This window comes from Gordonia araii NBRC 100433 (assembly GCF_000241265.1).
Classification (GTDB): Bacteria; Actinomycetota; Actinomycetes; order Mycobacteriales; family Mycobacteriaceae; genus Gordonia; species Gordonia araii.
Window position 1 is genome coordinate 1 of sequence record NZ_BAEE01000076.1, and the last position, 57671, is coordinate 57671.

52 protein-coding genes, 1 tRNA gene and 1 pseudogene (1 of these 54 running past the window's edge) are annotated in these 57671 nt (G+C 68.6%); 38 read left to right on the top strand and 16 right to left on the bottom strand.

Annotated features, from left to right (window positions below; genetic code table 11):
• Positions 1–29: 29 nt before the first annotated feature.
• On the top strand, positions 30–626 hold the full coding sequence (locus GOARA_RS16525) for a suppressor of fused domain protein (RefSeq protein ID WP_040523835.1): 597 nt from the start codon (positions 30–32) through the stop codon (positions 624–626).
• Between the two features lie 13 nt (positions 627–639).
• Here the strand turns inward: GOARA_RS16525 and GOARA_RS16530 are convergent, their stop codons facing one another.
• A complete protein-coding gene (locus GOARA_RS16530) occupies positions 640–900 on the bottom strand; it encodes a metal-sensitive transcriptional regulator (RefSeq protein ID WP_007323568.1) in 261 nt (86 codons plus the stop codon).
• Positions 897–1298 (bottom strand): DUF302 domain-containing protein, encoded by a 402-nt coding sequence (locus tag GOARA_RS16535; protein ID WP_007323569.1) that lies wholly within the window; start codon positions 1296–1298, stop codon positions 897–899. The genes GOARA_RS16530 and GOARA_RS16535 overlap by 4 nt, the downstream gene beginning before the upstream one ends.
• A 131-nt stretch (positions 1299–1429) precedes the next feature.
• Here GOARA_RS16535 and GOARA_RS16540 point away from each other — a divergent pair, with 131 nt between their 5' ends.
• Positions 1430–1798 (top strand): carboxymuconolactone decarboxylase family protein, encoded by a 369-nt coding sequence (locus tag GOARA_RS16540; RefSeq protein ID WP_007323570.1) that lies wholly within the window; start codon positions 1430–1432, stop codon positions 1796–1798.
• Positions 1799–1819: 21 nt separating this feature from the next.
• Entirely contained in the window at positions 1820–1978 is a 159-nt protein-coding gene (locus GOARA_RS20315; RefSeq protein ID WP_007323571.1) for a DUF8730 family Cys-rich protein, read from the top strand.
• Between the two features lies 1 nt (position 1979).
• On the opposite strand, the gene GOARA_RS16545 is transcribed toward GOARA_RS20315, so the two are convergent.
• Together GOARA_RS16545 and GOARA_RS16550 are read right to left on the bottom strand one after the other, a co-directional pair.
• Positions 1980–2342, bottom strand: coding sequence for a gamma-glutamylcyclotransferase family protein (locus GOARA_RS16545; protein ID WP_007323572.1), 363 nt, complete (start codon positions 2340–2342; stop codon positions 1980–1982).
• Positions 2342–3469 carry a magnesium and cobalt transport protein CorA gene (locus tag GOARA_RS16550; RefSeq protein WP_007323573.1) on the bottom strand — a complete coding sequence of 376 codons (1128 nt, stop codon included), beginning with the start codon at positions 3467–3469 and terminating at the stop codon, positions 2342–2344. Before GOARA_RS16550 ends, GOARA_RS16545 begins: the two co-directional genes overlap by 1 nt.
• Here GOARA_RS16550 and GOARA_RS16555 point away from each other — a divergent pair.
• Positions 3376–3951: a type 2 periplasmic-binding domain-containing protein gene (locus GOARA_RS16555; RefSeq protein WP_040523837.1), complete on the top strand. Its 576-nt coding sequence runs from the start codon at positions 3376–3378 to the stop codon at positions 3949–3951. The two genes, GOARA_RS16550 and GOARA_RS16555, sit on opposite strands and share 94 nt — an antisense overlap.
• 43 nt (positions 3952–3994) lie before the next feature.
• Here the strand turns inward: GOARA_RS16555 and GOARA_RS16560 are convergent, their stop codons facing one another.
• Both GOARA_RS16560 and GOARA_RS16565 read right to left on the bottom strand, forming a co-directional pair.
• Complete coding sequence (locus GOARA_RS16560; RefSeq protein WP_007323575.1) at positions 3995–4831, bottom strand: SDR family NAD(P)-dependent oxidoreductase; 837 nt, start codon at positions 4829–4831, stop codon at positions 3995–3997.
• 64 nt (positions 4832–4895) lie between these two features.
• Positions 4896–6443 carry a flavin-containing monooxygenase gene (locus GOARA_RS16565; RefSeq protein ID WP_007323576.1) on the bottom strand — a complete coding sequence of 516 codons (1548 nt, stop codon included), beginning with the start codon at positions 6441–6443 and terminating at the stop codon, positions 4896–4898.
• A 73-nt stretch (positions 6444–6516) separates the two neighbouring features.
• On the opposite strand from GOARA_RS16565, the gene GOARA_RS16570 reads away from it, so the two are divergent.
• Complete coding sequence (locus GOARA_RS16570) at positions 6517–7149, top strand: TetR/AcrR family transcriptional regulator (RefSeq protein ID WP_373277761.1); 633 nt, start codon at positions 6517–6519, stop codon at positions 7147–7149.
• Between the two features lie 301 nt (positions 7150–7450).
• On the opposite strand, the gene GOARA_RS16575 is transcribed toward GOARA_RS16570, so the two are convergent.
• The 4 genes from GOARA_RS16575 to GOARA_RS16590 form a co-directional block, all read right to left on the bottom strand.
• Positions 7451–11302, bottom strand: coding sequence for a multifunctional oxoglutarate decarboxylase/oxoglutarate dehydrogenase thiamine pyrophosphate-binding subunit/dihydrolipoyllysine-residue succinyltransferase subunit (locus tag GOARA_RS16575; RefSeq protein ID WP_007323578.1), 3852 nt, complete (start codon positions 11300–11302; stop codon positions 7451–7453).
• A gap of 99 nt (positions 11303–11401) precedes the next feature.
• Positions 11402–15196, bottom strand: a complete 3795-nt coding sequence (locus GOARA_RS16580) for an ABC transporter ATP-binding protein (protein WP_007323579.1) — start codon at positions 15194–15196, stop codon at positions 11402–11404.
• Positions 15193–16008, bottom strand: coding sequence for a hypothetical protein (locus GOARA_RS16585; protein ID WP_007323580.1), 816 nt, complete (start codon positions 16006–16008; stop codon positions 15193–15195). Before GOARA_RS16585 ends, GOARA_RS16580 begins: the two co-directional genes overlap by 4 nt.
• Positions 16001–17038 carry a glutathione S-transferase family protein gene (locus GOARA_RS16590; protein ID WP_007323581.1) on the bottom strand — a complete coding sequence of 346 codons (1038 nt, stop codon included), beginning with the start codon at positions 17036–17038 and terminating at the stop codon, positions 16001–16003. The genes GOARA_RS16585 and GOARA_RS16590 overlap by 8 nt, the downstream gene beginning before the upstream one ends.
• Positions 17039–17451: 413 nt before the next feature.
• On the opposite strand from GOARA_RS16590, the gene GOARA_RS16595 reads away from it, so the two are divergent.
• The 4 genes from GOARA_RS16595 to GOARA_RS16610 all read left to right on the top strand — a co-directional run bounded on the left by GOARA_RS16595 (position 17452) and on the right by GOARA_RS16610 (position 23618).
• A complete protein-coding gene (locus tag GOARA_RS16595) occupies positions 17452–18963 on the top strand; it encodes an MFS transporter (RefSeq protein WP_007323582.1) in 1512 nt (503 codons plus the stop codon).
• Positions 18964–19107: 144 nt separating this feature from the next.
• A complete protein-coding gene (locus GOARA_RS16600; RefSeq protein WP_007323583.1) occupies positions 19108–20319 on the top strand; it encodes a metallophosphoesterase family protein in 1212 nt (403 codons plus the stop codon).
• A gap of 11 nt (positions 20320–20330) precedes the next feature.
• Positions 20331–22907: an AAA family ATPase gene (locus GOARA_RS16605; RefSeq protein WP_007323584.1), complete on the top strand. Its 2577-nt coding sequence runs from the start codon at positions 20331–20333 to the stop codon at positions 22905–22907.
• 60 nt (positions 22908–22967) lie between these two features.
• Positions 22968–23618, top strand: coding sequence for a DUF3885 domain-containing protein (locus GOARA_RS16610; protein ID WP_007323585.1), 651 nt, complete (start codon positions 22968–22970; stop codon positions 23616–23618).
• Between the two features lie 51 nt (positions 23619–23669).
• On the opposite strand, the pseudogene GOARA_RS19535 reads toward GOARA_RS16610, so the two are convergent.
• Positions 23670–23795: pseudogene (locus GOARA_RS19535) on the bottom strand (DivIVA domain-containing protein); the annotation flags it as partial.
• A 139-nt stretch (positions 23796–23934) separates the two neighbouring features.
• On the opposite strand from GOARA_RS19535, the gene GOARA_RS16615 reads away from it, so the two are divergent.
• Positions 23935–24007, top strand: a tRNA-Arg gene (locus GOARA_RS16615).
• A 4-nt stretch (positions 24008–24011) separates the two neighbouring features.
• On the opposite strand, the gene GOARA_RS16620 is transcribed toward GOARA_RS16615, so the two are convergent.
• On the bottom strand, positions 24012–24491 hold the full coding sequence (locus tag GOARA_RS16620) for a TspO/MBR family protein (protein WP_040523839.1): 480 nt from the start codon (positions 24489–24491) through the stop codon (positions 24012–24014).
• Between the two features lie 113 nt (positions 24492–24604).
• On the opposite strand from GOARA_RS16620, the gene GOARA_RS16625 reads away from it, so the two are divergent.
• Positions 24605–25819, top strand: coding sequence for an MFS transporter (locus GOARA_RS16625; RefSeq protein ID WP_007323588.1), 1215 nt, complete (start codon positions 24605–24607; stop codon positions 25817–25819).
• Between the two features lie 9 nt (positions 25820–25828).
• Here the strand turns inward: GOARA_RS16625 and GOARA_RS16630 are convergent, their stop codons facing one another.
• Both GOARA_RS16630 and GOARA_RS16635 read right to left on the bottom strand, forming a co-directional pair.
• On the bottom strand, positions 25829–26530 hold the full coding sequence (locus tag GOARA_RS16630) for an SRPBCC domain-containing protein (protein ID WP_007323589.1): 702 nt from the start codon (positions 26528–26530) through the stop codon (positions 25829–25831).
• A gap of 112 nt (positions 26531–26642) precedes the next feature.
• Positions 26643–27470 (bottom strand): DUF305 domain-containing protein, encoded by an 828-nt coding sequence (locus GOARA_RS16635; protein WP_040523847.1) that lies wholly within the window; start codon positions 27468–27470, stop codon positions 26643–26645.
• 97 nt (positions 27471–27567) lie between these two features.
• On the opposite strand from GOARA_RS16635, the gene argS reads away from it, so the two are divergent.
• The 6 genes from argS to rho all read left to right on the top strand — a co-directional run bounded on the left by argS (position 27568) and on the right by rho (position 36057).
• Positions 27568–29220 (top strand): arginine--tRNA ligase, encoded by a 1653-nt coding sequence (argS, locus tag GOARA_RS16640; RefSeq protein WP_007323591.1) that lies wholly within the window; start codon positions 27568–27570, stop codon positions 29218–29220.
• A gap of 4 nt (positions 29221–29224) precedes the next feature.
• The gene (lysA, locus tag GOARA_RS16645) at positions 29225–30589 is read left to right on the top strand and encodes a diaminopimelate decarboxylase (RefSeq protein WP_007323592.1); all 1365 of its coding nucleotides are present in this window, start codon (positions 29225–29227) and stop codon (positions 30587–30589) included.
• Positions 30586–31914, top strand: coding sequence for a homoserine dehydrogenase (locus tag GOARA_RS16650; RefSeq protein ID WP_007323593.1), 1329 nt, complete (start codon positions 30586–30588; stop codon positions 31912–31914). Before lysA ends, GOARA_RS16650 begins: the two co-directional genes overlap by 4 nt.
• Positions 31907–33010, top strand: a complete 1104-nt coding sequence (gene thrC, locus GOARA_RS16655; protein WP_007323594.1) for a threonine synthase — start codon at positions 31907–31909, stop codon at positions 33008–33010. The genes GOARA_RS16650 and thrC overlap by 8 nt, the downstream gene beginning before the upstream one ends.
• Before the next feature lie 16 nt (positions 33011–33026).
• Complete coding sequence (gene thrB, locus GOARA_RS16660; protein ID WP_007323595.1) at positions 33027–33962, top strand: homoserine kinase; 936 nt, start codon at positions 33027–33029, stop codon at positions 33960–33962.
• A gap of 223 nt (positions 33963–34185) precedes the next feature.
• Entirely contained in the window at positions 34186–36057 is a 1872-nt protein-coding gene (gene rho, locus GOARA_RS16665) for a transcription termination factor Rho (RefSeq protein WP_007323596.1), read from the top strand.
• Between the two features lie 238 nt (positions 36058–36295).
• Here rho and GOARA_RS16670 read toward each other — a convergent pair whose 3' ends face one another.
• Positions 36296–38053 carry a diflavin oxidoreductase gene (locus GOARA_RS16670; protein ID WP_245548448.1) on the bottom strand — a complete coding sequence of 586 codons (1758 nt, stop codon included), beginning with the start codon at positions 38051–38053 and terminating at the stop codon, positions 36296–36298.
• A gap of 210 nt (positions 38054–38263) precedes the next feature.
• On the opposite strand from GOARA_RS16670, the gene rpmE reads away from it, so the two are divergent.
• From rpmE to GOARA_RS16750, 16 genes are all read left to right on the top strand, one after another.
• A complete protein-coding gene (gene rpmE, locus GOARA_RS16675; RefSeq protein ID WP_007323598.1) occupies positions 38264–38494 on the top strand; it encodes a 50S ribosomal protein L31 in 231 nt (76 codons plus the stop codon).
• Between the two features lie 91 nt (positions 38495–38585).
• Entirely contained in the window at positions 38586–39662 is a 1077-nt protein-coding gene (gene prfA, locus GOARA_RS16680) for a peptide chain release factor 1 (protein WP_007323599.1), read from the top strand.
• Positions 39662–40591, top strand: a complete 930-nt coding sequence (locus GOARA_RS16685) for a N5-glutamine methyltransferase family protein (RefSeq protein WP_007323600.1) — start codon at positions 39662–39664, stop codon at positions 40589–40591. Before prfA ends, GOARA_RS16685 begins: the two co-directional genes overlap by 1 nt.
• Positions 40592–40595: 4 nt before the next feature.
• Complete coding sequence (locus tag GOARA_RS16690; protein WP_007323601.1) at positions 40596–41255, top strand: L-threonylcarbamoyladenylate synthase; 660 nt, start codon at positions 40596–40598, stop codon at positions 41253–41255.
• Positions 41252–42427, top strand: a complete 1176-nt coding sequence (gene glyA / locus GOARA_RS16695; protein ID WP_007323602.1) for a serine hydroxymethyltransferase — start codon at positions 41252–41254, stop codon at positions 42425–42427. Before GOARA_RS16690 ends, glyA begins: the two co-directional genes overlap by 4 nt.
• A complete protein-coding gene (locus GOARA_RS16700) occupies positions 42424–43599 on the top strand; it encodes a glycosyltransferase family 4 protein (RefSeq protein WP_007323603.1) in 1176 nt (391 codons plus the stop codon). Before glyA ends, GOARA_RS16700 begins: the two co-directional genes overlap by 4 nt.
• Before the next feature lie 54 nt (positions 43600–43653).
• Positions 43654–44100, top strand: a complete 447-nt coding sequence (locus GOARA_RS16705; RefSeq protein WP_007323604.1) for a Cg1360 family ATP-synthase-associated protein — start codon at positions 43654–43656, stop codon at positions 44098–44100.
• Between the two features lie 298 nt (positions 44101–44398).
• Positions 44399–45184, top strand: coding sequence for a F0F1 ATP synthase subunit A (gene atpB / locus GOARA_RS16710; protein ID WP_040523851.1), 786 nt, complete (start codon positions 44399–44401; stop codon positions 45182–45184).
• Positions 45185–45263: 79 nt separating this feature from the next.
• Complete coding sequence (locus tag GOARA_RS16715; RefSeq protein WP_007323606.1) at positions 45264–45509, top strand: ATP synthase F0 subunit C; 246 nt, start codon at positions 45264–45266, stop codon at positions 45507–45509.
• Between the two features lie 13 nt (positions 45510–45522).
• Positions 45523–46077 (top strand): F0F1 ATP synthase subunit B, encoded by a 555-nt coding sequence (locus GOARA_RS16720; RefSeq protein WP_007323607.1) that lies wholly within the window; start codon positions 45523–45525, stop codon positions 46075–46077.
• 40 nt (positions 46078–46117) lie between these two features.
• Positions 46118–46927, top strand: coding sequence for a F0F1 ATP synthase subunit delta (locus tag GOARA_RS16725; protein WP_007323608.1), 810 nt, complete (start codon positions 46118–46120; stop codon positions 46925–46927).
• Between the two features lie 76 nt (positions 46928–47003).
• Positions 47004–48641 (top strand): F0F1 ATP synthase subunit alpha, encoded by a 1638-nt coding sequence (gene atpA / locus GOARA_RS16730; protein ID WP_007323609.1) that lies wholly within the window; start codon positions 47004–47006, stop codon positions 48639–48641.
• Between the two features lie 4 nt (positions 48642–48645).
• Positions 48646–49617 carry a F0F1 ATP synthase subunit gamma gene (locus GOARA_RS16735; RefSeq protein WP_007323610.1) on the top strand — a complete coding sequence of 324 codons (972 nt, stop codon included), beginning with the start codon at positions 48646–48648 and terminating at the stop codon, positions 49615–49617.
• 32 nt (positions 49618–49649) lie between these two features.
• Positions 49650–51098, top strand: a complete 1449-nt coding sequence (atpD, locus tag GOARA_RS16740) for a F0F1 ATP synthase subunit beta (RefSeq protein WP_007323611.1) — start codon at positions 49650–49652, stop codon at positions 51096–51098.
• A gap of 9 nt (positions 51099–51107) precedes the next feature.
• Entirely contained in the window at positions 51108–51488 is a 381-nt protein-coding gene (locus GOARA_RS16745) for a F0F1 ATP synthase subunit epsilon (RefSeq protein ID WP_007323612.1), read from the top strand.
• Positions 51489–51516: 28 nt separating this feature from the next.
• Positions 51517–52020, top strand: a complete 504-nt coding sequence (locus tag GOARA_RS16750; RefSeq protein WP_306302184.1) for a DUF2550 domain-containing protein — start codon at positions 51517–51519, stop codon at positions 52018–52020.
• 7 nt (positions 52021–52027) lie between these two features.
• Here GOARA_RS16750 and GOARA_RS16755 read toward each other — a convergent pair whose 3' ends face one another.
• A complete protein-coding gene (locus GOARA_RS16755; RefSeq protein ID WP_007323614.1) occupies positions 52028–52621 on the bottom strand; it encodes a cob(I)yrinic acid a,c-diamide adenosyltransferase in 594 nt (197 codons plus the stop codon).
• Between the two features lie 30 nt (positions 52622–52651).
• Between GOARA_RS16755 and murA the strand changes: the two genes are divergently transcribed.
• From murA to urtD, 5 genes are all read left to right on the top strand, one after another.
• Complete coding sequence (murA, locus tag GOARA_RS16760) at positions 52652–53908, top strand: UDP-N-acetylglucosamine 1-carboxyvinyltransferase (protein ID WP_040523840.1); 1257 nt, start codon at positions 52652–52654, stop codon at positions 53906–53908.
• A 255-nt stretch (positions 53909–54163) separates the two neighbouring features.
• Complete coding sequence (gene urtA, locus GOARA_RS16765) at positions 54164–55453, top strand: urea ABC transporter substrate-binding protein (RefSeq protein WP_040523841.1); 1290 nt, start codon at positions 54164–54166, stop codon at positions 55451–55453.
• Between the two features lie 31 nt (positions 55454–55484).
• Positions 55485–56372 carry an urea ABC transporter permease subunit UrtB gene (gene urtB / locus GOARA_RS16770; RefSeq protein ID WP_007323618.1) on the top strand — a complete coding sequence of 296 codons (888 nt, stop codon included), beginning with the start codon at positions 55485–55487 and terminating at the stop codon, positions 56370–56372.
• Complete coding sequence (gene urtC / locus GOARA_RS16775; RefSeq protein ID WP_007323619.1) at positions 56372–57484, top strand: urea ABC transporter permease subunit UrtC; 1113 nt, start codon at positions 56372–56374, stop codon at positions 57482–57484. The genes urtB and urtC overlap by 1 nt, the downstream gene beginning before the upstream one ends.
• Before the next feature lie 59 nt (positions 57485–57543).
• Positions 57544–57671 carry the 5' portion of an urea ABC transporter ATP-binding protein UrtD gene (gene urtD / locus GOARA_RS16780; RefSeq protein WP_050947336.1) on the top strand. The gene runs 637 nt beyond the window's last position, so only the first 128 of its 765 coding nucleotides appear in the window; the start codon lies at positions 57544–57546; its stop codon lies off the right edge, out of view.

Below are 57671 nucleotides of genomic sequence, written 5' to 3' on the forward strand. Positions count from 1 at the left end.
GACGCTGCGACCGGCGTCAACCTGTCCCGGTGAGCGCCGCGTGGTCGAGCGACCTCGTTGCCGGGCACGCCGCGAAGGTGCTCGGTGGCGATCCGCAGCGCGCGTCGGTCACGTTCCTCGGCGCCGAGCCGATCGACGTGCTGAGGTTCGCCGGCGCAGACGGCCTGGTCTACGTCACCGCCGGCGCGTCGCGCCATCCGATGTCGGATCCGGCCGATCTGAACCCCGATCCGATTCGCGGCCCGCGCGCGGAACTCGTCGTGCGCATCGCGGTGTCGCCGGGAGCCGGATTGCAGTTGCGCAACCTGCACCGCTCGATGGCCACGCTGGCCGCGGCTCCGATGGTCGAGGGCCTCGTCTTCGCCACGGATGCGCTGGTCGACCTGGGCGCCCCGCTGTGGGACGGCGCGCCGTTCACCGCCGTGCTGCTCGACGACGACGAGTTGAGCCCGCTGGCCTTGCCGGAGCCGGCCGACCCGGTCCGTTTTCTGCGCGCGGTGCCGGTCACCGCCAACGAGGCGGCATGGGTGCGGCTCAGGGGTGCGACGGCGTTGCGCGACGCCTGGACCGAGGCTGAGATCGATCCGGCCGACCCCTCCCGGGTGGCCGCGACGCTCGGCGGCTGACGGTCGCGCCCGCTCAGGCCATGGCCAGGAATAGCCGTTCCAGCTTCTGCTGATCGACGTTGTCGGGGCCCTCGGTCGCGATGCAATGCCGAAGTCCGGTGGCCACGAGCGTGTACCCGCTGCGTCCGAGGGCTTTGTGCACCGCGGCCAGCTGGGTGAGCACCTCCTCGCATTCCTGTCCTTCTTCGAGCATGCGGATCACTGTGGCGAGGTGACCGTGCGCGCGCTTGAGCCGCGTGACGATCGGCTTCGCGGCAGCTTCCGGGATTCTCATGCCTGCTCGCCCGTCAGGCGGTCCAGCATGGCTGCCAACAGTTCGCGGGCCTGTCCGGCGACGTCGGCGAGGGCTTCGGTTCCGGTGAACTCGGGCATGACGCCGGGGTCGAGGATGTCGATCTGGGAACCGTCGCCAGCCGCGCTGACGACCACGTTGCACGGCAGGAGGACCGCGACGCGGGGATCGACCCGCAGGGCCTCGTGGGCGAGTTGCGGCCGGCAAGCACCCAGGATCAGCTTCGGCGGCACGTCGACGTCGAGCTTCGTCTTCAGCGTGGCCGCGACGTCGATTTCGGTGAGTACGCCGAATCCGACGTCGGCCAGCGCTTCGCGCACGCGCGGGACGGCCTCGGCATACGGGACGTCGATCGTGGCGCTCATGGTCAGTTGAGTCATTTTGGCGGTCCTCTCTCCGTTGACCACTCCATATTTGCATATCCCCCCGGGGGGATGCTAGGTTCTCAATATCCCCCTAGGGGGTTCGGGTGGATCGACGATCTCCCCGGAGCCACAGTGAAGGAGACGACATGACCGACAGCTCCCAGCACGACGCGGGCGCGGCAGTTCTTCGGCGGCTGCAGCCGCAGCACCGCGACCTGCGCAAGGCGATCCCGGACGTCTATGCCGGCTTCGGTGCGCTCAGCTCGGCGGCATTCGCCGACGGCGCCCTCGACCGCAAGACCAAGGAGCTGATCGCCTTCGCGATCGGGGTGGTCGAGGGGTGCGACGGCTGCATCGCCTCGCACGGGCAGGCCGCGGCGCGCGCCGGCGCCACGGTCCAGGAGGCGGCCGAGGCGATCGGTGTCACCTTCCTGATGCACGGCGGACCGGCGACCATTCACGGAGCACGGGCGTACGAGGTGTTCCGCGGATTCGTCGACGCCACCGGCGACTAGCCGGGCGGGACGAGACAGATCATGTGCTATCCGATTCGGTGCAAGACCTGCGGAAAGACGACGTGGGGCGGCTGCGGCAGCCACGTCGAGGCGGTTCGCCGCGGCGTCCCCGCGTCCGACTGGTGTGCCGGGCACCACGAGGACGCCGTCGGGACGGTCCGCAAGCGGTGGTGGCGCTAGTTCAGCCGACGGCTTCGGTGTCGTCGGAGGCGAGCACGTACACCCACCCCTGCCCGCCGGAGCGCAGGGGAACCTGAACGCGCCGGTAGTCGTCGACCTCGTACTCGTCGGCCGCCGCGAGTTCGTCGTCGTCGACCAGGAAGGTCGTGCCCTCGACCGTGTCCTGCGCGGACCCGGGAATCAGGATGGGGTGGCGGTCGGTGCCCGAGCGCTCGATCACCACGGGGTCGGTGATCGTCAAGACCTCGCTGCGGTATCCGACGATGGCGTCGGCCTCGCCCGGAAGCAGCCGGCCGAAAGTGGCCCGCTGGACCTCGGGGAACTGGAGTGTTCCGTAGGAGAACAGCTTGTGCGTCGCGGCCATCACAACCACCCGTGTTTGCGGAAAGAACGCCAGAGCAGGAAACAGATGGTCGCCATGAAGGCGATGACGAGGAAGTAGCCGTAGCGCCAGTGCAGCTCGGGCATGTGGTCGAAGTTCATGCCGTAGATTCCCGCGATCATCGTCGGCGCGGCGGCCATCGCCGCCCACGCGGTGATCTTGCGCATGTCGGTGTTCTGCTGGATGCCGACCTTGGCGGCGGCCGCGTCGAGCATCGACGAGAGCAGGTTGTCGTAGTCGATGACGCGCTCGTTCACGGTCGTCAGGTGGTCGGCGACGTCGCGCAGGTAGGTGCGGACCTCGTCGGACAGCCACGGATTGGGCGCGGTGAGGCGCTGCAGGGGAGTGGCGAGCGGCGTCGTCGCCCGGCGGAATTCGATGACCTCGCGTTTGAGCAGATAGACCGGATCGATGTCGACGGTCGACGTGGCGAACACGCTTTCCTCGATCTCGGCGATGTCGGAGTCCAGTTCGTCGACGACCACCAGGTAGGAGTCGACGACCCGGTCGGCGACGGCGTGCAACACGACGGTCGGACCGAGCGCCAACAGTTCGGGATTCTCCTCCAGCCGATGGCGCAGCGAGGCGAGTTCGGTCTGGTCGCCGTGGCGGACCGTGATCACATAGTCGGCCCCGACGAAAATCATGATCTCTCCGGTGGAGACGACCTCGGCGGTCTCGGCGATCGAATCGTGGTCGACGTAGGCCACGGTCCGCAGCACCATGAACAGCATGTCGCCGTAAATCTCGACCTTCGGCCGTTGATGGGCGACGACGGCATCCTCGACGGCGAGTTCGTGCAGGTCGAAAACCGAAGCGACAGAGGCCATCTGCGCGTCGTCGGGAGCGTGGAGCCCGAGCCACACGAACCCGCGGCCCCGCGCGCGGACATGCGCCAGCGCATCGGCATAGGGGAGGTGTTGAGGGTCGCGCACACCGTCGACGTAGATCGCGCAGTCAACAACGGGGTCAGCGGCCACGACTGACGATCCTAAGTCATTGCTACGGTGTGGGCATGGTTCGGTGGGTATTGCTGGTCGCGGTGATCTGTGCGGCGTTGAGCGGCTGCGCGACACAGCCGGAGTCCGGAGCGATTCGCCTCGGCGCATCCGCCGACCCGCAGATGCAGATGACCGCGTTCCTCTACCGCGGGGCGCTGCGCGCCCAGGGCATCGAGGTCGACGAGCCGGTGCGAGTCGCCGGTGAGCGTGCTCAGCTCGACGCGATGAGCGCCGACGAGGTCGATCTGTTCCCGTCGACCGTCCCGAAGCTGCTCGCCGTCGTGCTGCCCGCCGACCAGGCCGCGTCCGCGGCGTCGACGGGCGAGCCCACCGAGTTCGGCGACGCCGCCTACACGCAGCTGAATCGGGCGTTGCCCGCCGGCGCGTCGATCGGCGATCCGGTGTCCGGCGAGCAGCTGGTGCCGGTGTACCGCACGGTTCGGTTCGGCCGGTCCGACATCAAGGCGCTCAACAAGGTGGCCGGCGAGCTGACCATGGCCGACCTCGCCGAGTTGACCGGGAAATGGCGGGCCGGCGCCGACGCGACCGAGTTGGTGCGCGACTGGCTCAGCCAGCACGACCTGGCCTAGTGTCGCGTGTCGGAACTAGTGGCCGAGCACGGCCTGCCGAACGCTACTTGGCCGAGAACCGCTTGATGGCGGCGCCGGTGAGCCGGGCGGCGACACCCTGGTAGCCGGAGGCGACCAGGCGGACCCACAGGTCGAGCAGCTTGGCGTCGTTGCCGACCAGCACGCGCGCGCGGCCCTTCTCGACGCCCCGCAGAATGATGTCGGCGGCCTTGGCGGCATCCATCCGCAGCAGGTACTTCTCGAAGGCCTCGGTGAGGCTGCGGTCGTCGGTGTCCCCGCTCATCGTCGCGTTGCGCGCGATCGCCGTCTTGACCCCGCCGGGGTGCACACAGGTGACCTTGACCGGATGCTTGGCCACGATCATCTCCTGGTTGAGCGACTCGGTGAAGCCGCGAACGGCGAACTTGGCCGAGTTGTACGCCGATTGCCCGGGCTCGGACAGCAGTCCGAACAGCGACGACGTGTTGACGATGTGACCGTCGCCGGAGGCGATGATGTGCGGCAGGAAGGCCTTCGTGCCGTTGACGACGCCCCAGAAGTCGACGTCCATCACCCGGTCGATGTCCTTGAACTCCATGTGCTCGACCTCGCCGTGGTGGGCGATGCCAGCGTTGTTGAAGATGGCGTTGACCTTGCCGAAGTGCTTGGCGACCGTCTCGGCGTACTCGAGCACCGCCTCACGCTCGGCGACGTTGAGCAACTGGGAATGCACCTCGGCGCCGGTGGCCTTGACCAGGCGCTCGGTCTCCGCGAGACCGTTGGGGTCGACGTCGCTGATGGCCACCTTGGCGCCGCGCTGGCCGAGCTTGACCGCGAGCTCGCGGCCCATGCCCGACGATGCACCGGTGACGACGACGACCTTGTTGCGGAAATCCTTCATGGTTTCTTTGTCCTTCTCGAGGCTGTGAGTGGTTTCGGCCAATGTGGCCGGGGTGGATCGGGCGTCAGACCGTCGCAGGTTCGGCGACGGGGGCGTCGTCGGTGTGCTTCGTGCCGGGCAGGGCGCGGCTGATGTCGTAAGCGGCGACATCGAAATTACGCGTGATACGGCGGAAAGCGAAGGTGAATCCCGGCCACAGCGTGGTGATGTTCCCGTTGGCGTCCTTGTACCAGGAAGCGCAGCCGCCGGTGGCCCAGACGGAGCGGGCGAGTGTGCGCTGCAGGGACTCGTTGAACTCGGCTTGGGCTTCGGCCTTCACGTCGATGCGCGTAATGGATTGGGCGCGCACCGTCTTGGCGAAGCCGACCAGGTAGTTGAGCTGGGATTCGATCATGTAGACCATCGAGGTGTGGCCCAGGCCGGTCGACGGACCGACCATCAGCATCATGTTCGGGAAGCCGTGCACGGTCGAACCCTTGTAGCCCTGCATTCCGGCGGATTCCCACACCTGCGCGAGCGATCGTCCGTCGGCGCCGACGATGTGCGAGAAGACCGGCGAGTCGGTGACGTGGAAGCCGGTGGCGACGACGATGACGTCGACATCGCGCTCGATCCCGTCGGCGGTGACGATGCCGCGCGGCGAGATCGACGCGATCGGATCGGTGACCAGGTCGACGTTGTCGCGGTCGAGCGCCGGGTACCAGTCGTTGGACTTGAGGATCCGCTTGCATCCGACCCGGTAGTCGGGCGTCACCGCGCGGCGCAGTGCGCGGTCGGCGGTGCCACGCGCGATGTTCGCCTTGCACAGCGCCTCGACCGGCTTCAGCGCGGCCGGGGCGTAGGTCATCCCGAAGGCGACGGCTTCCGCACCGGTGTAGATCGCACCGCGCGAGAGCTTCTGGAAACCGGGGAGGAATCGGAACGCGGCGTGCTCGACGGCGGTGTAGGGGCGCTCGGTGCGCGGGACGATCCAGGGGGCGGTGCGCTGGTAGACGTCCAGATGCCCGGCGATCTTGGCGACCTGCGGCACGATCTGGATGGCGGATGCGCCCGTCCCGATCACGGCGATGCGCTTGCCCGCGTAGTCGTAGTCGTGGTCCCACCGGGCGGAGTGGACGATCTTGCCTTCGAATCCGTCGATCCCGTCGATGTCGGGCAGGTTGGGTTCGCACAACGGGCCGACGGCGCCGACGAGGAGTCGGGCGCGGACCTGCGAGGCGACACCGTCGGTCTCGACATCGATCAGCCAGGACTTCCGCTCCTCATCCCACCGCGCGTCGAGGACCTCGGTGCGGAACCGGGTGTGCGAGGCGATGTCGTGGCGGGTCGCCACGTCGTTGATGTACCGGTGGATCTCGGCCTGGTGGGAGTAGGTGCGCGACCATTTCGGATTCAGTGCGAACGAGTACGAGTACAGGTTCGACGGGACGTCGCAGGCGGCACCGGGGTAGGTGTTGTCGCGCCAGGTGCCGCCGAAGTCGGCGCCCCGGTCGATGACGAGGTAGTCGGTGAATCCGTTCTGGGTGAGTTTGATTGCGGCGCCGAGTCCGGAGAACCCGGCACCGATGATGGCGATGTGAACGTCGGTGACTGCGACGTCGGTGGCTGTCATGGAGATCACGCTAGCGGAATTATTGACCAAGCGTCAATAGCGTGTTGGACAACGAGTCAATAGTGCTAGCGTGATGCTCGTGGCACGACAAGACGCGGGCAAGAAGCGGACTCGGATGAGTCCGGCGGCCCGGCGAGAGCAGTTCATCGCGTTGGGCCGTGACCTGATCAAGCGCGTGTCGGTCGACAATGTATCGATCGAGTCGGTGGCCCAGGCGGCGGGCGTCTCCCGCGCGCTGGTGTTCCACTACTTCTCGTCCAAACAGGACTTCCACCTCGCCCTGGCGCAGGCGCAGGCGAAGGAGCTGGTCGAGGCGACCAAGCCCGACGACTCCCTCGGCGAACCGGTCGTCGTACTGCGCGCGGCGATGGCGTCCTTTCTCGACTTCATCACCGAGCATCGGCATGCCTACACCGCCTTTTTGCGCGGCTCGGCGTCCGGAGATCCCGAGATGCGCGCCATCGTCGACCAATCGCGCGCGGTGATCGCCGACCGCATCTTGGAACGCACCGCCGTGTTCGGCATCGACCACACGACGACGGTCGAAGTCGCCGTTCGCGGCTGGATCGCGTTCGTCGAGGAGGTCGCGCTGACCTGGCTCGACCGATCCGACATGAGCCGCGATGCCGTGCTCGACCTGATGGTGGACTCGCTGTTCGGGATCGGCGCCGCGGTGACCGGCGAACCGATCACCCGCGCCGAGTAGCCCGCCCGCCCCCTGCCGAGTGGGCACCTCAACCCTGCCGAGTGGGCACCTGACCCCCGTCGAGTGGGCACCTCAACCCTGCCGAGTGGGCACCTCAACCCTGCCGAGTGGGCACCTCAACCCTGCCGAGTGGGCACCTCAACTATGCCCAGTGGGCGCAGGTCAGGTGCCCAGTGGGCGCAGGTCAGGTGCCCACTGGGCGTAGGTGGGGTGCCCAGTGGGCGCAGGTGAGGTGCCCATTGGGCGCAGGTGAGGTGCCCACTCGGCGTTAGGGGTCGGGCTGGCAGACGGGTGGTTCGGTCTAGGACGTGAACGGAGCCTCGGCTTTGGGGCCGAACGCGGCGTCGATGATCTCCTGCTGCTCGACGGCGTGGACCTTGCTCGACCCCGACGACGGCGCGGACATGGCACGTCGCGAAACGCGGCGCAGCCCGGTCAGGATGTCGGGCAGCATCTCCGGCAGCCACAGCCCGAGGAACGGCCACGGGCCCTGGTTGGCCGGCTCCTCCTGCACCCAGACGAAATCGTCGGCGTTCGGGTAGCGCTCCAGCGTCATCCGCATGCGGCGGTAGGGCACCGGGTAGAGCTGCTCGATGCGGATCAGCGCGATATCGTCGCGACCTTCCTTGTCCCGTCGCGCGGCGAGCTCGTAGTAGAGCTTGCCGCTGACCAGGACGACGCGGCGCACCTTGGACCGGTCGGCCGAGTCGTCGGCGAAGGCGGGATCGTCGAGCACCGAGAGGAACTTCGAGTCGGTGAAGTCCGAGACCGGGCTCACGGCAGCCTTGTTGCGCAGCATCGACTTCGGGGTGAACACGACCAGCGGACGCTCAATGCCGTCGAGCGCGTGTCGGCGGAGCAGGTGGAAGTAGCTCGCCGGCGTCGACGGCAGCGCGACGGTCATCGAGCCCTCGGCGCACAGCTGCAGGAATCGCTCGATACGGCCCGACGTGTGGTCGGGGCCCTGGCCCTCGTGCCCGTGTGGCAGCAGCATGACGACGCCGGAGGTCTGTGCCCACTTGGCCTCGCCGGAGCTGATGAACTCGTCCACGATCGACTGGGCACCGTTCACGAAGTCGCCGAACTGGCCTTCCCACAGCACCAGCGCATCGGGGTCGCCGACGGAGTAGCCGTATTCGAAGCCGACGACGGCGAACTCGGACAGCGGCGAGTCGTAGACCATGAACCGGCCGCTCTCCTCCTCGTCCTCGCCCGGGATGTGGTTCAGCGGGGTGTACTCCGACCCGTTCTGACGGTCGATCAGCACCGAGTGGCGCTGGGTGAAGGTCCCGCGCCGGGAGTCCTGGCCCGAGAGGCGCACCGTGCGCCCCTCCAGGACGAGCGAGCCGAAGGCCAACAGCTCGGCGAACGCCCAGTCGATGTTGCCCTCCCGCGCGGACTGCTGCCGTCGCTTGAGCACGGGCAGCACGCGCGGGTGCGCGGTGAAGCCGTCGGGCAGCGTCATGAACGCGTCGCCGATGCGCGCGAGCGTCTGCGGCGACACGGCGGTCACCAGTTTCGACGGCAGACTCTGCTCGGCCTCCACCGACGGGCTGGGCGCCGCCGTGTACCGCTCAAGCTCCTTGACCTCGTTGAAGACCCGCTCCAACTGGCCCTGGTAGTCGCGCAGCGCGTCCTCGGCCTCTTTGGTCGAGATGTCGCCACGGCCGATCAGCGCTTCGGTGTAGGACTTGCGGACGCCCCGCATCGTGTCGATCACGTCGTACATCGCCGGCTGCGTCATCGACGGATCGTCGCCCTCGTTGTGACCGCGGCGCCGGTAGCAGACGAGGTCGATCACGACGTCCTTGTGGTAAGTCTCGCGGTAGTCGACGGCGAGCTTGGCCGCCCACACGCAGGCCTCCGGGTCGTCGCCGTTGACGTGGAAGATCGGCGCGCCGATCATCTTCGCCACGTCGGTGCAGTACTCGGTGGAGCGGGAGTACTCCGGCGCGGTGGTGAAGCCGACCTGGTTGTTGACGACGATGTGCACGGTGCCGCCGACGCGGTAGCCGGGCAGCATCGCGAGGTTCAGCGTCTCGGCGACGACGCCCTGTCCGGCGAACGCGGCGTCGCCGTGGAGCATCAGCGGGAGCACCGGGAATTCGCCCGCGGAGTCGCCGAGCAGGTCCTGCTTGGCGCGGACCAGGCCTTCGAGCACCGGGTCGACCGCCTCGAGGTGGCTGGGGTTGGCGGTCAGCGAGACGGTGATCTCGTTGTCGCCGAACATCTGGTAGTACTTGCCCTCGGCGCCGAGGTGGTACTTCACGTCGCCGGAGCCGTGCGACTGCGACGGGTCCTGGTTGCCCTCGAACTCGGTGAAGATCTTCGAGTACGGCTTGCCGACGATGTTGGCGAGGACGTTGAGCCGGCCGCGGTGCGGCATGCCAATGACGACTTCGGCGAGTTCGTGCTCGGCGCTCTGGTCGATGACGGCGTCCATCATCGGGATCACCGATTCGGCGCCTTCCAGCGAGAAACGCTTCTGTCCGACGTACTTCGTGGCGAGGAAGGTCTCGAAGGCCTCGGCGGCGTTGAGCTTGCTGACGATGTACTTCTGCTCGGCGACCGGCGGCTTGACGTGCTTGATCTCCACCCGTTCCTGCAGCCAGCGCTGCTGATCGGGCTCCAGGATGTGGGTGTATTCGACGCCGACGTGGCGGCAGTAGGCGTCGCGCAACACCGACAGCACGTCGCGGAGCTTCATCCGCTCCTTGCCGTGGAAACCACCGACGCGGAAGGACCGGTCGAGGTCCCACAGCGTCAGACCGTAGGTCTCGATGCGCAGATCCGGGTGGGCGATGCGGGCATCGCTGTCCATCATCAGCGGGTCGATGTCGGCCATCAGGTGGCCGCGGCTGCGGTAGGCGGCGATCAGCTCCAGGACGCGGGTCGACTTGTCGACGAGGCCGGGCGGCACGTCCTGGCGCCAGCGGATCGGCTCGTACGGGATGTGCAGGGCGGTGAAGATGTCATCCCAGAAGTCGTCGTCGAGCAGCAGGTGGTGCACCTTGCGCAGGAAGTCGCCGGATTCGGCGCCCTGGATGATGCGGTGGTCGTAGGTCGACGTGAGCGTCATCAGCTTGCCGACGCCCAGTTCGGCGATCTGCTCTTCGGAGGCGCCCTGGAACTCCGCCGGGTACTCCATCGCGCCCGCGCCGATGATCGCACCCTGACCGGGCATCAGCCGCGGCACCGAATGCACGGTGCCGATCGTGCCGGGGTTGGTGAGCGAGATGGTCACGCCGGAGAAGTCTTCCGCGGTCAGCGCGCCTTCGCGGGCGCGCCGGATGATCTCCTCGTACGCGGTCCAGAACTCGTGGAAGTTCTTCGACTCGCATTCCTTGATCGCCGCGACGACCAGCGAACGGCTGCCGTCCTTGCCGGGAAGGTCGATCGCCAGGCCCAGGTTGGTGTGCGCGGGGGACACGACGTTCGGCTTGCCGTCGATCTCGGCGAAGTGGCTGTTCATGTTCGGGAACGCCTTGATCGCCTGGACCAGTGCGTAGCCGAGGATGTGGGTGAACGACACCTTGCCGCCTCGCGTGCGAGCCAGGTGGTTGTTCATCACGATGCGGTTGTCGATCATCGCCTTGACCGGTATCGCGCGCACGCTGGTCGCGGTCGGAACGGTCAGCGACGCAGACATGTTGCGGGCCACCGCGGCCGACGCGCCGCGCAGGACCTTCGACGACTCGGCGGGCCCGGCCTCGGCCTTCGGTTTGGCCGCGGGCGGCGGCGTACTCGGGGCCGTGGCCGCGGGGGCCGGGACCGACTCGCGCCCGGAGCCGTCGCGGCCGGTCGTCCCGACCCCGGAGGCGGCCTTGGTGGCGGCGGCTTCGGTGGTCGGCGGCTTGGGGGCCGGCTCGGGCTTGGTCGGCTCCTCGTCGAGGGTCACCGCGTTGGCGGGACGAGCCGGTGCGGGTGCCGGGGGCGCAGTGGCTGGCGCCGGGGCCGACGCGGGGGAGGCGGTCGAGGCCGGAGCGGATCCGTTGGCGGCCGGTTGGTAGTCCTTGAGCACCTCCCGCCAGCTGGGATCTACCGAGTTGGGATCCTTCAGGTACTGCTGGTACATCTCTTCGACCAGCCACGTGTTCTGCCCGTAATCAGATGCCGGGGTGTTCACAGCGGTGCTTCGCCTCAATTCCCTCATGAGTTGGCCCCTTGGGTGCGGGGGCCGGATTGTTCAGTTAGCTGCGCACGGTCGGAGCACTCACTTGTGGTGCGTTACTCACGCCCTCCCCATGGCATGCTACGCGTGCCGCTCCGTCGATGTGTGCCCAGTGTCCGCAGTGGTTTCCCAGAGTTCGCGGTACCGTCCGTCGCGCGCGATCAGTTCGGCGTGGGTGCCGCGCTGCACCACTCGTCCGGCCTCGACGACGGCGATCGAATCGGCCTGTGCGGCCGTCGCCAGCCGGTGGGCGACGATGACGCTCGTGCGCCGTGACGCGGTGGCCCGCGAGGCGGCCAGGACACGTGCTTCGGTCTGCTGGTCGAGCGTTGCGGTCGCCTCGTCGAGGAGTACGAGGTCCGGTTCGACGAGTTCGGCGCGGGCCAGGGCGATGAGCTGACGCTGGCCCGACGACAACCCGCGTCCCCGCTCGCCGATGGGGTGGTTCATCGCTCCGGGCAGGGCGGCGATGACGTCGAGCGCGCCGACGGCGGCGGCCGCCGCCTCGATCTCGTCGCGACCGGCGCCAGGCCGGCCGAAGGCGATGTTGTCCGCGACCGTCCCGGCGAACAGATGCGGCTCCTGGGGAACGACGGCGAGACGGGCCCGGTACGAGCGCAGCGGCAGGTCGCGCAGGTCGTCGCCGTCGGCGCGCACGGAACCCGTGCTGGGGTCGTAGAAGCGGGCGAGCAGCTTGACCACGGTCGATTTCCCCGCCCCGGTCGAGCCCACCAGGGCCAGCGACGACCCGGCCGGGATGTCGAGGTCGACGTCGGTCAGGGCGGGGGCGGTCGAGTCCCGGTAGATGAAGCCGATGTCGTGGAGCGCCATGTGCGCCGGGGCGGGACGACCGCGCGCACCGGTCGCCGCGTCATCGTCGGCGTGGGATTCCAGGCTCGACGGGGTGGCGAGCAGATCCCTGATCCGGATGAGGCCGACGCGGGCCTGCTGATAGCCGTCGAAGACCTGGGTCAGCTGTTGGACCGGCCCGAACAGCATCGCGAGATAGAGAACGAACGCGATCAGTGCGCCGGTCGAGAGCGTGCCTTGAGAGATCCGGTGTGCGCCGAGGACCAGGACGGCGGCGGTCGCCACATCCGCCACCAGGACGATGAACGGGAAGTAGCAGGCGATCGCGCGCTGGGTGACCATGCGCGCGTCGAACCAGTCGTCGGAGTAGCGGGCGAAGCGGGCCAGGGCCGAGTCGGAGTGCCGGTAGCCCTGCGTCGTCTTGAGCCCGGCGAGGTTCTCCTGTAGATCGGCGTTGACGATGCTGACGAGTTCGCGGGAGCGCAGGTACGCCCGCGAGGAGATACGGCGGAACACGATGGTCGCGATCAACAGCACCGGGACGACCGGGGCGAGTGCTACGGCCAGACCCGGCTGGGTGAGGGTGAGCGCCACGGCCACGCCGACCAGGGTCAGCCCGGCGACCCCGGCCGAGGTCAGGCCGGTTTGCAGGAAGGTCGACAACGCGTCGATGTCGGTGGTCATCCGGGTCATGATCCGGCCGGACAGTTCGCGCTCGTAGTAGTCCAGGCCCAGCCGCTGCAGGTGGGCGAAGCTGCGCACGCGCAGGCCGAACAGCACGCGCTCGCCGGCTCTCGTGGACAGCAGCAGCGTGCCGACCGCGACCAGCCAGCCGACGCCCACCAGCAGAACTCCCGCCAGCACCGGGCGGTAGATTGCCGCGGGATCGTCGCTGTCGGCGGCATCGATCGAGATTCGCGCCAGCGACGGGAACGCCAGGCTCACCACGGTGTCCGCGGCCACGCACAGGGCGGCGCCGAGCAACAGCCAGCGGACCGGCGCCAGCGAACGCCACAGCGAGAAGTCGGGTGTCTCGCGTCGCAGGTCGTCGAGATCGGCCCGCGGGTCGGCGTGCGCCGGCGGCAGGGCGGCGACGTCGGCGAGGAGTTCGGGTGTGGCCTGTGCCGCGCCGAGCGCTCCCGACATGGCCATCCCGCCTCCGCCTCCCGGCCCGGCGCCGCCTGGGCCTCGCGCCGGCGCCGCGCCGGCGCGCCAGCCGTCGTCGGGTTCGATATCGGGCCAAAGGTCGAAGTCGTCGTCCGGTTCGGCCGCTTCGGCGCGGTCGAGGGAGTCGGGCAGCGGGGCGTTCGCCGTCTGGGACATCAGCGTCGCGAAGCGAGCACTGGATTTCGCCAGTTCGTCGAAGGTCCCGACCTCGACGATCTGCCCGTCGTCGATGATTGCGACGCGGTCGGCGAGCCGCAACGTGGACGCGCGGTGGGCGAGCACCAGCATCGTCGAACGCTGCTCGCGCAGCCGAGCCAGAATGCGGGCCTCGGTCGCGGTGTCGACGGCCGACGTCGCGTCGTCGAGAACGAGGATTCGCGGCTGAGCGTAGAGAGCCCGGGCCAGGGCGATGCGCTGCCGCTGTCCGCCGGACAGGGTGAGCCCGCGCTCGCCGACGACGCTGGCGACGCCGTCGGGCAGGGCGTCGACGAATGCGGTGGCGTCGGCCCGTTCGATCGCCGATGCCAGCCGCGCCTGCTCGGCGTCGGTGAGGGTGTGCAGCGGCGCCATCGCGATGTTGGCGGCGATGGTGTCGGAATACAGGAACGGTTCGTCGCTGACGACCGCGACGACGCGGCGGAGATCGTCGGCGGCGACGGTGTTCAGGTCGGCGGGGCTCGCACCTTCCCGTCGCGGGCTCAGCGCGACGGTACCGGTCTGCGGGCGGTGGTGGCGGACCGCCAGATCGGCCAGCGTCGACTTGCCCGAGCCCGGACCGCCGATGACGGCGACGCACTCGCCCGGCGCGATGTCGAGGTCCAGACCCGTCAGCACGGGCGTATCGGCGGCGTCCGGGTAGGCGAATCCAACACCGTCGAACCGGAGGCCGAACTCGGCGTCGTTGGGCAGCGCCACCGGATCGGCCGGATCGGCGTCACGGGGATGGTCGATGACGTCGAAGACGCGCTGCGCCGACGCGTGGGCGAGTTGGGCCGTGACGACCACGTTGGACAGCATGCGCGTGATCCCCATCAGCGCGGTGACGTAGGCGGCGAAGGCCAGGAAGGTGCCGGCCGTGATGGTGCCGCGCAGCGTCAGCAGTGCGCCGACGCCGATTACCGCGACGGTCGCCAGTTGCGGTAGAGCCCCGATCAGCGGGGCATAGCGGGCCTCGACCCGTGCGGCACGGATCCGGCGGGCGTAGAGGGAACGGCCGAGATCGATCATCCGGTCGACCATGCGGTGCTCCTGGCCGAAGCCTTTGACCACCCGCACGCCGGTGACCGTCTCCTCGACGTGGGTGGCCACGTCGGCGGCGGCCTGTTGAGCCGACCAGGTCGCCGCGAAGAGCCGTCGTCGGCTGCGATAGGCCGTCCAGCCGAGCGCGGGGAGCACCAGCAGTGCCACCGCGGTCAACAGCGGGGACAGGTAGGCCATGATCGCGAAGGCGAAGACCGCCTGCACCGCGCCGCCGATGGCCAGCGGTGCCATCGCCATCAGGCCCTGTACGACCTGCAGATCGGAGATCGACCGCGACACCACCTGCCCGGTGCGGATCGTGTGTTGTGCCGGACCGTCGAGATGCAGCACGGTGTCCAGCAGCGAGACGCGCAGGTCGCGCTGCACGCCGACCGCCAGGGCACCGGCCGCCCAGCGGCGGACGAGCGTGCTGAGGTAGCGGGCCGCCGCCACCGCCAGCATCACCGCGATGATGCTGCCCAGTGCCCAACCGGCACGAGCGGCGCCGGTCGCGTGATCGACAGCGGCCTTCGACAGCAGTGGGAAGGCCAGGTCGGCGGCGATGCCGAGGACCACGGCGACGATCGTCGCCGCCAGGTAGCCCCGGCGGGTGGCGGCCAGGCGCCCGAGGCGCCGCAACCAGCGATCGCCGTCGATCACCGACGAGTTGGCAGTTGCTGCACCGGTGCGGGGAGCGCCCCTTCGTCGGCGAGAGTGCCGTCGATGATCGACGAGGTCGGCCAGCGCCGGGGCGGCGGTCCGAAGGCTTCACGCGAGTTGGCGATGATCTTCTTGCCCAGCGCGCGGTTGCCGACCGCCCCGATGCCCGCGCCGATGCCGGCCGGCAAGAGCTTGCCGACGATGACCGGGGCGCGCTTGAGCGCGAACTTCCGCATGACCTTGTTCAGCATCCGCTGGTTGAAGGCCGACACGTTGACCCCCGGGATGGCGCTGGACGACAGTTGCTTCAACGCGGTCGACCGCCCGCTGCCGACGAGCTTGCCCAGCGCGGTGAGGCCCTCTTCGCCCAGGGCGACCGAGAGGACCAGCGATTCGCGCCGGTGCTGATCGTCGGGGTCGACGCCGTGCACTTCGGCGATGGCGAGCGCCAGTAGTGCCGACGCTTCGAGGAAGAACAACGATTCGCCCGCGACCGCCGAAAGCGCCGCGACCGTGCCGACGCCGGGTACCGCGGCGGTGGCGCCGACCGCCCCGCCGGAGCCGGTCACCGCGAGCAGGTACTGCTTCTCCAGTCGCTCGATGATCTGCGCTGGCGACTCGTCCGGGTGTGCGGCACGGATCTTGTTGACGTACTTGGCCACCGCGGGACCCTGGAGGCGCTGGGCCCGGCGCAGCATCTTGTCGGCCGCGCCGATCGCGTGAGCAGGCGGCTTCGGGTGCTCGAATCCGTTGGCGCCGTAGGCGTCGTCGGTATTCGAGGGCGCGGGAAGAGCCTTGTTTCGCTTAGCCATCGGTGGGTACCCCATTTCCTTCCGGTACGACCTCGGACGGTCGCGGTGGCGGCGGAGGAGTGCCGTCACCGAACGGGCGTCCGCCGAGTTGTTCGCGGTGGTGGGCGGTGCGCCAACCCCGCAGGTCTGGGCCGTCCGGCACGATGCCGGTCGGGTTGATATCGCGATGCACCAGGTAGTAGTGCTGCTTGATCTGGGTGAAGTCGACCGTGTCGCCGAACCCCGGGGTCTGGAACAGGTCGCGCGCGTAGGCCCACAGCGCAGGCATCTGGGCGAGCAGGTTGCGGTTGGTCTTGAAGTGGCCGTGGTAGACCGGGTCGAACCGCACCAGCGTCGTGAAGAGCCGGACGTCGGCTTCGGTGATGGTGTCGCCGACGAGGTAGCGCCGCGACGCGAGCCGGTCGTCGAGGATGTCGAGCTGGGTGAACAGTCGTGCGTAAGCGTCGTCGTAGGCCTGTTGACTGCCGGCGAACCCGCAGCGGTAGACGCCGTTGTTGACCTCGGAGAAGACGGCCGCGTTGATCTCGTCGATCTCGGCGCGCAGGTGCTCCGGGTAGAGCGCGGGAGCGCCGTCGCGATGGAAGTCGGTCCACTCGGTGGAGAAGTCGAGCGTCATCTGCGCATAGTCGTTGGTCACGACGGCGCCGTCGCGCTCATCGACGATCGCGGGAACCGTGATGCCCTTCGGGTAGCCGGGGAAGCGCTTCTCGTAGGCGTCTTTGAGCCGCGGAATGCGCAGCACCGGGTCGACGCCGCCCGGGTCGAGGTCGAAGGTCCAAGAGTCGGCGTCGTGGGTCGGTCCGCACAGGCCCAGCGAGATGGCGTCCTCCAGGCCGAGCAGGCGCCGCACGATGAGGGTGCGGTTGGCCCAGGGGCACGCGCGGGCCGCGACGAGCCGGTAGCGACCGGCTTCGACGGGATAGCCGTCGGCCCCGTCCTTGGTGATGCGCGTGGAGATGTAGCGGGTGTCGCGGACGAACTCCTCCCCGGCGGTCACATATGTGCCCTGCCCGGTTTCCTGTTCGCTCATCGCGACCTCCTCGATCGGAGACTGCGCTCCGTGAATATCCGTAACAGCTGACCAACGTCGCGCGGGCCGTCGGTGATTCCCGACGGCGATGTGACCGCTCACACACGCGCGCGTCCTCCAGGTTATCCGCCGACCGTGCCCAGTTTCGCGCCGAGCGTGCCCAGATTCGCGTCGACCGTGCCCAGTTTCGCGCCGAGCGTGCCCAGATTCCCGCCGACCGTGCCCAGTTTCGCGTCGACCGTGCCCGGAACATCGTCGTTGACAACCCTCGAAGTCAGTCCTATGTTCCGTTCGGACTATTCGGGCCGAAGCGATTCGGACATATCGGCGAGGGGGCATGGCGGCCGGTTCCCGGCGGTCGTGCTCGCACGTGTCGACCGGCCCCACCTGCAACGGATCGGACGGAATGAACAATGACCACCACCCAACGCGCGGCCGAGTCGCACGGCCCCGAACCGTCGGTCGACACCGGCAAGAACCCGTGGTTCGCCATGCTCGCGATGTGCATCGGCTTCTTCATGATCTTGGTCGACATGACGATCGTTGCCGTTGCGCAGCCCGCGATCCAACGGGCACTGGGTGCCGATTTCAACGCGATCATCTGGGTGACCAGTGCGTACCTGCTGACCTACGCGGTGCCGTTGCTCGTGGCCGGGCGCCTCGGGGACAAGTTCGGACCGAAGCTGATCTTCCAGATCGGACTCGTCCTGTTCACCGTCGCCAGCGTTTGGTGCGCGATGTCGACGACGATCGGCATGCTGATCGCCGCGCGCGCCGTCCAGGGTGTCGGCGCGGCGCTGATCACGCCGCAGACCATGGCGATCGTGACCCGGATCTTCCCACCGCAGCGCCGCGGCGCCGCGATGGGCGCGTGGGGCATCGTCGCCGGTGTCGCGACGATGGTCGGCCCGCTGCTCGGCGGCGTGCTCACCGACAATTTCGGCTGGGAATGGATCTTCCTGATCAATCTGCCGGTCGGCGTGATCGGACTGATCGCCGCCCAGGTGTTCGTCCCGCGCGTGGAGACCAACGACCACAAGTTCGACTGGATCGGCGTCATTCTCTCCGGCATCGGACTCGCCGCGCTGGTGTTCGGGATTCAGGACGGCGAGAAATACGACTGGGCGCCGTGGATCTGGGCGATGATCGGCGTCGGCGTCCTGTACCTGGTGGTCTTCGTGTTGTGGGAGGCGCAGATGCGACGCGAACCGCTGGTGCCGCTGTCGCTGTTCGCCGACCGCAACTACTGGGTGTCCAACGTCGGGATCTTCGCCCAAGGCTTCGCGATCACCGGAATCATGATCCCGGTCATGTTCTTCCTGCAGCTCGTCGGCGGGATGTCGCCGACCAGGTCGGCCCTCATGCTCATTCCGATGGCACTGGTGAGCGGCTTCCTCGCGCCGTTCGTCGGACGCCTCGCCGACCGCGTCCACCCGCGCTCGATCATCGCGACGGCGATGCTGTTGAACGCGATCGCGCTGTGCTGGATGGCCGTCATCAACCGGCCGGAGACGCCGGTGTGGCAGTTGCTGTTGCCGACGATCCTCCTGGGCATCGCGGGCGCCGGCATCTGGGCGCCCCTCGGTGCGACGGCGACTCGCAACCTGCCGTGGCACCAGGCCGGTGCCGGTTCCGGCGTGTACAACACGACCCGCACCGTCGGGTCGGTGCTGGGCGCCGCGGGTATGGGCGCGCTGATGCAGGCGCTGTTGCGCCGGGAGTTCCCCGGCTTCGACATGCAAGCGGCGCAGGCGCAGAGTCACGGAGCCGTCGCCGAACTGCCCAAGGGAATGTACGAGGGCTTCTCCGTGGCGATGGGGCACTCGATCTTCCTGGCCGCCGGGGTGGCTTTCGCGGCGGCGGCGGTGTCGTTGCTGCTCGTCCCGATGAAGCCGGTCGTGGCGCCGGAGGAACAGGCCGGCTGACATTCGAACCTCGACGCGGGAGGCGAGTTCGGGCAGTGTCCGGCTCGCCTCCCGCGTTTTGTCGGGCCGCCCTCCTACGATTCGTTCGACGGGGTAGCCCCCGAACCCGGAAACAGCCGGCGCACGACGACCCGAGGAGGTGTGATGACCGCGGCGACCCTGTTCGACGATCCGAACTTCGACGACGCGCGGCGCGCGCCCGACCGGTCGGTCACCTTCGTACACACCGCCGACTGGCAGCTGGGCATGACGAGGCATTTCCTCCCGCCGGAGGCGCAGGCGCTGTTCACCGCCGACCGACTCGGGGCGATCGAACGGATCGGCGACGTGGCGGCCACCGCGGGTGCCGAGTTCGTCGTGGTGTGCGGAGATGTTTTCGAGGATCACCGGGTCTCGTCGCGCATCGTGACGCAGGCCCTGGACCGGCTGCGGGATTTCCCTGTGCCCGTGTACCTGTTGCCCGGCAATCACGACCCGTACGACGCTGCCAGCATCTATCGCTCTGAGGTGTTCACCAAGCGGTGCCCCGACAATGTCGTCGTCCTGTCGACACCGGGGGCGCATGAGGTGGCCGACGGCATCGACCTCGTCGTGGCGCCGTGGTCAACGAAGTCGCCGACCAGCGATTTGGTCGCGGACCAGGTGTCCCGGCTCCCCGGAACCGATCGCATCCGGATCGTCCTCGGCCACGGCGGCACCGACGAGCTGTCGCCGTCTTCGGGTCCGGCGATCGTCGCGGTGCCGCCGCTGGATCGCGCCCTTGCCGACGAGGTCCTCGACTTCGTCGCGCTGGGCGACCGGCACTCGGTCACGAAGCTGGGCACGACCGGGCGGATCTGGTACTCGGGTGCGCACGAGGTCACTAATTTCGACAATGTCGAGACGGGTTCGGGCGAGGTTCTCGTCGTCTCGCTGGCCCGTGGGTCGCGGCGCACCGTAGAGGTCGCGCAACATCCGGTCGGGCGCTGGCGTTTCCGCTCGATGACGGTCGACGTCAACGGCACCGACGACGTGGAGGCCCTGTCCTCGCGGCTCGATGAGATTCCCGACAAGTCGACCACCGTCGTCCGGCTGGGATTGGTCGGAACACTGTCGATCGCCGACCACACCGCGCTGAGCGAACTCCTCGATGCTGCCGCTGACCGATTCGCCGCCGTCGTGCGGTGGGATGCCTGCGACGATCTGCGGGTGGTCGCCGACCCGGGCGATGTCGATGGCCTGGGGTTGCGCGGCTATGCCGCCGAGGCGGCCGGCGAATTGGTGTCGCGGGCGAATGCCGCCGACGACGCCGAGTCGCGCGCGGCCCGCGATGCTCTCGCCCTGCTCGGGCGCTTGGCGGGCGGTGGCGACCGGTGAGGCTCCACCGATTGCGGCTGACGGGCTTCCGCGGCGTGGCCGACCGCGAGTGCCGATTCGCCGAGCGCGGCGTGACGGTGGTGTCCGGGCGCAACGAGGCGGGCAAGTCGTCGATGGTCGAAGCGCTCGACCTGCTGCTCGATGTGCCGTCCTCCTCCAAGAGTGCGAAGGTGCGGGCGGTTCAACCGGCCGGGCACGATGTGGCGACCGAGATCGAAGCCGAGATCAGTTGTGGTCCTTGGCATTTCACGTACACGAAGGTGTTCAACAAAGGGCAGTCGACGACGCTGAGCGTGCACTCGCCGCAGCCCGAGCAGTTGACCGGAAAAGCAGCGCACGAACGCGTCCGGGCGATCCTTGAGCAATCGGTCGACCTCGCGCTCTTCCGCGCGTCGCGTGTGGTGCAGGACGGCGCCTCCGCCTCGATCTCCGTGTCGAAGAGCGTCTCGTTGACCAATGCGTTAGACCGCGCCGTTTCGGACCCGGATCGCGACGAGGACGCCGGCGAGGATTCCGAACTGCTGGTAGCCGTCGAGGCCGAGTACACGCGCTACTTCACCGCCGGCCGCGGACAAGAGACCGGAGAACTGCTCGCGGCACGGCAGCGCGAGGCGCGCGCGAGGCGAGCGCTCGACGAGCTGGACGAGGCGATGGCGGCCATCGACGGCGACGTCGCCCGAGTCGCGGAGCTGACCGCCCGGCGCAAGCAGCTCGGATCCTTGATCGAGCAGGTGAAGGTCGAGGTCGAACAGACCGAGAGTGCGCGCCGGGCCGCCTACGAACTCCGCGATCGGTTGGCCGGAGCCGATTCGGTGGCCGAGGCGGCGCTGCTGCGCCACCGAGCGTGCACGGCCGAGCGCGACGCACGTAGACGAGCGGCCGCCAAGATCGGCGAACTCGCCGAAGCCAAGTCGACCGCCACACAGGAACGCGATCAAGCGCGTGAGGCGATGGCGAAGGCGGTCGCGGACGGTACCGCGCTGGAGCAAACGCGAGCCGAGGCTGAGGCCATTCTCGCCCGGGCCCGCGAAGCTCTCGACGAAGCCGAGGCCGTCGAAGTGGCCGCACGTCATCGGAAAGCACTCGCGACCGCGGTCGAACGCCTCGAACAGGCCGTAGCCGCGTACCGGGAACTCGCCGCGCGCGAAGCCGAGCTGGCGGCGAACACCGTCGACGCCGCGGTGTTGGCCCGCGCTCGCCAACTGCGCGAAGACCTCCTGGAAACCACGGCCCAGTTGCGCGCGGTCGCGACGACCATGCGAATCCGTCGGCTCGGCGACCGGCCGATCCTCGTCGACAACGAGGAATCATCCGGGGACGAGGTGTCCGTCGTCGCGGAGACCGTCGTCGAGGTGCCGGGCGTCGTCCGGGTGGAGTTGAGTTCGGGAGCCGATGCCGTCTCGCTGGCGAGTCGTCGCGACGAGATCGAGGCGGTGACGACCGCTCTCTGTTCGGCACACGGCGCGGCCGATCTCGATGCACTGATCGCCTCGGGCGAGAGTCGGATGATGATCGAACCGCGGGTGACCGCCGCCCGCGTCGAGGCCGACCGCATCGGCGGCGGCAAGACCCTGGACGAGTTGCGCGCCGACGTGGCGCGACTGCGTGCCGAGGTCGGCGAAGAAGGACCCGCGCAGACGGCCCCCGACCTTGCCGTGCTGCGGGAAGCCGAGCGCGTCTGCGCCACCGAGCACCTGGCGGCGGAGCGCGCCGTCGCGGTCCATGCCCGCTCGCTGGCCGACCTGCGGGCGACCGCCGAGCGCGCGAGCGAGAAGGCGGAGCGGCTGACGAGCGACATCGACGAGATGACCGACGCCCTCGCCGCGGCGCGCCAGGAGCAGCCGGATGCTGCTCTCGAGGGCGACATCGTTCGGACCCAGGAGGAGTTGACGGTGGCGACATCGGCCGCGGAGCGGCTGCGGGCCGAGATGGAGTCCGCCGACCTCGCCGACCTCGAACAACGAGTTGCCGTCCTCGACGACCGCCTGGAACATCTCGAACAGGAGCTGGCGGACGGGGATCGCGAGATCGCGCAGGCCACCGCACGCATCGACCTGTGCCGCGACGACGCGCGTCACGACCGGAGGGAGGAAGCCGCGTCGGCCCATACGGCCGCCCAAGCCGAGCTCACCCGCGTCGCCGCCCGCGCTGAGGCGGCGCGACTGCTGCGATCGACGCTGAACGAGCACCGGGCGGCCGCCCACCTGCGCTACAGCGAGCCGTTCCGCCAGCGCCTGGAGGAGCTGGCACGACCGTTGTTCGGCCCCGGGGTGCGGTTCACGGTGGACGAGCAGCTGGGCATCACGGCCCGCACCCTGGACGGTACGACCGTGCCCTTCGACGACCTGTCGGTCGGAGCGCGCGAGCAGATCGGCATCATCGCGCGCCTGGCGTGCGCCGTGCTGGTCGACGAGGCCGACGGAGTTCCGGTGATCATCGACGACGCACTCGGCCACAGCGACTCAGACCGGGTTGCGCAGATGGCGCAGGTGCTCACCAGTGCGGGGGAGAACGCCCAGGTCATCGTGCTGACGTGTGCGCCCGAGCGGTACAGCGACGTCGACGCCGCCAGCGCCGTCGAGCTGTAGGCGCCGCGTTCCGTCGTGGCCTGATGCCTACCCGGTCCAGGGCGGTGACACGATGTACTCGTGCTGGGGAACCCGTGGCTGAGGTGGAGGCGATACTCGCGCCGACTTCTCGGCTATCTGCGTCCGCCGATCCGCGTCGCCGCCGACCTCGACTGGCTGTCGCACGCGTGGGAGAGGCGGTTCCCCGACTTCCCGCCGATCGGCTACCGGATTCGCGGCGGTGACCGTTGGGTCCGATTCCACAGTCTTCCGGGGTCGAAGCGGTACCCGGAGAGCGAGGCCGAATACGCCGAGCTGTTACGACGCCACCATGCGGTGCTCGAGACGCTCGCCGAACGCGGTTCCCCGCTGCTGGCCTTCACGTTCTCCTGGTCGCCGACCAGCCGCGTTCGCGACAGAGAGCGATCGCTGAAGCGGGTCGCCCCCGGTGGCAAGCTGTGGCGGTCGTTCGACGTCGAACCGAACGACGATACGTGGATGAGTAGCGTGTTCGTGAGCGAGGTGGTGAACACTCCGGAATCGTTGGACGGTCTGCTCCGCCTCGTCGCCGACGACGGCACGGCGGACGTCATCCTCACCACGAGCGATCTGGAATGGCTCTACCACCCCTACGACGGAGGTGCCGACGTCATCGCGGAGTCCGTTGACCGACGAGCGGCGCTGAAGAGGCAATTCGCCGACTGGAGCGCGCCGTACGAGTCAGGCCGCTGATCACTCGTGTCGACGTCAGACCTGTCCGCCCAGCGATTTGATGATGCCGTGCAGGCGGGCGATCTCCGCCTCGACGACGTCGAGGAAGTGGTCGACCTCGTCCTCGTTGTAGCCGCGACGGCCGATCGGTGGTTTGCTGAACGCGACGTTGTGCACGTCCTCGGGAGTGAGCGGCATCGGTCTTCCTCTCGGTGAGTTCGCCGTCGCCCAGGGTGTGTGCGACGGGTTGGGCATATCTGCCGGTTGATTCTTCCAGCAGTCAGCGAGGCGCTTTGGAGGGCCGTCGTTCAGTGGGATAGGCTGTGCTGCGTCCCGAGCCCCCGTAGCTCAGGGGATAGAGCGTCTGCCTCCGGAGCAGAAGGCCGCAGGTTCGATTCCTGCCGGGGGCACTTCTCAGTTGTTCAGCATCCAGACCGAGTAGTTCAGGGCCGTGGCGAACAGGATCCACGCCAAGTAGGGGATCAGCAAGGTCGCCGCCAGTCGGTTCGCCCGCCAGAACAGGACGATCGTGGCCGCCACCGCGAGGTCCAACACGATGATGTCCACCAGGGCAAGACCGCGCCATTCCAGCCCGAAGAACAGCGGCGACCACGCCAGGTTCAGGAGCAACTGGACGCCGTAGAGCACGATCGCGGGGTTTCGCCACGACGGTTGAGCGCGCCACACCAGCCAGGCGGCGACGGCCATGAGCACGTAGAGCGCCGTCCACACCGGACCGAAGACCCAACTCGGCGGCGCCCACGACGGCTGATCGAGCCGCTGATACTCCTCGGCGGCCGACGCCGATGCCAAGCCACCCAGGGTCGCGACCACTCCGACGGCCAGCAGCGAGACCAACAGCGCGGGCAGATGCATGGACCTCGTATCGCTCATCCCGCCAATCTAACGCCCGAACGGAACACGAGGCGGCGAACAGATCCGGGCGAGACCCGCTTGGTACCGTGTGAGCCGCCCAGGTGGATCTGGGGAAGTCGACGGAGGCGTGAGTGAACGGAAGGCCCGCACCCGCTTCGGGCGCTCCTGGTCGAATCCCGGCCGAGGTCTGGGTCCTGGTTGCCGCGGCCTTCGTCATCGCCCTCGGATACGGCCTGGTGGCGCCCGTTCTTCCGGCGTTCGCGCGGAGCTTCGACGTCTCCATCGCCGCGGCCACGATGGTCGTGAGCGCGTTCGCGCTGATGCGCCTGGCGTTCGCGCCGGCGACGGCCCCGCTGCTCCGCCGACTCGGCGAGCGCCCGGTCTATCTGTCCGGACTGCTGATCGTCGCGGTGTCGACCTTCGCGTGCGCCTTCGCCCAAAGTTATTGGCAGCTCCTGGTTTTGCGCGCACTGGGCGGCGTCGGGTCGGTGATGTTCACCGTTTCGGCGATGAGCCTGCTGATCCGGATCTGCCCTCCGGCCATCCGGGGCCGCGTCTCGGGCATCTATTCGTCGAGCTTCGTGCTCGGAAACATCGTCGGGCCGTTGGTGGGCGGCGGTCTGGTCGGACTCGGCCTGCGGGTGCCGTTCGTCGTGTACGCGCTGGCGCTCGTGATCGCGACCGCCGTCGTCTGGGTGTCGCTGCGCAATTCGACCCTCGCGGCCGAGGCGCTCGGCGAACAGACGGGACCCAGTGTGCGGACCGCACTGTCCGACGGCGCCTATCGGGCCTTGCTGGCGACGGCGCTGGTTTTCGGCTGGATCTTCGCCATGCGGGTTTCGCTGCTTCCGTTGTTCTTCACCGACGTGCTCGGCCAATCGGCGTCGATGGCCGGCTTCGCGCTGGCCGCCTACGCCGCGGGTGACGTCCTGGTGATGATTCCCGCCGGTCGCGCCTCCGACACCTACGGCCGGCGTCCGTTCCTGATCGCCGGGATGATCGTGCTGGCCGCTGCGACGGCCGCGCTGCCGCTCACCGAATCGGTGTTGGTCGCCCTACTGCTGACGGCGGTCGCCGGAATGGGGACCGGTCTGGTGGCGCCGGTGATCCAGGCGACGGTCGCCGACGTCTTGTACGGCGGTCGAGGCGGTTCGGCGTTGTCGACCTACCAGATGTCGCAGGACAGCGGGGTGATCGCGGGGCCGGTGATCGCGGGATTCGTCGCCGACCGGCTCGGGTTCGGCCCGGCCTTCCTGCTGACGGCCGCGCTGGCCGCGGCGATCGGCGTCGCATGGCTGTTCGTCCGGGAGACCCGGGGGCGCGCACCGGCCGACGACTCGCCGTGACCAACGTCTTCAGGCACCGCCGAACGCGGAGGCCAGTTGTTCGCGCCACCACTGGGCGAAGCGCAGCTGGAACACGGGCAACGGGAAACCGTGCCGCGCGGCGCTCTCCGGGGGAATCCGGTCCCACCCGAAGTGCTCGACGACGACCCGCGTCTCGTCTGGCCGGTCGTCCACCGGCTCGAAGGTCACGTGCAACTCGGTGTCCTGGTCGTCGCGGAAACCGGCCTGGCGCCAGCCCACCGCGAGCTTGCGCGGTGGATCCCACTCGCGGATCAGCCCGACCGTGAATTCGGTGCCGTCAGCATACCGTTCGACGAGTCGTCGCCGCGGCCCGAGTTCGAAGGCCATGGTGCCGGTGTGCCCGGGACGGAACTGGAAGAGCTGGTTGGGCCGCCACCACTGACCGATCTGCTCGGTGAACACGGCGAACGCACGCTCGCGATCCGCTCGGACGCGCAGCGCTACCAGCACGCGGGAGGCGTTCGACGGGTCGTGCGGATCGGCGGTCACGACTGTTCCTCGACGAAGTCGGCGAAGGCCGAGAGCTGTTCGGTCGGCGACGACCCCCGGTTTGGCCGCCAGCGATCGGGCGAGCCTGGCCCACCTGCCGTTGGGCACGATCCGGCTGGCGAACGATCTGGTGGAGTTGACCAGCAGCATGTCCATCGGAGCGGCGATGTCGGCGTCGATCTTCTGCGCTTGCGTGGTCATGACAATGCTCCTCGCGTGCCGGTCGGGCCTCGTAGCGCCGCCGCCATGAGTGTGACGTACGACACAGTCAGACTAACAGCGGGTCGGACCGCCGCCGCGGGGAGTCGCGCCGTCAGCGCAACGGCTTGGCGTTGCGCTGCGCCAGCAGCTGTTTCATCGTCGATTCCTCGCTCGACTGCGCCTTGTCCATCCGCTCGGCGAGAGTGCGGACATAGTCCGGAGCGCCGCCTTTCGGGTCGATCACCATCGTCATCATGTGGTGTCCGCCTTCGTGGTGACGCAGCATCAGCTGCAGGAAGTAGGTGTCCACCGCGGGACCGGAGAGGCTGCGCAGCCGTGCCATCTCGGCGTCGGTCGCCATGCCGTCCATCACGGGCTGATCGCCGGCCGGTGCCGGGTCGGGTCCGTGACCGTGCTCGTCGGTCTTGCCGTGCTCGTGGTGCCCGTGGCCTTCGGCGGGACAGTGCTCGTCGACGTGTCCGTCGGCGCAATGGTCGGCGTCGGCGTTCGCGGGGCCGTGGTTCATCCAGGACATCGGCGCACCCGGGTTCTGCAGCGGCGCCCCCCACGCCTGCAGCCAACCGGTCATCTGGCCGATCTCCTTGTTCTGGTCGGTGAGCATCGTGACGGCGAGGTCGCGGACCGTCGGATCGCTGCCCCGTTCGATCACGATCTGCGTCATCTCCACGGCCTGCTGGTGGTGCACGATCATGTCTTGGGCGAAGCCGACGGCCGTCGGGCTCGCCGCGGCGTGGTGGTGATCGTCGCCGGAACCCTTGGTGAGTTGTCCGACCGCGAGTGCGCCTCCCGCGCCGAGCAACAGGGCGGCGATGCCCACGAGCGCGGTCGTGAGCCAGACCGGCCGTCCGCGGTGCTCGTCGGTCTCGGCCGACGGCGGGGTCGAGGGGGTGACATCGGGGGTGGACGCATCATTCGACATGGTCACCACGCTAGTGCAATCCGATGTCCGATTCGGCGCTGGTGGTCGGGGATACCGAATGTCGCTGGACAGGGGCGATTCCATAGAATGGTCTCCTGTGACTCCCGCCGACCTCGCCGTGCTGCTGCACGGTGTTACGCAGACCGTTCTCGCCGACCGCGGCCTCGATGTTTCCGCGCTCCCGGAGACGGTGACGGTCGAGCGCCCGCGCAACCCAGAACACGGTGACTACGCGACGAACATCGCGCTGCAGATCGGCAAAAAGGTCGGGGTCGCGCCCCGCGAACTGGCGCAGTGGCTGGCCGATGCCTACGGCGCCGCCGACGGCATCGCCTCGGCCGATATCGCCGGCCCGGGCTTCGTGAATCTTCGCCTGGCCGCGGCGGCGCAGAACAGCGTGATCTCGACCATCCTCGCCGACGGCGCCGAGTTCGGACGAGCAGCCGATCTCGCCGACGCGACGGTCAACCTGGAGTTCGTCTCGGCCAACCCGACCGGGCCGATTCACCTTGGCGGTACCCGGTGGGCCGCGGTCGGCGATGCGCTGGGCCGTGTCCTGACCGCGCGCGGCGCGAAGGTCACCCGCGAGTACTACTTCAACGACCACGGCGGCCAGATCGAGCGGTTCGCCCGGTCGCTGGAAGCCGCTGCCCAGGGCCGGCCGACGCCGGAGGACGGGTACGCGGGCGAGTACATCGACGACATCGCGGCGCAGATCGTCGCCGCGCAGCCCGGAGTCCTCGACCTGCCCGAAAGCGAACGGCTGGAAGCCTTCCGCGCGCGCGGAGTCGAGATCATGTTCGCGCACATCAAGTCCACGCTCCACGACTTCGGCACCGATTTCGACGTGTACACCCACGAGAACTCGATGTTCTCCCGCGGGCTCGTCGACGAATGCATCGCCGAGCTCAAGGGCAACGGCAACCTGTACGAGGCCGACGGTGCCTGGTGGCTCCGTTCGACCGACTACGGCGATGACAAGGACCGCGTCGTGCTCAAGAGCGACGGCCAGGCCGCCTACATCGCCGGTGACATCGCCTATCTGAAAGACAAGTTCGATCGGGGCTTCAACCACCTGATCTACATGCTCGGCGCCGACCACCACGGGTACGTGGTGCGGCTCAAGGCTGCCGCTGCGGCCCTCGGGTACGACGCGGCGACGGTCGAAGTCCTCATCGGGCAGATGGTGAACCTCGTGCAGGACGGCCAGCCGGTGAAGATGAGCAAGCGCGCCGGCACGGTCGTGACCCTCGACGACCTCGTCGAGATGGTCGGTGTCGACGCCGCCCGGTACTCGCTGATCCGCTCGTCGGTCGACGTCAACATCGACATCGACCTCGACCTGCTGCGCAAGCAGTCCAACGAGAACCCGGTGTACTACGTGCAGTACGCGCACGCCCGGCTGGCCGCGCTGGCGCGCAACGCCGCCGACCTCGGGCTGACGTCCGATCCGTCGGCCGTCGAGCTGCTCACCGAGCCCACCGAGGGCGATCTGATCCGCACGCTCGGCGACTTCCCCGACGTGGTGGCGACGGCCGCCGAACTGCGCGAACCCCACCGGGTCTGCCGCTATCTGGAGACCCTCGCCGGGGCCTACCACCGCTTCTACACGCAGTGCCGGGTGCTGCCCATCGGCGACGAGCCGGCCACCGACGTCAACCGGGCTCGGCTGGCGCTGTGCGCCGCGGCCCGCCAGGTGCTGGCGAACGGCCTCGAACTCGTCGGCGTGTCCGCGCCGGAGCGGATGTAGCGCCATGGTCGACAACCTGTCCGCGGCCGAGCTGGCCGCCATTCCCGCCAACGTCTACCCGGCCGGCACCTCGCGCACCCAGGACGGCGTCATCACCGTCGGCGGTGCGCGCGTCGATGACCTCGCGGAGCGCTACGGCACGCCGCTGTTCGTCTTCGACGAAGACGACTTCCGCGCCCGGTGCCGCGCCATGCGCGACGCCTTCGGCCGCTACGGCAAGGTCCACTACGCGTCGAAGGCGTTCCTGTCTGTCGAGATCGCCAAATGGGTGGAGCAGGAGGGGCTGAGTCTGGACGTGTGCTCCGGCGGCGAGTTGGCCGTGGCGCTGCACGCCGGATTCCCCGCCGACCGGATCGCCCTGCACGGCAACAACAAGAGCCTCGAGGAGCTAGAGGCCGCGGTGAGCGCGGGCATCGGCCACGTCGTGCTCGATTCGCTCGTCGAGATCGAACGCCTCGAAGCGGTCGCCGCGCGGCACGGCGCGGTCGCCGAGGTGCTGGTCCGCGTGACTCCCGGCGTCAACGCGCATACCCACGAGTTCATCTCGACCGCGCACGAGGACCAGAAGTTCGGCTTCTCGCTCAGCGGCGGCAAGGCGATGGAGGCCGTTCGGGCGGTTTTCGCGTCCGAGCACCTGCGCCTCGTCGGCCTGCACAGCCACATCGGGTCGCAGATCTTCGAGCTCGACGGGTTCGAGGTCGCCGCCCGCCGCGTCATCGGCCTGCTCGGCGAAGTGGTCGACGAGTTCGGGCGCGAACGCGCCGAGCAGCTTTCGATCATCGACCTGGGCGGGGGACTGGGCATCTCCTACATCCCCTCGGACGATCCGCTGCCGGTGACCGCCCTCGCCGACGCCCTGGCCGGCATCGTCGCGCGCGAAGCCGCGGCGCTCGGACTGCCGACGCCCATGCTCGCGGTCGAGCCCGGACGAGCCATCGCCGGCCCTCCCGGCGTTACCCTCTACCGCGTCGGCACCACCAAGGACGTCGAACTCGACGGCGGCGCCGCGCGACGCTACGTGTCGGTCGACGGCGGCATGAGCGACAACATCCGCGGAGTGCTCTACGACGCCGAATACGATGCTCGCCTCGCCTCGCGGGTCTCGGCCGCCGACGGCGTCGTCAGCCGCGTCGTCGGCAAGCACTGCGAGACCGGCGATATCATCATCCGCGATTGTTCGCTGCCCGGCGACCTGGCTCCGGGGGACCTGCTGATCGTCGGCGCGACCGGGGCCTACTGTTATCCGATGTCGTCGCGGTACAACATGGCCCTGCGCCCCGCCGTCGTCGCGGTCCGCGACGGGCACTCGCGCGAGATCCTGCGCCGGGAGACCGTCGCCGATTTGCTGAGCTTGGAGGTAACGCCGTGACTGAGTCCGCCGCGCAAGGACGCCGGGCGCCGCGTGAACTGGGCGTCGCGGTGCTCGGACTGGGCAACGTCGGCGCCGAGGTCGTGCGGATCATCAACGAGAACGCCGACGATCTGCGCGAACGCATCGGTGCGTCGCTGGTCGTCCGCGGCATCGCCGTGCGCGACACCGGCCGCGAGCGCGGCGTGCCGGCCGAACTCCTGACCGACGACCCGGCCAGCCTCGTCCGGCGCGACGACGTCGATATCGTCATCGAGGTGCTCGGCGGCATCGAACCCCCGCGCGAACTCATCCGCACCGCCCTCGAGCAGGGAAAATCGGTGGTCACGGCGAACAAGGCGCTGCTGGCCGACTACACCGGCGAACTGGCGAACGCGGCGGCCGAGGCCAACGTCGACCTGTACTTCGAGGCGGCGGTCGCCGGGGCCATCCCGGTGGTGCGTCCGCTGATGCAGTCGCTGGCCGGTGACACCGTCCACCGCGTCGCCGGCATCGTCAACGGCACCACCAACTTCATCCTGTCGGCGATGGCCGAGACCGGAGCGGATTACGATTCGACGCTGGCCGAGGCCGGCCGGCTGGGATACGCCGAGGCCGACCCGACCGCCGACGTCGAGGGCTATGACGCCGCGGCGAAGGCCGCGATCCTGGCGGCGATCGCCTTCCACACCCGCGTGACCGCCGCTGACGTCTACCGCGAAGGCATCAGCTCGATCACGGCGGAAGACCTGGCGAGCGCAGCGAAGTTCGACTGCACCATCAAATTGCTGTCGATCTGCGAGCGGATCCGCGAGGCGGACGGCACCGAGCGCATCTCGGCCCGGGTGTACCCCGCACTCATCCCGCTGTCCCACCCGCTCGCGACGGTCAGCGGTGCCTACAACGCGGTCGTCGTCGAGGCGGAGAACGCCGGCCGGCTGATGTTCTACGGACAGGGTGCCGGTGGGGCGCCGACGGCGTCGGCCGTGATGGGCGACGTCGTCATGGCCGCGCGCAACAAGGTCCACTCGGGGCGCGGGCCGCTGGAGTCGACGTACGCGTCGCTGCCGGTCGCGCCGATCGCCGAAGTGCCCACCAGGTACTACGTCGCGATGAACGTGATCGACCGTCCGGGCGTCCTGGAGGGCGTCGCGGGCGAGTTCGCCAAGCACAACGTCAGCATCGCCGCCGTGCGCCAGGAGGGCGACGGCGACGAGACGCAACTGATCGTCATCACGCACCGGGCGCCCGACGGCGCCCTTGCGGAGACGGTGTCGGCACTGGAGAAAATGGAAGCGGTGACCAAGGTGTCCTCGGTGCTGCGGATGGAGGGAACCGATGAGTGATCGCACCAGCGTGGGCGGACGAGCCGGATCCCCCGTGCACCGGGCGTGGCCGGGACTGGTCGAGGCGTACCGCGACCGGATGCCGGTGGAGGACGACTGGACGATCGTCACGCTGCTCGAAGGCGCGACGCCGCTCGTGAAGGCGAACCACCTCTCCGAGGTGACCGGCTGCGAGGTCTACCTCAAGGTCGAGGGGCTGAATCCGACCGGGTCGTTCAAGGATCGCGGTATGACCATGGCGGTGACCAACGCGCTGAACAACGGCAAGCGCGCGGTGCTGTGCGCCTCCACGGGCAACACATCGGCATCGGCTGCCGCCTACGCGACCCGCGCCGGCATGACGTGTGCGGTGCTGATCCCCGAGGGCAAGATCGCGATGGGCAAGCTCGCCCAGGCCGTCATGCACGGCGCGAAGATCATCCAGGTGCAGGGCAATTTCGACGACTGTCTGGAGCTGGCCCGCAAGGTCACCGCCGACTTCCCCGAGATCGAGCTGGTGAACTCGGTGAATCCGGCGCGCATCGAGGGGCAGAAGACGGCAGCGTTCGAGATCGTCGACGTCCTCGGGCGCGCCCCCGACGTACACGCGCTGCCCGTCGGGAACGCGGGAAACATCACCGCGTACTGGAAGGGCTACACCGAATACCGCGGCGACGGCGTGATCGATTCGCTGCCCAGGATGCTCGGCGTTCAGGCAGCGGGCGCGGCGCCGCTGGTCAACGGTGCGCCGGTGAAAGACCCCGAGACGATCGCCACCGCGATCCGGATCGGCTCCCCGGCGAGCTGGAATCAGGCGGTCGCCGCGAAGGACGAATCGGGTGGCGAGTTCCGCGCGGCTACCGACGAGAAGCTTCTCGAGGCCTATCGGCTGGTCGCCGGCCGCGACGGCGTCTTCGTCGAACCCGCGTCGGCGGCATCGGTGGCAGGACTGCTCGCGGCCAGCGCCGACGGCTGGATCGCGCGGGGATCGACGGTGGTGTGCACGGTCACCGGCAACGGCTTGAAGGACCCCGACACCGCGCTGCTGGGCATGCCGGAGGTCTCGGCGATTCCCGTCGACCCCGGTGCCGTCGCCGACGCACTGGGGGTCGGCTGAGCCGGTGACCGACGTAATGACCACGATTCTTCCGGCCGGGCTCCGGGTCGCCGTGCGCGTCCCGGCGTCGAGCGCGAACCTGGGCCCCGGATTCGACTGCCTCGGGTTGGCGCTGGGCATCTACGACGACGTGACTGTCACGACGGTCGATGAGCCGGGGGTGCGGCTGACCGTCACCGGGGAGGGCGCCGATTCGGTGCCGCTCGACGAGACCCATCTGGTGGCGCAGGCGATCACCCGCGGACTCGCTCACGCCGGGGCGGCCGCCGCCGGATTGCAGATCGACTGCGTCAACGCCATCCCGCATTCGCGCGGCGTCGGGTCGTCGGCGTCGGCCGCGGTATCCGGTCTCGTCGCGGCGTCGGGGCTTCTCGGTGCTGCGGCGGAAATAATTGGGACACAAGCACTTTCAGATGACGAGCTGGTTCAGCTGTCGGCCGAGTTCGAGGGCCACCCGGACAACGCGGCGGCCAGCGTCCTCGGCGGCGCCGTCGTCACGTGGACCGACGGCGAGGGGGAGGGGGCGCGCTACTCGGCGCGGCGGCTGCAGGTCGATCCCCGCATCCGGGCCACTGCGTTCATCGCGCACGCCGAATCGTCGACGTCGCAGACTCGCAGGCTGCTGCCCGACGAGGTGCCGCGCTGCGACGCCGTGTTCAACCTCAGCCGGACCGCCGTCGCCGTGCTCGCCCTGACCCGCGAGCCCGACCTGCTGCTCGCAGCCACCGAGGATCGCCTGCACCAGGGGTACCGCGCCGACTCGATGGCGCCGTCGGCCGAGCTGGTGGCGCAGCTGCGCGCGGCGGGCTATGCCGCCACGATTTCCGGTGCCGGGCCCACCGTTCTGGTGCTGCACACCGCCGACATTCCCGCGTCGGCGGTCGACGCCCCCAGCTTCACGATGGTCGAGACGGCGATCAGCGACGGCCCCACCGTCGTCGACGCTCGCTGACCACAATCGGCCCCGGTTGTTGCCCACGTCATCGAGGCGCGCTACGATTGCTACGTCTCGCGCAGCGATCGTTAATCGCCGATTGTGGACGTCCCCCCCGAATTCCCGGACTGATCCCGGGCGACCGGTCTGCGACGTCCGCGCCAGCAGACCCCCTGTTTTCCCTGTAGGGATTTCACCCCACCCTCGAACCCATAAGCGGCGAGGGAACGAAAGGACTTCCGTGACTGAAACGGATCTCACCAATGCCCCGGTGGCGTCGACCGCTGCCGACCAGACGTCGGCGCCGGTCGCCGAGGCGGCACCGGCCCGCAAGAGCGGGCTGACCGGCATGGTCTTGCCGGAACTGCGCTCCCTGGCCGGCGAGCTCGGCATCAAGGGCGCATCCGGCATGCGCAAGGGCGACCTGATCAGCGCGATCAAGGAGCGCCAGGGCGGCGGGCCCGCCCGCGAGGCCAGCGCGTCCGAGAGCCCCCAGAACGAGCAGGCGCTCAACGGACGGCCGCAGGGCGACGCCGCGCCGAGCACTCAGCGCGACGATGCCGGGCAGAGTGACGCCGCCAACGACGAGCGCGGCGCCTCCAACGACGACGGCGCCAAGGCGGACAAAGCCGATGCGGGCAACTCCGGCCAGGAACCCGGCGGCGATGCCGACGCGTCGAACGAGTCCGACGGCCAAGGTCGTAACCGGAACCGCAATCGCAACCGCAACCGCGAGGGCGGCGACGGCGGCGGCCAGAACAAGGACAAAGAGCAGAAGGACGGTCAGGGCGGCCAGAACCAAGGCGGCCAAGGCGGCGGTCAGAACCGCAACCGCGACGAAGACGGCGAGGGCGGCGGTCGCAACCGTCGTAATCGCCGGTTCCGGGAGCGCAACCGCCGTGGCGGTGGGCGCGACCGTGACGGTGAGCCGCAGCTGTCCGAGGACGACGTGGTCGCGCCGGTCGCCGGCATCCTCGACGTCCTCGACAACTACGCCTTCGTGCGCACCTCCGGCTACCTCGCCGGACCGAACGACGTCTACGTGTCGATGAACCTGGTCCGCCGCAACGGGCTGCGCCGCGGTGATGCGATCACCGGTGCGGTGAAGGTCCCGCGCGACGGCGAGCAGGGCGGCGGCGGCAATCAGGGCAATCGTCAGAAGTTCAATCCGCTGGTGCGGCTGGACACGGTCAACGGCACCGATCCGGAGACCGCCCGCAAGCGTCCCGACTTCAACAAGCTCACCCCGTTGTACCCCAACGAACGGCTGCGCCTGGAGACCACCTCCGAGCGGTTGGACACCCGGGTCATCGACCTGATCATGCCGATCGGCAAGGGCCAGCGCGCGCTGATCGTCTCGCCGCCGAAGGCCGGTAAGACGACGATCCTGCAGGACATCGCCAACGCGATCGCCACGAACAACCCCGAGTGCCATCTGATGGTCGTCCTCGTCGACGAGCGGCCGGAAGAGGTCACCGACATGCAGCGCAGCGTCAAGGGCGAGGTCATCGCCTCGACCTTCGACCGTCCGCCGTCGGATCACACCAGCGTCTCCGAGCTGGCCATCGAGCGCGCCAAGCGCCTGGTGGAGCAGGGCAAGGACGTCGTCGTCCTGCTCGACTCGATCACCCGCCTGGGCCGCGCGTACAACAACGCGTCGCCGGCGTCGGGCCGCATCCTGTCCGGTGGTGTCGACTCGACCGCGCTGTACCCGCCGAAGCGATTCCTCGGCGCTGCCCGCAACATCGAGAACGGCGGCTCGCTGACCATCATCGCCTCGGCGCTGGTGGAGACCGGGTCCACCGGTGACACGGTCATCTTCGAGGAGTTCAAGGGCACCGGCAACGCCGAGCTGAAGCTCGACCGCAAGATCGCCGAGCGCCGTGTGTTCCCCGCCGTCGACGTCAACCTGTCGAGCACGCGCAAGGACGAGTTGCTGCTCTCCCCGGAGGAGTTCTCGATCGTTCACAAGCTGCGCAGGGTCCTTTCGGGCCTCGACAGCCACCAGGCGATCGACCTGCTGATCAGCCAGCTCAAGAAGACGAAGAACAACGTCGAGTTCCTCATGCAGGTGCAGAAGAACACGCCCGGCGCGATGAACGACGACGACTAGCCCAAGTAGCTAGAGCCCGCCGAGTGGGCACCTCGTCGTCTTTTCCCCACAGCAGTTCCTGTGAGCTGTGCTCGCGTCGCAACTCTTCTCCTGGCCGTCAACGGATACGTCTGAACCGATGGCGCTGCGACATTGAAGCGACACTTCGACAAGAAAATAGCTTAGCCAAAGCTAACTAAAAATAGGACACCCTGTGTCGAGTGTGAGCTGGGTCATGCGAGGGGGCGAGCGGGCGCGATCAGTACACGTCGCGCAGGTAGCGCTTGTCCTTCTTGAGTTCGTCCACGTAGTGGGCGGCGCCGTCCTCGTCGAAGCCGCCGTGTCGGGCCACGATCTCGTGCAGCGCCTCGTCGACGTCGTGGGCCATGCGCGTCGCGTCGCCGCAGACGTACACCCGTGCGCCGCGCTCCAGCCAGGCGAAGAAGTCGGCACCGCTCTCGTGCATCCGGTGCTGGACGTAGTCCTTGTGGTCCTGGTCGCGGGAGAAGGCGAGGTCCAGGCGCGTGAGGACGCCGCCCGCGACGAAACCTTCGATCTCTTCCTCGTACGCGAAGTCGACCGCCCGGCGCTGATCTCCGAAGAACAGCCAGTTCTCCCCGGTCGCGCCGCGCGCGGCGCGCTCGTGCAGGAAGGAGCGGAACGGCGCGATACCCGTGCCGGGGCCGATCATGATGATCGGCACGTCGTCGTCGGGGAGGCGGAAGGAACGGTTGGGGGTGATGAAGACGCCGACCTCGTCGCCGACGGCGCGACGGTCGGCCAGGTACGACGTCGCGCAGCCGCCGTGGTCGCGGTCGAAGGACCGGTACCGCACGGCGCCCATGGTGATGTGCACGGTGTCGCCGTGGGTCGCCGGGGACGAGGCGATCGAATAGGCGCGCGGGGCCAGCGGGCGCAGCTCGCCGAGCAATTCCTCCGGAGTGATCGTCAGGGACTCGTCGACGTTGAGGACGTCGAGCACGTCGCGCCCCCACAGCCATGCTTCGAGCGCCTCGCGGTCGCCGGTCGCCGAGAGGTGGGTGAGTTCGGCGTCGCCGCTGCGCGAGGCGACGTAGTCGACGAGGTATTTCGACGCCGTAGAGATCTCGTAGTGGGTGGTCAGAGCGTCGCGCAGGGTGCGCTCGCCCCGGCGATCGGCGATGATCTCGTCCCCGGTGGCGTTGAGACGGGCGAGGAGAAGGTCGACCACCGCGGGGTCGTTGACCGGGACGACCGACAGGCCGTCGCCTGGCTCGTAGACGATGCCGCTGTCGCCCAGCGAGATCTCGATGTGGCGCACCTCCTTGGCCGAGCCGGTCCCGGAGATGGTCGAGTTGGCGACGATGACCGCCGGGTAGGGGTTGCGACGCCCCCACGCCGGTTTGCGCGCCGGCTTGCGCTCCTTCTCGACCGGTGCCGGTTCGGGGGCCGGCGCGATGCCGGCGAGCGCGTCCAGGGCCCGCGGCAGCCAGACGTCGATGGTCGGCTGGAAGTCGACGTCGCACTCCGCACGGGGCACGACCCGCTTGGCGCCCAGTTCGGCGAACCGGGTGTCCAGGTTGATCGCGGTCTGGCAGAAGCCGTCGTAGCTGGAATCGCCCAGCCCGCATACGGCCACCTCGACACCGGCCAGCGACGGCGCGTCCGTGCTCGCCACGGCTCGCCACAGTTCCGCGGCGTCGTCGGGCATCTCGCCCTCGCCGTAGGTGGAGACGACGACGAGGATCTTTCTCGCCTGGGCCAGGTCGGCCAGCCCGACCTCGTCCATGTCGGCGACCCGGCTCACGAGTCCGCGATTCGCCGCGAGCCGCTGCGCCTGGACCGCGACCCACTCCGCGTTGCCCGATTGCGTGCCGTACAGGATCAGCAGTTGCTCGCCCGCTGCCGGCGCGGTGAGGTCCGGACGGGCCTTGAGCCCGGCGAGGTAGCCGGCGATCCACGCCTTCTGCTCGCCGGTCAACGGTGCGTCGGGCGTCGGGGGAGTGGCGAGCAGGTCCATCGGGTACCGACCCTTCATCGTGTGACGGCAGTGGCAAAACGCGGCCTCCAATGTATCCCCCGGAATATCGGCGGCACAGGCGCGGTTGACGCCGGTGGACGGGCAGCGGTCACGATTTTCCGGCGACGGGACGCGCGTGGCATACTGGATCGTCGAATCAAGTCCGGTTCCGGTTCACACCCCAAGGCAAATTCGCCCGGGTGACCCGGCGACCATGAAAGGGACACCATGAAGAAGGACATCCACCCGGAGTACGTGGCCACGACGGTCGTGTGCGGCTGCGGCAACACTTTCGAGACCCGCAGCACCAAGGCTGACGGCCGGATCAACGTCGAAGTCTGCTCGCAGTGCCACCCGTTCTACACGGGCAAGCAGAAGATCCTCGACACCGGCGGCCGCGTCGCACGCTTCGAGAAGCGCTACGGCAAGCGCGAGAAGAAGGCCACCGCCGACAGCTAGCTTCCCCCACGGCGCCCAGTGCGTGCCTCGGCACGCGCTCGGGCGCCGTTGGTGTTCTCAGAAGTAGCCACGAGAGGGAAAGCAGACAGCCATGGCCACCGAGCAACCGTCGGCGATCGACGACATCCTCGCCGAGTACGCGGGATTGGAGACGCAGCTCTCCGACCCGTCGCTGCACGACGACGCGGCGAACGCGCGGCGCGTCGCCAAGCGCTTCGCCGAACTCGGGCCGGTCATGTCGACGTACAACAAGCTCGCCTCGGCCCGCGACGATCTCGCCGCCGCCACCGAGCTGGCCGACGACGATCCGACTTTCGCCGAGGAGATCCCCGCGTTGCGCGAGCAGGTGGCGGAACTCGACGCGGCGCTCACCGACCTCCTCGCCCCGCGCGATCCGCACGACGCCGATGACGTCGTGCTGGAAGTGCGCCCGGGCGCGGGCGGCGAGGAGTCGGCCCTGTTCGCCGCCGATCTGGTCCGCATGTACCTGAAGTACTGCGAGCGCCACGGCTGGAAAGCTCAGGTTCTCGGCGTCACCGAGTCCGACCTCGGCGGCTACAAGGAGGCCACGCTGTCCATCCGCGCGCCGCAGGCCACGCGCGACGGCGTGTGGTCGCGATTGAAGTTCGAGGGCGGCGTGCACCGTGTGCAGCGCGTCCCGGTGACCGAATCGCAGGGCCGTATCCACACCTCGGCCGCCGGCGTCCTGGTCTATCCGGAGCCCGACGAGGTCGAGGAGGTCGTCATCGACGATTCCGACCTCCGCGTCGATGTGTACCGCAGCTCGGGCAAGGGCGGGCAGGGCGTCAACACCACCGACTCCGCGGTCCGGCTCACGCACTTGCCGACGGGAATCGTCGTGACCTGTCAGAACGAGCGTTCGCAGCTGCAGAACAAGGCGCGCGCGATGCAGGTGCTCGCGGCACGCCTGCAGGCCCAAGCCGAAGAGGAGGCGGCCGCGACCGCCGCCGAGGGGCGCGCGGCGCAGATCCGCACGGTCGACCGTTCCGAACGCATCCGCACCTACAACTTCCCGGAGAACCGGATCGCCGATCACCGCATCGGCTACAAGGCCAACAACCTCGACTCGGTGCTCGGCGGAGACATGGACGCGCTGCTCGACGCTCTCGTCGAGGCTGACAAGCAAGCCCGGCTCGCGGCGGAGTGATGACGGTGGGTGGGCGCCCGGACGCATCGCTCGCCCGGCTGCAGGCCGACGCGGTCGCCCGGCTGACCGAGGCCGGGGTCGACTCGCCGCGGGCCGACGCGCACTGGCTTCTCGCACACGCGCTGCGCATCGACCGCGGGCGGCTGCCGCTGGTCGACGAGGTGAGCGACCAGGCCGCCGCGCGCTTCGAGCGACTTCTGCGGCGACGGGAGGCGCGCGAGCCGCTGCAGCACATCCTCGGACGCGTCGAGTTCGGCGCCGGAGCGGGGACCGTAGAACTGCGGGTGGGTCCCGGCGTGTTCATCCCGCGCCCGGAGACCGAACTCCTCCTCGAATGGGCGATCCGCACCGCACCCGTCAACGCGCTGGTGGCCGACTTCTGCTCGGGCAGCGGCGCGCTCGCGCTCGGCCTCGCGACGGCGCGCGAGGACGTGCGAGTCCTCGCCGTCGAGCTGTACGACGAGGCGCGCGGCTGGTTGCGGCGCAACGTCGCGGCCCAGCCGCTCCCGGTGGCCCAGCGCGTCGTCGTCGTCGATGCCGATGTCACCGATCCGGCCTCGGTGAGGGCCGCGATCGCCGATCAGGCCGGGGCCGTCGGGTGGCCGGCCGGGACCGCGCTCGACCTCGTCGTGGCCAATCCGCCCTACGTCCCGACGCGCACGGACGGCGTGCCGACGGCGGTCTCGGCGGAAGTCGGGGCCGACCCGCCCGCTGCCGTCTTCGCCGGGGCCGACGGCATGGCGGTGATCGTTCCGATGCTCGAGACGGCGCGCGCCGTCGGCCGCCCCGGCACCGAGCTGGGCATCGAACACGACGACGCGACCGGGCCCACCGTCGCCGCCGCGCTGGAAGCCACCGGATTCACCTCGATCACCGCCCGCACCGATCTCGCCGGTGCGCAGCGATATGTGACCGCTGTGCAAGGATGAAACGGTGAGCACTGTCTACGACTGCACGGACCCGCAGACGCGCTCGGCGGGCATCGCCGCGGCGGTGTCGGGCGCCCGGTCGGGTCGGCTGGTCGTGCTGCCGACGGACACGCTGTACGGCATCGGCTGCGATGCCTTCGACGCCGATGCCGTCGCCGCGCTGCTGGCCGCGAAGGGTCGCGGCCGGGACATGCCCGTTCCCGTTCTCGTCGGTTCGTGGAACACGATCGACGGCCTGGTCCTGTCGGTGCCCCTCGCCGCTCGCGAACTGACCAGGGCGTTCTGGCCGGGCGGGCTGTCGCTCGTCGTGGCGCAGGCGCCCTCGCTGGCCTGGGATCTGGGCGACACCGACGGGACCGTGATGCTGCGCATGCCGCTGCATCCGGTGGCCATCGAGGTGTTGCGCGAAGTCGGGCCCATGGCGGTTTCCAGCGCGAACGTGTCCGGTCAGCCGCCCGCGACGACCGTCGACGCCGCTCGCGACCAACTCGGCGACAGCGTCTCGGTCTATCTCGACGGCGGACCGTCCGCGACGGCCGTGGCGTCGACCATCGTCGACGTGACCGGAGAGGTCCCGAAGATTCTGCGCGAGGGTGCGATCAGTGCCGAACGAATCGGCGAGGTCCTCGACCTCGACGTCGCCGAGCTGCGGGGCGTCTCGTGAGCAGCGAGCCGGTGCGCGCCGCCGATCCGCGGGTCGCCGAGCTGATCGACGCCGAACGGACCCGCCGGTCGGCAGCCGTGTCGCTGATCGCGAGCGAATCGCTGTCCACGCCCGCGGTGCGGGCAGCGCTGGCCAGCGAATTCGGCGACAAGTACGCCGAGGGCTATCCGGGCAAGCGCTACCACGGTGGGTGCGAAGTGGCCGACGAGCTCGAGGAGCTCGCGGCGTCGCGCGCCCGGGAACTGTTCGGCATGCCGTATGCGAATGTTCAGCCGGTGTCGGGGGTTTCGGCGAACCAGGCCGTGTACGCGGCCTTCGCCCAGCCCGGGGATGCCGTCCTGGCGCTGGCCTTGCGACACGGCGGGCACCAGACGCACGGTTCGCGCGCCAACTTCTCCGGCCGCTGGTTCACCCCGGCGTCCTACGAGGTCCACATGTCCACCGAGCGCATCGACTACGACCAGGTGCGCGAAATGGCGCTGTTCCACCGTCCGCGCATCCTCGTCGCGGGCGGGTCGAGCTACTCGCGGCACATCGATCTCGCCGCGATGCGGTCGATCGCCGACGAGGCCGGCTGCATCCTCTGGGTCGACGCCGCCCATATCGCGGGACTGTCGATCGCGGGGATCGGACCCTCGCCCGGCGAATACGCCGACGTCGTGACGGTCGCGACGCACAAGATCATGCGCGGTCCACGCGGCGGCGTCGTGCTGGGCCGGTCCGAACACGCCGAGGCGCTGAACCGCGCGGTGTACCCGTTCCTGCAGGGCGGTCCGTTTCTCGCCGCCGTCGCCGCCAAGGCCGTCGCGTTCGCCGAGTCGGCCACGCCGGAGTACCGGGCATACGCCCGCCAGGTCGTCGATAACGCGTCGGCACTGGCCGCGGCGTTGACCGACGGGGGACTGCGCGTCGTGTCCGCCGGCACCGACAATCATCTCGCGGTGGTGGACGTGTCGCGGCTGGGCCTGACCGGTCGCGCGGCCGCCGATGCGCTCGGCGCGGCGGGCATCGTCGTCGACAAGGCCGTCCTGCCCTTCGACCCCGAGCCGGTCGCGCTCGGCTCGGCGATCCGAGTCGGCACCCCCACGGTGACCGCGCTGGGACAGACCGAGTCGGACATGGCTGAGCTGGCGACACAGATCCTCGACGTGCTGGCGGGCGCGGGCACGTGATCGACGTCCTGGCAGCGACGAGCGGTTCTTCCGGGGCCGGGGTTCCACTGCGCGAGTTGGTCCTGGTCGGGGCCACGGCGGCGGCGGTGACCTTCCTGGTGACCTCGTTGGTCCGCGTGTTCGCGATCCGCGCCGGTGCGGTCGCCGTTCCCCGCGCCCGCGACGTCCACGTGATTCCCACCCCGCGCCTCGGCGGGATCGGCATGTTCATCGGCGCGGTGGCCGCCATCGCGCTGGCCGCCCAGCTGCCGGCGCTCAACCGCGGCTTCGCCTATACCCCGGACATGATGGCCGTCGTCGTATCCGGCCTGGTCATCGTCCTCGTCGGCGTCATCGACGATCGTTGGGGCCTGGACGCGCTGACCAAGTTCGTCGGCCAGGTCACCGCGGCCGGCGTGCTCGTGATCATGGGCGTCAGCTGGTACGTCTTCTACGTTCCGTTCGGCAATGTCGGGACACTGGTGCTCGACCCGCTGCAGGCGGGGCTGCTGACCGTCGTGATCACGGTCGCCACGATCAACGCGATCAACTTCGTCGACGGCCTCGACGGCCTTGCAGCAGGTCTGGGCCTGATCGCAGCGCTCGCGATCTGCCTGTTCTCCCTCGGTCAGTTGCGCGACCTCGGCGGTGATTCCAGCTATTACCCGCCGGCGCTCATCACCGTGGCCCTGGCCGGGGCCTGCCTGGGATTCCTGCCGCACAACTTCAGTCCGGCGCGCATCTTCATGGGCGACTCCGGCGCGATGCTCATCGGCCTCATGCTCGCCGCGGCCTCGACGAGTGCGTCGGGGCGCATCTCGCCCAACGCCTACGGCACGGCCGACGTGTTCACCCTGCTGTCGCCGCTGATCCTCGTCGCGGCGATCATGTTCATCCCGATGCTCGACATGCTGATGGCCGTGGTGCGCCGCACCCGCGCCGGCGTCGGCTTCTACACCCCGGACAAGATGCATCTGCACCATCGGCTGCTCGAGCTCGGGCACTCGCAGTCCCGGGTCGCCCTGCTGATCTACCTCTGGGTCGGCGTGCTGGCGCTGTCGGTCGCGGCGAGCACCGTCGCACCGCTGCGCGTCGTCGGACCGTGTTTCGTCGCCGGCTTGCTCGTCGCGCTGACCTTCACATTCCTTCCGCGGATCGTGCGGATCGTCCGGCGCGACAGGGTGAGCGCGTAGTCCGCGGAGCAGCGGGATTCGTCGTCGCGATATCGCGGCGGCTAGCCTGTGCCCATGGCTGACGACAACCCCGACATCCTGCGGGCCACGACCGATCCGCTCGGCGCGCTGAAGGCCGGACTGCGCTACGGCGTCTTCGGGTTGGTCGCTCTCACCGTCCTCGGCCTCGCGGTCTGGGTGCCGGTGGCGGGTACGCCGGGGCTGTGGGGCGTCGTGGTCGGGGCCGCCGTCGGCGGTGGATTCATCCTCGTCACGATCCTGGTCGTGCTCGCCACCGCGCATATGCCGCCGACGACATCGCTCTACATCATCATGGGCTCCTGGTTCCTGAAGATGGTCGCCGTCATCGTCGTGATGGCCGTCATCAAGAACATGGATTTCTACGATCGGGGCGCACTCGTGAGCATGCTCATCGGTGCCATCGTGATCGTGCTCGGCGCGGAGTTCTACGGCGTGCTGCGGACCCGCGTGCCCTACGTCGACGAAACCCCGGAGAAGTAGCTCCGGCGACGGGGACACCGATCTCCGTCGGCGAGTGGCGAAGCCGCCTACCAGCTACTACACTGTGTCGTAGGGCGCCGATCGCCACGAAGTTGACCCCGGTGATCATGCCCGTGATCAGGACTTGATAAGGTTTTGATCACACCAAACAGGACATGGCCGCGCACCCGAATGCCGATCCGCAGGCGGAAGCGCCATACCTGTCTGTGTCCCGCATATGCGGGATTGTCCGATCGAACCCGCGTCGCAACCGCGACCGACGGGCCCGACCAGGGAGAGAACGCTGATCACCGTCTTCATGGCCGATTCCAGTGGTGAGTTCAAGCCGCCGACGCTGGACGATTTCTTTCCCGCGCAGGTGTTGTTCGAAGGCACGCCGTTCGCACTCGACCGGCTCATGCTCATCCGCCTCGGCGTCGTCATCGCGCTGTCGCTGTTCTTCATCATCGCGATGCGCAGCCCTCGACTGATTCCGCGCGGCATCCAGAACGTGGGCGAGAGCATGCTCGACTTCGTTCGTATCCAGATCGCCGAGGAGATCCTGGGCAAGGAGAACGGTCGCAAGTACTTCGCGATCATCGCGACGATCTTCTTCGCGACGATCTTCTTGAACCTCACCTCGATCATCCCGTTCCTGAACATCTCGTCGAACGCCCGCATCGGGTTCCCGATGGTGATGGCCGCGGCCGCCTATGTCACCTACCTGTGGGTCGGCTTCAGCAAGTTCGGCTTCTTCGGGTTCATCAAGGCGTCGACCGTGCTTCCGGGCGTGCCGCTGCCGATCCACTTCCTGCTCATCCCGATCGAGTTCATCTCGACCTTCATCCTGCGGCCGTTCACGCTCACCGTCCGTCTCATGGCCAACATGCTCGCCGGCCACATCATGCTGGTGCTGTTCTTCTCGGCCACGCACTTCTTCTTCTTCGAGGCGAAGAACTGGATGGCCGTGTTCGGACTGCCCGCCCTGGTCGTCGGTGTCGCGTTCACCTTCTTCGAACTCCTGGTGATCGCCCTGCAGGCCTACATCTTCGCGCTGCTGACGGCGGTCTACATCGACCAGTCGATCCACGCGGACGCGCACTGACCATCCGACCAACCAACAACCAAAGAACCTGACTACTCATCCGCCCGGATGGGGAGCCATTTAGAAAGGGAATAGCAAGATGAGCTACATCGCCCAGACCCTGGCCGAGACCAGCGAGATCACCGGTAAAGGCTTCGGCGCCATCGGCTACGGCCTCGCCGCCATCGGCCCCGGCATCGGCGTGGGCATCGTGGCCGGTAAGGCCATCGAGGGCATCGCCCGTCAGCCCGAGCTGTCCGGCCAGATCCGCACCACCATGTTCCTCGGCATCGCGCTGTCCGAGGCCCTGGCGCTGATCGGTATCGTCGCCGGCTTCATTTTCTGATCTGAGAATCGACATGATCAACGCAACCGAACTGACGCTGCTGCTGGCAGCCGAGGACGGCGAGCAGCACAACCCGCTTCTGCCGCACACCTACGACATCGTTTGGTCGACGGTCGCGTTCGCCCTCGTCTTCTTCGTGTTCTGGAAGTTCGTGATTCCGCGGTACCAGAAGGTGCTCGAGGAGCGTCGCGATGCGATCGAGGGCGGCATCGAGCGCGCCGAGGCCGCCCAGGCACAGGCCAACGCCGAGCTGGCGGCCTACCGGGAGAAGCTCTCCGGTGCCCGCGAGGAGGCCAACGCGATCCGCGAGGAGGCGCGTGCGCAGGGTCAGCAGATCGTCGCTGACGCGTCCGCGGCCGCCCAGGCGGAGAGCGACCGCATCGTCGCGGCCGGAAACCAGCAGCTGGAGGCTTCGCGCCAACAGGTGGTCTCCGAGCTCCGCAACGACGTCGGGAAGATGTCGATCGATCTGGCCGAGAAGCTGGTCGGTGAGTCGCTGGGCGACGCGTCGCGCCAGTCGGCCACCATCGAACGCTTCCTCGCCGAGATCGACCCGGCCGCCAAGTAGTCGCGGCCGGCGCGTCAACGAGACAGGAACGAAGAGGTAGATGTACGCAGCATCAAGTCGCGAAGCCCTCGCCAGGGCCCGCAGTGTGCTCGAGTCGGCGGTCGACTCCGCCGACAGCGGCGCAACGACCGGTGACGAGCTGCTCGCGGTGTCGCGTCTGCTCGAAGGGAACCGGGCGCTGGTGTCCGCGCTCTCCGAGGCGGCGGTTCCGCCCGCCGAGCGCGGCGAGGTCGCCCGAACGATTCTCGCGGGCAAAGTCGGCGAGCCCACCCGAGACGTCGTCGCGGCGGTCGCAGGCGGAGAGTGGTCTACCTCAGCGGACCTGGTGTCGGGGGTGCACGACCTCGGGGTCGAGGCGCTGCTGCGCTCGGCCGCGGCGGCCGGGAACGGTGACGCCGTCGAGGACGAGCTGTTCCGGCTGGGTCGCATCGTGACCAGCGATCCCGAACTGGAGCAGGCACTGTCGGACCGGGCGCGCAGCACCGCCGACCGGGCCGAACTGCTCCGTTCCCTGATCGCGGGCAAGGTCAACCCGGTTACCGAGAAGCTGGCCGTCGACGCGGTCGAGCGGGCCAGGCAGGCGCCGGGCGACGCGCTCGCCGCGCTGGCCGATTCGGCAGCGGCGATCGACGGGCGGCGCGTCGCGCACGTGCGTGCCGCCGCGGCGCTCAGCGACGAACAGCAGGCCAAGCTGGCCTCCGATCTCGAGGCAGACCTCGGGTCGCCGGTCACCCTTCACGTCGATGTGGACCCCGCCCTCCTCGGCGGTGTGGTGGTCCGGGTCGGCGACGAGCAGATCGACGGCAGCGTTGCCGGCCGGTTCGCGGCAGTCCGCCGCGGGCTGCGGTAGCGCGACGCCCTGACACAAGTCCACAAACGCAAACCTTGATCGAGACCCGATCACCAGAGCCAGGAAGAGTAAGCACATGGCGGAGTTGACCATCTCCTCCGATGAGATTCGGAGCGCGCTCAGCAGTTACACCAAGGAGGTGGACACGAAGGCCACCCGCGAAGAGGTGGGCACTGTCGTGGACACCGGCGACGGCATCGCCCACGTGAGCGGGTTGCCCGGAGCCATGGCCAACGAGCTGCTGGAATTCCCCGGCGGCATCCGCGGCGTGGCCCTGAACCTCGACCTCGACGAGGTCGGCGCCGTCATCCTCGGTGACTACGAGAACATCGAGGAGGGCCAGGAGGTCAAGCGGACCGGCAACGTGCTTTCGGTGCCGGTCGGCGACAACTTCCTCGGCCGCGTCATCGACCCGCTCGGCGCCCCGATCGACGGCCTCGGCCCGATCGAGGCCGAGGCGGATCGCGTCCTCGAACTTCAGGCCGCCTCCGTGCTCGAGCGCCAGCCGGTCGAGGAGTCGCTCGCGACCGGTATCAAGGCGATCGACGCGATGACGGCCATCGGCCGCGGCCAGCGCCAGCTGGTCATCGGCGACCGCAAGACCGGCAAGACCGCGGTCTGCATCGACGCGATCCTGAACCAGAAGGACAACTGGAAGACCGGCGACCCGGACAAGCAGGTCCGCTGCATCTACGTCGCGATCGGCCAGAAGGGCTCCACCATCGCGGGCGTCAAGACCGCCCTCGAAGAGGCCGGCGCGCTGGAGTACACGACCATCGTCGCGGCCCCCGCGTCCGACTCGGCCGGCTTCAAGTGGCTCGCGCCCTACACCGGTTCGGCCCTCGGCCAGCACTGGATGTACGCGGGCAAGCACGTTCTGATCGTGTTCGACGATCTGTCGAAGCAGGCCGAGGCCTACCGCGCGATCTCGCTGCTGCTGCGCCGCCCGCCGGGCCGCGAAGCCTACCCGGGCGACGTCTTCTACTTGCACTCGCGCCTGCTGGAGCGTTGTGCGAAGCTTTCCGACGAGATGGGCGGCGGTTCGATGACCGGCCTGCCGATCATCGAGACCAAGGCCAACGACGTGTCGGCGTTCATCCCGACCAACGTCATCTCGATCACCGACGGCCAGGTCTTCCTGGAGTCGGACCTGTTCAACAAGGGCGTGCGCCCCGCGATCAACGTCGGCATCTCGGTGTCGCGCGTCGGCGGTGCGGCCCAGACCAAGGGCCTCAAGAAGGTGTCGGGCTCGCTGCGCCTGGAACTGGCGCAGTACCGCGAGCTGGAGGCCTTCTCGGCCTTCGCCTCCGACCTCGACGCCGCGTCGAAGGCGCAGCTGGAGCGCGGCGCCCGCTGGGTGGAGCTGCTCAAGCAGGACCAGTACAGCCCGGTGTCGGTCGAAGACCAGATCGTGTCGCTGTACCTCTGCGGTGAGGGCTTCATGGACTCCGTCCCGGTCGCCGACATCCGCCGCTTCGAGGCCGAGTTGCTGGCCGACCTGCACCACAGCGCGGCGAGCGTCTACAAGAGCATCGCCGGCGGCGGTGCGCTCAGCGACGACGACATCGAGGTGCTGACCAAGGCGACGAACAACTTCAAGGAGGGCTTCGTCGCCAGCGACGGAACCCGCGTCGTCAACGATCCGGAGGCCCCGGCCCTCGACGCCGATGAAGTCGAGCCCGAGACCATCCGGGTGACCAAGAAGAAGAAGTAGGGCAATGGCAACCATTCGGGAGCTGCGCTCGCGGATCCGGTCGATCCAGTCGACCAAGAAGATCACCAAGGCGCAGGAACTGATCGCGACCTCGCGGATCACCAAGGCGCAAGCCCGGGTGGCCGCGGCGCGGCCGTACGCGCAGGAGATCACCAAGGTGGTCACCACGCTGGCGAGCGCCTCGGTGTCGCTGGACTCCCCGCTGCTCACGGCGCGGGAGAACCCGCGCCGGGCGGCGATCCTGGTCGTCACCTCCGACAGCGGTCAGTGCGGCGGCTACAACGCCAACGTGCTGCGCGAGACCGAGGAGCTCATCGCGCTGCTCCGCTCGGAAGGCAAAGAGCCGGTCCTCTACGTGATGGGCCGCAAGGGCGTCGGGTACTACAGCTTCCGCGACCGGCCGGTCGTTGCCAGCTGGACCGGGTTCTCCCAGCAGCCGGTGTTCGCCGACATCTCCGGTGCGATCAAGCACCTGGTGGACGCGTTCCTGGCCGGTTCGGACGAGAAGGTCGAGCTCGACGCCGACACGACGGGCAACGAGACCGTCGAGGTCGACGGCTACGACGAGCTGCACGTGGTCTACACGCGCTTCGTGTCGATGCTGACGCAGCGCCCGACGGTGCGTCGCATGGCCCCGATCGACGTCGAGTTCGAGATCGAGCAGTTCAACACCGGCGAGGACATCCTCGACACCGACACCGGCGCCGAGGTCGGCCCGGAGATCGAGTTCGAGCCGGAGGCCAAGGAGCTGCTGGACGCGCTGCTGCCGCGCTACGTCGCGTCGCGCATCTTCGCCGCGCTGCTCGATTCCGCCGCGTCGGAGAACGCGGCCCGCCGTACGGCTATGAAGGCGGCCACCGACAACGCGACCGAGCTCGAGAAGACCCTGTCCCGCCAGGCCAACCAGGCACGCCAAGCCCAGATCACGCAGGAGATCAGCGAGATCGTCGGCGGCGTCGAGGCACTGGCCCACTAAGACCCCACGACTACCGAGGAAAGAGAAACACCATGACCGCAGCAGTATCGGACAAGGCCGACGCGAAGTCGGGTGCCGGCGTGGGCCGCGTTGCCCGCGTCATCGGCCCCGTCGTCGACGTCGAGTTTCCGCGCGGCGCCATCCCCGACCTGTTCAACGCGCTGCATTGCGAGATCGCCCTCGAGGCAGTGGCCAAGACCCTGACCCTCGAGGTCGCCCAGCACCTCGGCGACAACGTCGTGCGCGCGGTCTCGATGCAGCCCACCGACGGCCTGGTCCGCGGTGCTGCCGTCTCCGACACCGGTAAGCCGATCTCGGTGCCGGTCGGCGACGTCGTCAAGGGCCACGTGTTCAACGCGCTGGGCGACTGCCTGGACGCGCCGGGCACCGGCCGCGACGGCGAGCAGTGGGGCATCCACCGCAAGCCGCCGGCGTTCGACCAGCTCGAGGGTAAGACCGAGATCCTGGAGACCGGTATCAAGGTCATCGACCTGCTGACCCCGTACGTGAAGGGCGGCAAGATCGGTCTGTTCGGTGGTGCCGGTGTCGGCAAGACCGTTCTGATCCAGGAGATGATCACCCGTATCGCCCGCGAGTTCTCCGGCACCTCGGTGTTCGCCGGCGTCGGCGAGCGCACCCGTGAGGGCACCGACCTCCACCTCGAGATGGAGGAGATGGGCGTGCTCCAGGACACCGCGCTCGTGTTCGGCCAGATGGACGAGCCGCCGGGGACGCGTATGCGCGTCGCCCTCTCGGCGCTGACCATGGCCGAGTACTTCCGCGACGTGCAGCACCAGGACGTGCTGCTGTTCATCGACAACATCTTCCGCTTCACCCAGGCCGGTTCCGAGGTGTCGACCCTGCTGGGCCGCATGCCTTCCGCGGTCGGTTACCAGCCGACGCTGGCCGACGAGATGGGTGAGCTGCAGGAGCGCATCACCTCGACGAAGGGTCGCTCGATCACCTCGCTGCAGGCGATCTACGTCCCCGCCGACGACTACACCGACCCGGCGCCGGCGACCACCTTCGCCCACCTGGATGCCACCACCGAGCTCTCGCGGCCGATCTCGCAGCTGGGTATCTACCCGGCCGTGGATCCGCTGACGTCGACCTCGCGCATCCTGGAAGCCTCGATCGTCGGCGACGAGCACTTCCGCGTCGCCAACGAGGTCAAGCGCATCCTGCAGAAGTACAAGGAGCTGCAGGACATCATCGCCATTCTGGGTATGGACGAGCTCTCCGAGGAGGACAAGGTCACCGTCGCGCGTGCGCGCCGCATCCAGAAGTTCCTCGGACAGAACTTCCTCGTCGCCGAGAAGTTCACCGGGCAGAAGGGTTCCGTGGTGCCGCTCGCCGACACCATCGAGGCTTTCGACCGCGTGTGCAAGGGCGAATTCGACCACCTGCCCGAGCAGGCCTTCAACAGCTGTGGCGGTCTGGACGACGTCGAGGCCGCAGCGGCCAAGATCGCCGGGAAGTAGCGGACGGCGATGGCGGACAAGAGCTTTCGGGTCGAGGTCGTCTCGGCCGACGAGCGCCTGTACTCCGGCGATGCGACCCTGCTCGTCGCGCAGACCACCGACGGCGAGGTCGGCATTCTCGCGGGCCACGCGCCTCTGCTCGGTCAGCTGACCGAGGGCGGGTACGTCGCGATCACCGAGGCCGGCGGCGAGCGCCGCGTGGCAGCGGTGACCGGCGGGTTCCTCTCGGTTGCCGCGGAGGTCGTCACGATCCTCGCGGAGACGGCCGAGTGGGCGCACACGGTCGACGTGGCGGCCGAGGAGGCGGCGCTGGAGTCCGCTGAGCCGGGCAGCGCCGCGCATCAACTCGCCAAGTCCCGACTCGCCGCTGCCGCCGCGCTGGCCAGGTAGCTGTGCTTTTCCGCCAATCGCCCGACAGGTGTCCGACACCTCTCGGGCGATTGGTGTTTTCGGCGCTTCCGTCGAGGAAGGCCGCGGGCCGATGATCATCGGCGTCATCGTGCTGGCCATCGCCCTGGTCGTCGCCACCGTGGTGGCCGCGGCCGCCGTCTACCGCCTGTCCGAGATGAGGCGCACGGGTACGCCGATCCTGTTGCGGCCGATTCCGGCCGCCGAGGATCAAGGGTGGCGGCACGGATCGGCTCACTACGGTGACAACACGCTCGTCTACTACCGGCTGGTGACGTTTTGGCGGGGACCGACGGTGACGTTGATCCGCAGCGCCATGACGGTGGTCGCGAAGCGGGAGCCGCGCGGCACCGAGCGCGAGATCCTCGACGGCATGGTGATCATCGAGTTGGCGCCGGGGGCCGACGGCGACGGCGGCGCCTACGAGTTGGGGATGCCGCCCGAGGCGCTGACCGCACTGCAGGCCTGGCTGGAATCCTCCCCGCCGCGACGGGCGCACCGCAGGTCGGCGTGAATCAGGCCTACTGAGACGACGGCCGCTCGCGGTCGCCGCCGGGGACCCACTTGACGTCGCCGGCCGGGCCGGCGGCGACACGGGCGAGGATGAACAGCAGGTCGGACAACCGGTTGAGGTACTTGGCTGGTAGCACCGACGTGTCCTCGGGATGCGCGTCGATCGCGGCCCAGGCCGACCGTTCGGCCCGGCGCACGATGGTGCGGGCGTTGTGCAGCAGGGCGGATCCGGGGCTGCCGCCGGGCAGGATGAACGAATCCAGGGCGGGCAGCTCCTCGCCGAACTCGTCGCACCACCGCTCCAAGGAGTCGATGTAGGACTGCTCGATCCGCAGCGGCGGGTACTTGGGGTCGGCGACCACCGGGGTCGACAGATCAGCTCCGGCGTCGAAGAGATCGTTCTGCACGGTCGTCAGCACGCTGCTGACCGCGGGGGCCAGGTCGCCCATGGTGAGCGCCATGCCCAGGGCCGCGTTGGCCTCGTCGCAATCGGCATAGGCGACCACACGCAGGTCGTTCTTCGCCACTCGGGAGAAGTCGGACAGTCCGGTGGTTCCGTCGTCGCCAGTCCTGGTGTAAATCCGGGTGAGGTGCACGGCCATGGCCTCAACGGTAGTGGATAAGCTACTGGGGTGAGTGATCGCTTTCTCGTGTCCGGCGGTGCCCGCCTCTCCGGTGAAGTACAGGTGACCGGCGCAAAGAACAGCGTGCTGAAGCTGATGGCTGCGGCATTGTTGGCGGAGGGCACCACCGTCCTGACCAATGCACCGGACATCGCCGACGTCCCGTTGATGGCCGATGTCCTCCGGGGACTCGGCGCCGACGTGACCGTCGACGGTGACGAGGTGACCATCGTCTCGCCCGCGATGCCCAGTCATCATGCCGATTTCGACGCGGTCAAGCAGTTCCGCGCTTCGGTCTGTGTCCTCGGCCCGTTGATGGCGCGATGCAGGCAAGCCGTGGTGGCGCTGCCGGGGGGCGACGCGATCGGGTCGCGCCCGCTCGATATGCACCAGGCCGGCCTGCGCGCGATGGGGGCGGAGAGTTCGATCGAGCACGGATGCGTCGTCGCCTCCGCCGAGCGGCTGACCGGTGCGCCCATCGCCCTGGAGTTCCCGTCCGTGGGCGCCACCGAGAACATCCTCATGGCCGCGGTGCTGGCCGACGGGGTCACGACCGTCGACAATGCCGCGCGGGAACCGGAGATCGTCGACCTGTGCGAGATGCTCGCCGAGATGGGCGCGCAGATCGACGGCGCCGGTACTTCGACGCTGACGGTCACCGGGGTCCCCGCGCTGCGGCCGACCGCGCACCGAGTCGTCGGCGACCGCATCGTCGGGGCGACGTGGGGGATCGCCGCGGCCATGACGCGAGGAGACGTCACCGTGCGGGGCGTCTTGCCCGAGCATCTCGCGCTGGTGCTGAACAAGCTCGTCGACGCCGGTGCGAAGGTCGACCGGTTCGACGACGGATTCCGCGTCCGGCAGGACGCGCGGCCCGAGGCCATCAACGTGTCGACGCTGCCGTATCCGGGATTCCCGACCGACCTGCAGCCGATGGTCATCGGCCTCGCAGCGATCGCCGACGGCATGTCCGTGGTCACCGAGAACGTCTTCGAAGCGCGGTTCCGCTTCGTCGAGGAGATGGTCCGCCTGGGCTCCGACGCCCGCACCGACGGCCACCACGCGGTCATCCGCGGCGTGGAACAGTTGTCGAGCGCTCCCGTCTGGTCGTCGGACATCCGCGCCGGGGCGGGTCTCGTGCTCGCCGGCCTGGTCGCCGACGGAGTCACCGAGGTGCACGATGTGGAGCACATCGATCGCGGATACCCCGATTTCGTCGCGCAGTTGCGCTCCTTGGGCGGGGAGATCGAGCGCGTCTCGGACTGACCCGGTCTCTGATACGCCGATTTCACGCATGGACACGGCGATTTCACGCTCGGACACAGCGCGGTAACACCGGCTCCGTAGCGTTGCCACTTGTATTCAGCGTTGTATACAAGTTCGGCGCCTGACGCCGATTTCCCAGTCACTCCGACATCTCATCTCTCGCGGGGCAGGAGAACCGACCAACTCTCCTGTGGTGATCTCGTGCACCCAGAACCGCGCCGATGAGGTCGGAACCGAGCGAGCGGAGACCGACCCATGACCATCAACGACTCTTACCACCCATCGTCGCGAGTCCGACGACGGGGACGGCCGGCCACGGTCTTCTCCGCCGCAGCACTCGCGACCGCGACCCTGCTGCTCGCGGCCTGTGGCAGTTCGGCAAGTGACTCGACCGGATCCTCGGCGGCCTCCTGCGGGGATACCTCCGGCGACCGGGTCAAAGTCGGTTCGCTGAACTCCTTGTCGGGCACGATGGCGATCTCCGAAGTGACGGTGCGCGATTCGATCAAGCTCGCGGTCGACGAGATCAACGGCGCGGGCGGAGTGCTCGGCAAGAAGATCGACGTGATCGGCGAGGACGGTGCCTCCGAACCGACGGTCTTCGCCGAGAAGGCCGAGAAGCTGATCAGCAACGACTGCGTCGCGGCCGTCTTCGGCGGCTGGACGTCGTCGAGTCGCAAGGCGATGCTGCCGGTGTTCGAGGACAAGAACGCGCTGCTGTACTACCCGGTCCAGTACGAGGGCCTGGAGTCGTCGAAGAACATCTTCTACACCGGCGCTACGACCAACCAGCAGATCGTGCCCGCGCTGGACTACCTGAAGGAGAAGGGCGTCAAGTCGCTGTACCTGGTGGGCAGCGACTACGTGTTCCCGCAAACGGCGAACCGGATCATCAAGTCCTACGCACAGGCGAACGGCATCGAGATCCTGGGCGAGGACTACACCCCGCTCGGCTCGACCGACTTCTCCACCATCGTCAACAAGGTGCGCACCAAGAACGCCGACGCGGTGTTCAACACGCTCAACGGTGATTCCAACGTCGCCTTCTTCCGCGAGTACAAGAACGTGGGTCTGACGGCCAAGGCCATGCCGGTCGTGTCGGTCTCCATCGCCGAGGAAGAGGTCGGCGGCATCGGCGTCGGCAACGTCGAGGGCCAGCTCACCGCCTGGAACTACTACCAGACCGTGGACGGCCCGAAGAACAAGGGATTCGTCGAGGCGTACAAGGCGCGCTACGGCGCCGACAAGCCGACGTCGGATCCGATGGAGGCGGCCTACGTCTCGGTCTACCTGTGGAAGCTCAGCGTCGAGAAGGCGAATTCGTTCGCCGTCGCCGACGTGCAGAAGGCGGCCGGCGGCGTCACCTTCGACGCCCCCGAAGGCACCGTCAGCATCGACGGGGACAACAACCACATCACCAAGACCGCGCGGATCGGCGAAATCCGTTCCGACGGGCTGATCCACACGGTGTGGGACTCGGGCAAGCCGATCTCGCCGGACCCGTACCTGAAGAACTACCCCTGGGCCGCGGGCCTCGGCGGCTGAGCACCGCAACCGACGACGACGGGAGCATCACGTGGACGTGGTGATCGGACAGACATTCACCGGCCTGAGCCTGGGGTCGATCCTGTTGCTGGCAGCGCTGGGCCTTTCGCTCACCTTCGGCCAGATGGGCGTCATCAACATGGCGCACGGGGCGTTCATCATGGCCGGGTCCTACACGGCCTACTCGGTCCAGAAGTATCTGATCGCCGACGCCGGTGTCTCGCTGCTGGTCTCGCTGGTCATCGGGTTCCTCGTCGGCGGGCTGATGGGCGCGCTGCTGGAAGTCACGCTGATCCAGCGGATGTACCACCGTCCGCTGGACACGCTGCTGGTGACGTTCGGAGTGGGGCTGATCCTGCAGCAGGCGGCACGCGACATCTTCGGTGCACCGGCGGTGCGCGTCGTGGCCCCGGAATGGCTGGACGGCGGCGTCGACATTCTCGGCGCCGTCGTCCCCAAGACGCGGATCTTCATCCTCGTCCTGGCGGTGGCCTGCGTGGTCGCGGTCGCGGTGACGATGCGATACACCGCCCTCGGCCGTCGCATCCGGGCCGTGGTGCAGAACCGCGACCTGGCGGAGACCAGCGGCGTGTCCAGTCGCGCCACCGACATCACCACGTTCTTCATCGGATCCGGGCTGGCCGGGGTCGCGGGTGTCGCGCTGACGCTGATCGGCGCCACCAGCGCCAACACCGGGATGAGCTATCTGATCGACGCCTTCCTGGTCGTGGTGATCGGCGGCCTCGGCCAGATCAGGGGTGCGGTGATCGCCGCGTTCGCGCTCGGATTGCTCAATTCGTTCATCGAGTACAGCACGACGGCGTCGGTGGCCAAGGTGATCGTCTTCGCGCTCATCGTCGTCTTCCTGCAGATCCGTCCGCAGGGCTTGTTCACCGTCGCCACGAGGAGTCTGACCTGATGCCGTCGCTCACCGCACTCTCGCTACCGGATCGCTGGCGGCCGTTCGCCGGCTTCGCGATCGCCGCGATCCTCCTGTTCGGCCTGGCGCCCGTCGTCCTGTCGGACTTCCGGCTCAACCTGCTGGCCAAGTTCCTGTGCTTCGGCATGGTGGCCGTTGGCATCGGCCTGGCCTGGGGACGGGGAGGAATGCTCACCCTGGGGCAGGGGGTGTTCTTCGGCCTGGGCGCCTACATCATGGCCATGCACCTGAAGCTGTCCGATGCCGCGCTGCGCGGCGACGCGGTACCGGATTTCATGCAGATCCAGGGCATCTCGTCGCTGCCGTCGTACTGGCGGCCGTTCGCCTCACCGGTGGTCACGGTCATCGCGATCCTGGTGCTGCCCGCCGCGCTGGCCGTGGTCCTCGGCCTCGGCGTGTTCCGCCGCCGGGTGAAAGGCGCGTATTTCGCGATCCTGTCCCAGGCGCTCGCCGCGGCGTTCGCGACGCTGCTGGTCGGACAGGCGTCGATCGGCGGCAGCAACGGGCTCAATCGGTTCCGGAGCTTCTTCGGCCTGGCGCTGAACGACCCGGTGAACAAGCGTCTGCTGTTCTTCATCGCGGCCGGGACCTTGCTGGTGATGGTCGCGCTGACCCGGCAGCTGATGAACAGCCGTTACGGCGAACTTCTCGTCGCGGTGCGCGACCAGGAAGAACGCGTGCGGTTCCTCGGCTACGACCCGGCGGTGGTCAAACTCGTCGCCTTCGCCGTAGCCGCACTCTTCGCCGGTGTCGCCGGAGCCATGTTCGTGCCGATCGTCGGGATCATCTCACCCGCCGACATCGGCATCGTGCCCTCCATCGCCTTTCTCATCGGCGTCGCGATCGGCGGGCGCACGACACTGTTGGGCCCGGTGCTCGGCGCCATCGCGGTGGCGTGGGCGCAGACGGGGCTCTCGGAGAACTTCCCGTCGGCGTGGGTGTACGCGCAGGGGCTGCTGTTCATCGTCGTGGTCGGCTTCTTCCCGGCCGGCCTGGCAGGCCTGGTGACCCTGATCCGCCGCCGCAGGCGACCTCCACCACCCGAACCCTCCGCCGACCTGGCGGTCACGACGGCAGGAGCGACACCGTGAACGAGACGACTACCCGGGGCGCCGAAGGGCGAGCGCCCGTCGTCGGCGGCAACGCCGGGATGAGCAGCGAGTACCTCCAGGTGCGCGGGCTCAGCGTGGAGTTCGACGGGTTCCGTGCGCTGTCGGACGTCGACCTGACCCTGATGCAGGGCGACCTGCGGTTCCTGATCGGGCCGAACGGCGCGGG

Excerpts from the sequence above, each read along its gene's own strand:
- GOARA_RS16530 (WP_007323568.1), bottom strand. The coding sequence starts at position 900 with ATGAGAATCCCGGAAGCTGCCGCGAAGCCGATCGTCACGCGGCTCAAG.
- GOARA_RS16535 (WP_007323569.1), bottom strand. The coding sequence starts at position 1,298 with ATGACTCAACTGACCATGAGCGCCACGATCGACGTCCCGTATGCCGAG.
- GOARA_RS16540 (WP_007323570.1), top strand. The coding sequence starts at position 1,430 with ATGACCGACAGCTCCCAGCACGACGCGGGCGCGGCAGTTCTTCGGCGG.
- GOARA_RS20315 (WP_007323571.1), top strand. The coding sequence starts at position 1,820 with ATGTGCTATCCGATTCGGTGCAAGACCTGCGGAAAGACGACGTGGGGC.
- GOARA_RS16545 (WP_007323572.1), bottom strand. The coding sequence starts at position 2,342 with ATGGCCGCGACGCACAAGCTGTTCTCCTACGGAACACTCCAGTTCCCC.
- GOARA_RS16555 (WP_040523837.1), top strand. The coding sequence starts at position 3,376 with ATGGTTCGGTGGGTATTGCTGGTCGCGGTGATCTGTGCGGCGTTGAGC.
- GOARA_RS16550 (WP_007323573.1), bottom strand. The coding sequence starts at position 3,469 with ATGCGCCGAGGCGAATCGCTCCGGACTCCGGCTGTGTCGCGCAGCCGC.
- GOARA_RS16560 (WP_007323575.1), bottom strand. The coding sequence starts at position 4,831 with ATGAAGGATTTCCGCAACAAGGTCGTCGTCGTCACCGGTGCATCGTCG.
- GOARA_RS16565 (WP_007323576.1), bottom strand. The coding sequence starts at position 6,443 with ATGACAGCCACCGACGTCGCAGTCACCGACGTTCACATCGCCATCATC.
- GOARA_RS16570 (WP_373277761.1), top strand. The coding sequence starts at position 6,517 with ATGCTCGTGGCACGACAAGACGCGGGCAAGAAGCGGACTCGGATGAGT.
- GOARA_RS16575 (WP_007323578.1), bottom strand. The coding sequence starts at position 11,302 with ATGAGGGAATTGAGGCGAAGCACCGCTGTGAACACCCCGGCATCTGAT.
- GOARA_RS16585 (WP_007323580.1), bottom strand. The coding sequence starts at position 16,008 with ATGGCTAAGCGAAACAAGGCTCTTCCCGCGCCCTCGAATACCGACGAC.
- GOARA_RS16590 (WP_007323581.1), bottom strand. The coding sequence starts at position 17,038 with ATGAGCGAACAGGAAACCGGGCAGGGCACATATGTGACCGCCGGGGAG.
- GOARA_RS16595 (WP_007323582.1), top strand. The coding sequence starts at position 17,452 with ATGACCACCACCCAACGCGCGGCCGAGTCGCACGGCCCCGAACCGTCG.
- GOARA_RS16600 (WP_007323583.1), top strand. The coding sequence starts at position 19,108 with ATGACCGCGGCGACCCTGTTCGACGATCCGAACTTCGACGACGCGCGG.
- GOARA_RS16620 (WP_040523839.1), bottom strand. The coding sequence starts at position 24,491 with ATGAGCGATACGAGGTCCATGCATCTGCCCGCGCTGTTGGTCTCGCTG.
- GOARA_RS16630 (WP_007323589.1), bottom strand. The coding sequence starts at position 26,530 with ATGACCACGCAAGCGCAGAAGATCGACGCCGACATCGCCGCTCCGATG.
- GOARA_RS16635 (WP_040523847.1), bottom strand. The coding sequence starts at position 27,470 with ATGTCGAATGATGCGTCCACCCCCGATGTCACCCCCTCGACCCCGCCG.
- lysA (WP_007323592.1), top strand. The coding sequence starts at position 29,225 with ATGGTCGACAACCTGTCCGCGGCCGAGCTGGCCGCCATTCCCGCCAAC.
- thrC (WP_007323594.1), top strand. The coding sequence starts at position 31,907 with ATGAGTGATCGCACCAGCGTGGGCGGACGAGCCGGATCCCCCGTGCAC.
- thrB (WP_007323595.1), top strand. The coding sequence starts at position 33,027 with ATGACCACGATTCTTCCGGCCGGGCTCCGGGTCGCCGTGCGCGTCCCG.
- GOARA_RS16670 (WP_245548448.1), bottom strand. The coding sequence starts at position 38,053 with ATGAAGGGTCGGTACCCGATGGACCTGCTCGCCACTCCCCCGACGCCC.
- rpmE (WP_007323598.1), top strand. The coding sequence starts at position 38,264 with ATGAAGAAGGACATCCACCCGGAGTACGTGGCCACGACGGTCGTGTGC.
- prfA (WP_007323599.1), top strand. The coding sequence starts at position 38,586 with ATGGCCACCGAGCAACCGTCGGCGATCGACGACATCCTCGCCGAGTAC.
- GOARA_RS16685 (WP_007323600.1), top strand. The coding sequence starts at position 39,662 with ATGACGGTGGGTGGGCGCCCGGACGCATCGCTCGCCCGGCTGCAGGCC.
- GOARA_RS16705 (WP_007323604.1), top strand. The coding sequence starts at position 43,654 with ATGGCTGACGACAACCCCGACATCCTGCGGGCCACGACCGATCCGCTC.
- atpB (WP_040523851.1), top strand. The coding sequence starts at position 44,399 with ATGGCCGATTCCAGTGGTGAGTTCAAGCCGCCGACGCTGGACGATTTC.
- GOARA_RS16715 (WP_007323606.1), top strand. The coding sequence starts at position 45,264 with ATGAGCTACATCGCCCAGACCCTGGCCGAGACCAGCGAGATCACCGGT.
- GOARA_RS16720 (WP_007323607.1), top strand. The coding sequence starts at position 45,523 with ATGATCAACGCAACCGAACTGACGCTGCTGCTGGCAGCCGAGGACGGC.
- GOARA_RS16725 (WP_007323608.1), top strand. The coding sequence starts at position 46,118 with ATGTACGCAGCATCAAGTCGCGAAGCCCTCGCCAGGGCCCGCAGTGTG.
- atpA (WP_007323609.1), top strand. The coding sequence starts at position 47,004 with ATGGCGGAGTTGACCATCTCCTCCGATGAGATTCGGAGCGCGCTCAGC.
- GOARA_RS16735 (WP_007323610.1), top strand. The coding sequence starts at position 48,646 with ATGGCAACCATTCGGGAGCTGCGCTCGCGGATCCGGTCGATCCAGTCG.
- atpD (WP_007323611.1), top strand. The coding sequence starts at position 49,650 with ATGACCGCAGCAGTATCGGACAAGGCCGACGCGAAGTCGGGTGCCGGC.
- GOARA_RS16745 (WP_007323612.1), top strand. The coding sequence starts at position 51,108 with ATGGCGGACAAGAGCTTTCGGGTCGAGGTCGTCTCGGCCGACGAGCGC.
- GOARA_RS16755 (WP_007323614.1), bottom strand. The coding sequence starts at position 52,621 with ATGGCCGTGCACCTCACCCGGATTTACACCAGGACTGGCGACGACGGA.
- urtA (WP_040523841.1), top strand. The coding sequence starts at position 54,164 with ATGACCATCAACGACTCTTACCACCCATCGTCGCGAGTCCGACGACGG.
- urtC (WP_007323619.1), top strand. The coding sequence starts at position 56,372 with ATGCCGTCGCTCACCGCACTCTCGCTACCGGATCGCTGGCGGCCGTTC.